General features: G+C 47.8%; 47 protein-coding genes (1 of these 47 running past the window's edge). 27 read left to right on the top strand and 20 right to left on the bottom strand.

The window, feature by feature from the left end:
* Both B2U97_RS08235 and B2U97_RS08230 read right to left on the bottom strand, forming a co-directional pair.
* Positions 1–2,050, bottom strand: partial view of a sensor domain-containing phosphodiesterase gene (locus B2U97_RS08235; protein ID WP_034818980.1) — the 5' portion only. 551 nt of this gene lie to the left of the window's left edge; 2,050 of the gene's 2,601 nt are visible here — the first part of the coding sequence; its start codon is at positions 2,048–2,050; its stop codon lies off the left edge, out of view.
* Between the two features lie 221 nt (positions 2,051–2,271).
* Positions 2,272–2,697: a c-type cytochrome gene (locus B2U97_RS08230; RefSeq protein ID WP_011233468.1), complete on the bottom strand. Its 426-nt coding sequence runs from the start codon at positions 2,695–2,697 to the stop codon at positions 2,272–2,274.
* A gap of 84 nt (positions 2,698–2,781) precedes the next feature.
* Here B2U97_RS08230 and dinB point away from each other — a divergent pair, with 84 nt between their 5' ends.
* A complete protein-coding gene (dinB, locus tag B2U97_RS08225; protein WP_272988365.1) occupies positions 2,782–3,852 on the top strand; it encodes a DNA polymerase IV in 1,071 nt (356 codons plus the stop codon).
* A gap of 2 nt (positions 3,853–3,854) precedes the next feature.
* Here the strand turns inward: dinB and B2U97_RS08220 are convergent, their stop codons facing one another.
* The 5 genes from B2U97_RS08220 to B2U97_RS08200 are packed head-to-tail and all read right to left on the bottom strand — an operon-like array spanning position 3,855 to position 10,958.
* A complete protein-coding gene (locus tag B2U97_RS08220; RefSeq protein WP_011233466.1) occupies positions 3,855–4,283 on the bottom strand; it encodes a DUF4399 domain-containing protein in 429 nt (142 codons plus the stop codon).
* A 26-nt stretch (positions 4,284–4,309) separates the two neighbouring features.
* Positions 4,310–6,202: a methyl-accepting chemotaxis protein gene (locus B2U97_RS08215; protein WP_114982125.1), complete on the bottom strand. Its 1,893-nt coding sequence runs from the start codon at positions 6,200–6,202 to the stop codon at positions 4,310–4,312.
* A 53-nt stretch (positions 6,203–6,255) separates the two neighbouring features.
* Positions 6,256–7,626, bottom strand: a complete 1,371-nt coding sequence (locus B2U97_RS08210; protein WP_011233464.1) for a TrkH family potassium uptake protein — start codon at positions 7,624–7,626, stop codon at positions 6,256–6,258.
* Positions 7,623–8,285: a potassium channel family protein gene (locus tag B2U97_RS08205; RefSeq protein ID WP_114982126.1), complete on the bottom strand. Its 663-nt coding sequence runs from the start codon at positions 8,283–8,285 to the stop codon at positions 7,623–7,625. The genes B2U97_RS08210 and B2U97_RS08205 overlap by 4 nt, the downstream gene beginning before the upstream one ends.
* A 9-nt stretch (positions 8,286–8,294) precedes the next feature.
* Positions 8,295–10,958, bottom strand: coding sequence for a M14 family zinc carboxypeptidase (locus B2U97_RS08200; protein ID WP_286824139.1), 2,664 nt, complete (start codon positions 10,956–10,958; stop codon positions 8,295–8,297).
* Positions 10,959–11,065: 107 nt separating this feature from the next.
* On the opposite strand from B2U97_RS08200, the gene B2U97_RS08195 reads away from it, so the two are divergent.
* Positions 11,066–12,256 (top strand): murein transglycosylase domain-containing protein, encoded by a 1,191-nt coding sequence (locus B2U97_RS08195; protein ID WP_286830411.1) that lies wholly within the window; start codon positions 11,066–11,068, stop codon positions 12,254–12,256.
* Here the strand turns inward: B2U97_RS08195 and B2U97_RS08190 are convergent.
* Positions 12,250–12,789: a hemerythrin domain-containing protein gene (locus B2U97_RS08190; RefSeq protein ID WP_110013002.1), complete on the bottom strand. Its 540-nt coding sequence runs from the start codon at positions 12,787–12,789 to the stop codon at positions 12,250–12,252. The two genes, B2U97_RS08195 and B2U97_RS08190, sit on opposite strands and share 7 nt — an antisense overlap.
* A gap of 158 nt (positions 12,790–12,947) precedes the next feature.
* Between B2U97_RS08190 and norR the strand changes: the two genes are divergently transcribed.
* Both norR and B2U97_RS08180 read left to right on the top strand, forming a co-directional pair.
* Positions 12,948–14,492: a nitric oxide reductase transcriptional regulator NorR gene (gene norR, locus B2U97_RS08185; RefSeq protein WP_286824143.1), complete on the top strand. Its 1,545-nt coding sequence runs from the start codon at positions 12,948–12,950 to the stop codon at positions 14,490–14,492.
* Positions 14,489–14,881, top strand: coding sequence for a YbaN family protein (locus B2U97_RS08180; RefSeq protein ID WP_286824145.1), 393 nt, complete (start codon positions 14,489–14,491; stop codon positions 14,879–14,881). The genes norR and B2U97_RS08180 overlap by 4 nt, the downstream gene beginning before the upstream one ends.
* Here B2U97_RS08180 and B2U97_RS08175 read toward each other — a convergent pair.
* The 3 genes from B2U97_RS08175 to ubiU all read right to left on the bottom strand — a co-directional run bounded on the left by B2U97_RS08175 (position 14,878) and on the right by ubiU (position 18,056).
* On the bottom strand, positions 14,878–16,080 hold the full coding sequence (locus B2U97_RS08175) for an NnrS family protein (protein ID WP_286824147.1): 1,203 nt from the start codon (positions 16,078–16,080) through the stop codon (positions 14,878–14,880). The two genes, B2U97_RS08180 and B2U97_RS08175, sit on opposite strands and share 4 nt — an antisense overlap.
* A 105-nt stretch (positions 16,081–16,185) precedes the next feature.
* A complete protein-coding gene (locus tag B2U97_RS08170; protein WP_114982150.1) occupies positions 16,186–17,058 on the bottom strand; it encodes a U32 family peptidase in 873 nt (290 codons plus the stop codon).
* A gap of 5 nt (positions 17,059–17,063) precedes the next feature.
* Complete coding sequence (ubiU, locus tag B2U97_RS08165) at positions 17,064–18,056, bottom strand: ubiquinone anaerobic biosynthesis protein UbiU (RefSeq protein WP_286824149.1); 993 nt, start codon at positions 18,054–18,056, stop codon at positions 17,064–17,066.
* A 93-nt stretch (positions 18,057–18,149) separates the two neighbouring features.
* Here ubiU and ubiT point away from each other — a divergent pair, with 93 nt between their 5' ends.
* Together ubiT and hemN are read left to right on the top strand one after the other, a co-directional pair.
* The gene (gene ubiT / locus B2U97_RS08160) at positions 18,150–18,647 is read left to right on the top strand and encodes a ubiquinone anaerobic biosynthesis accessory factor UbiT (protein WP_286824151.1); all 498 of its coding nucleotides are present in this window, start codon (positions 18,150–18,152) and stop codon (positions 18,645–18,647) included.
* Positions 18,648–18,681: 34 nt separating this feature from the next.
* Positions 18,682–20,043: an oxygen-independent coproporphyrinogen III oxidase gene (gene hemN / locus B2U97_RS08155; protein WP_286824153.1), complete on the top strand. Its 1,362-nt coding sequence runs from the start codon at positions 18,682–18,684 to the stop codon at positions 20,041–20,043.
* A 308-nt stretch (positions 20,044–20,351) separates the two neighbouring features.
* Here the strand turns inward: hemN and B2U97_RS08150 are convergent, their stop codons facing one another.
* Positions 20,352–21,620, bottom strand: a complete 1,269-nt coding sequence (locus B2U97_RS08150; RefSeq protein ID WP_286824155.1) for a hypothetical protein — start codon at positions 21,618–21,620, stop codon at positions 20,352–20,354.
* 95 nt (positions 21,621–21,715) lie between these two features.
* Here B2U97_RS08150 and B2U97_RS08145 point away from each other — a divergent pair, with 95 nt between their 5' ends.
* Positions 21,716–22,564, top strand: a complete 849-nt coding sequence (locus B2U97_RS08145; protein WP_286824157.1) for a hypothetical protein — start codon at positions 21,716–21,718, stop codon at positions 22,562–22,564.
* 190 nt (positions 22,565–22,754) lie between these two features.
* Here B2U97_RS08145 and nhaD read toward each other — a convergent pair whose 3' ends face one another.
* The 3 genes from nhaD to nrdG all read right to left on the bottom strand — a co-directional run bounded on the left by nhaD (position 22,755) and on the right by nrdG (position 26,694).
* Positions 22,755–24,188 (bottom strand): sodium:proton antiporter NhaD, encoded by a 1,434-nt coding sequence (gene nhaD, locus B2U97_RS08140; protein WP_110012995.1) that lies wholly within the window; start codon positions 24,186–24,188, stop codon positions 22,755–22,757.
* 191 nt (positions 24,189–24,379) lie between these two features.
* Positions 24,380–26,218, bottom strand: coding sequence for an anaerobic ribonucleoside-triphosphate reductase (nrdD, locus tag B2U97_RS08135; RefSeq protein WP_114982136.1), 1,839 nt, complete (start codon positions 26,216–26,218; stop codon positions 24,380–24,382).
* A 2-nt stretch (positions 26,219–26,220) separates the two neighbouring features.
* A complete protein-coding gene (nrdG, locus tag B2U97_RS08130; protein WP_286824160.1) occupies positions 26,221–26,694 on the bottom strand; it encodes an anaerobic ribonucleoside-triphosphate reductase activating protein in 474 nt (157 codons plus the stop codon).
* Between the two features lie 371 nt (positions 26,695–27,065).
* Between nrdG and B2U97_RS08125 the strand changes: the two genes are divergently transcribed.
* The 3 genes from B2U97_RS08125 to B2U97_RS08115 all read left to right on the top strand — a co-directional run bounded on the left by B2U97_RS08125 (position 27,066) and on the right by B2U97_RS08115 (position 31,528).
* Positions 27,066–29,306 carry a nitric-oxide reductase large subunit gene (locus tag B2U97_RS08125; protein WP_011233449.1) on the top strand — a complete coding sequence of 747 codons (2,241 nt, stop codon included), beginning with the start codon at positions 27,066–27,068 and terminating at the stop codon, positions 29,304–29,306.
* A gap of 75 nt (positions 29,307–29,381) precedes the next feature.
* Positions 29,382–29,657, top strand: coding sequence for a hypothetical protein (locus B2U97_RS08120; RefSeq protein ID WP_114982138.1), 276 nt, complete (start codon positions 29,382–29,384; stop codon positions 29,655–29,657).
* 74 nt (positions 29,658–29,731) lie between these two features.
* Positions 29,732–31,528, top strand: coding sequence for an ATP-binding protein (locus B2U97_RS08115; RefSeq protein WP_272988386.1), 1,797 nt, complete (start codon positions 29,732–29,734; stop codon positions 31,526–31,528).
* A gap of 21 nt (positions 31,529–31,549) precedes the next feature.
* Here B2U97_RS08115 and B2U97_RS08110 read toward each other — a convergent pair whose 3' ends face one another.
* Positions 31,550–32,854 carry an MFS transporter gene (locus B2U97_RS08110; protein ID WP_227016371.1) on the bottom strand — a complete coding sequence of 435 codons (1,305 nt, stop codon included), beginning with the start codon at positions 32,852–32,854 and terminating at the stop codon, positions 31,550–31,552.
* Positions 32,855–33,102: 248 nt separating this feature from the next.
* On the opposite strand from B2U97_RS08110, the gene narL reads away from it, so the two are divergent.
* The 7 genes from narL to B2U97_RS08075 all read left to right on the top strand — a co-directional run bounded on the left by narL (position 33,103) and on the right by B2U97_RS08075 (position 40,559).
* Positions 33,103–33,762 (top strand): two-component system response regulator NarL, encoded by a 660-nt coding sequence (narL, locus tag B2U97_RS08105; protein ID WP_272988387.1) that lies wholly within the window; start codon positions 33,103–33,105, stop codon positions 33,760–33,762.
* A 137-nt stretch (positions 33,763–33,899) separates the two neighbouring features.
* Positions 33,900–35,198 (top strand): tRNA 5-hydroxyuridine modification protein YegQ, encoded by a 1,299-nt coding sequence (gene yegQ, locus B2U97_RS08100; protein ID WP_110012988.1) that lies wholly within the window; start codon positions 33,900–33,902, stop codon positions 35,196–35,198.
* Positions 35,195–35,392, top strand: a complete 198-nt coding sequence (locus B2U97_RS08095; RefSeq protein WP_011233443.1) for a YfhL family 4Fe-4S dicluster ferredoxin — start codon at positions 35,195–35,197, stop codon at positions 35,390–35,392. The genes yegQ and B2U97_RS08095 overlap by 4 nt, the downstream gene beginning before the upstream one ends.
* Positions 35,393–35,477: 85 nt before the next feature.
* The gene (locus tag B2U97_RS08090) at positions 35,478–36,167 is read left to right on the top strand and encodes a helix-turn-helix domain-containing protein (RefSeq protein ID WP_235598903.1); all 690 of its coding nucleotides are present in this window, start codon (positions 35,478–35,480) and stop codon (positions 36,165–36,167) included.
* A gap of 20 nt (positions 36,168–36,187) precedes the next feature.
* Positions 36,188–37,360: an acyl-CoA dehydrogenase gene (locus B2U97_RS08085; protein ID WP_272988390.1), complete on the top strand. Its 1,173-nt coding sequence runs from the start codon at positions 36,188–36,190 to the stop codon at positions 37,358–37,360.
* A 14-nt stretch (positions 37,361–37,374) separates the two neighbouring features.
* Positions 37,375–39,561, top strand: a complete 2,187-nt coding sequence (locus B2U97_RS08080; protein ID WP_272988392.1) for a thiamine pyrophosphate-dependent enzyme — start codon at positions 37,375–37,377, stop codon at positions 39,559–39,561.
* On the top strand, positions 39,558–40,559 hold the full coding sequence (locus B2U97_RS08075; RefSeq protein WP_272988394.1) for a malonyl CoA-ACP transacylase: 1,002 nt from the start codon (positions 39,558–39,560) through the stop codon (positions 40,557–40,559). Before B2U97_RS08080 ends, B2U97_RS08075 begins: the two co-directional genes overlap by 4 nt.
* 5 nt (positions 40,560–40,564) lie before the next feature.
* On the opposite strand, the gene B2U97_RS08070 is transcribed toward B2U97_RS08075, so the two are convergent.
* Both B2U97_RS08070 and deoD read right to left on the bottom strand, forming a co-directional pair.
* The gene (locus tag B2U97_RS08070; protein WP_231378612.1) at positions 40,565–43,000 is read right to left on the bottom strand and encodes a bacteriohemerythrin; all 2,436 of its coding nucleotides are present in this window, start codon (positions 42,998–43,000) and stop codon (positions 40,565–40,567) included.
* 118 nt (positions 43,001–43,118) lie between these two features.
* Positions 43,119–43,829 carry a purine-nucleoside phosphorylase gene (deoD, locus tag B2U97_RS08065; protein WP_286824163.1) on the bottom strand — a complete coding sequence of 237 codons (711 nt, stop codon included), beginning with the start codon at positions 43,827–43,829 and terminating at the stop codon, positions 43,119–43,121.
* 97 nt (positions 43,830–43,926) lie between these two features.
* Here deoD and B2U97_RS08060 point away from each other — a divergent pair, with 97 nt between their 5' ends.
* From B2U97_RS08060 to B2U97_RS08025, 8 genes are all read left to right on the top strand, one after another.
* On the top strand, positions 43,927–46,443 hold the full coding sequence (locus B2U97_RS08060) for an efflux RND transporter permease subunit (protein ID WP_286824165.1): 2,517 nt from the start codon (positions 43,927–43,929) through the stop codon (positions 46,441–46,443).
* Positions 46,440–47,240 (top strand): outer membrane lipoprotein-sorting protein, encoded by an 801-nt coding sequence (locus B2U97_RS08055; RefSeq protein WP_286824167.1) that lies wholly within the window; start codon positions 46,440–46,442, stop codon positions 47,238–47,240. The genes B2U97_RS08060 and B2U97_RS08055 overlap by 4 nt, the downstream gene beginning before the upstream one ends.
* Before the next feature lie 2 nt (positions 47,241–47,242).
* Positions 47,243–48,448 (top strand): hypothetical protein, encoded by a 1,206-nt coding sequence (locus tag B2U97_RS08050; protein ID WP_286824168.1) that lies wholly within the window; start codon positions 47,243–47,245, stop codon positions 48,446–48,448.
* 23 nt (positions 48,449–48,471) lie between these two features.
* Entirely contained in the window at positions 48,472–48,690 is a 219-nt protein-coding gene (locus B2U97_RS08045; RefSeq protein WP_153849448.1) for a YgaP family membrane protein, read from the top strand.
* A 7-nt stretch (positions 48,691–48,697) separates the two neighbouring features.
* Positions 48,698–49,009 carry an ArsR/SmtB family transcription factor gene (locus B2U97_RS08040; protein ID WP_011233432.1) on the top strand — a complete coding sequence of 104 codons (312 nt, stop codon included), beginning with the start codon at positions 48,698–48,700 and terminating at the stop codon, positions 49,007–49,009.
* A 96-nt stretch (positions 49,010–49,105) separates the two neighbouring features.
* Positions 49,106–51,124, top strand: coding sequence for a TonB-dependent copper receptor (locus B2U97_RS08035; RefSeq protein ID WP_286824170.1), 2,019 nt, complete (start codon positions 49,106–49,108; stop codon positions 51,122–51,124).
* Positions 51,125–51,129: 5 nt separating this feature from the next.
* On the top strand, positions 51,130–52,227 hold the full coding sequence (locus B2U97_RS08030) for a sensor histidine kinase (protein ID WP_243734837.1): 1,098 nt from the start codon (positions 51,130–51,132) through the stop codon (positions 52,225–52,227).
* Complete coding sequence (locus B2U97_RS08025; RefSeq protein ID WP_110012978.1) at positions 52,220–52,741, top strand: response regulator transcription factor; 522 nt, start codon at positions 52,220–52,222, stop codon at positions 52,739–52,741. Before B2U97_RS08030 ends, B2U97_RS08025 begins: the two co-directional genes overlap by 8 nt.
* A gap of 35 nt (positions 52,742–52,776) precedes the next feature.
* Here the strand turns inward: B2U97_RS08025 and B2U97_RS08020 are convergent, their stop codons facing one another.
* Together B2U97_RS08020 and B2U97_RS08015 are read right to left on the bottom strand one after the other, a co-directional pair.
* On the bottom strand, positions 52,777–53,475 hold the full coding sequence (locus B2U97_RS08020; protein WP_011233428.1) for an OmpW/AlkL family protein: 699 nt from the start codon (positions 53,473–53,475) through the stop codon (positions 52,777–52,779).
* Positions 53,476–53,548: 73 nt separating this feature from the next.
* The gene (locus B2U97_RS08015) at positions 53,549–54,265 is read right to left on the bottom strand and encodes a YebC/PmpR family DNA-binding transcriptional regulator (protein ID WP_011233427.1); all 717 of its coding nucleotides are present in this window, start codon (positions 54,263–54,265) and stop codon (positions 53,549–53,551) included.
* A gap of 202 nt (positions 54,266–54,467) precedes the next feature.
* Between B2U97_RS08015 and B2U97_RS08010 the strand changes: the two genes are divergently transcribed.
* Together B2U97_RS08010 and B2U97_RS08005 are read left to right on the top strand one after the other, a co-directional pair.
* Entirely contained in the window at positions 54,468–55,478 is a 1,011-nt protein-coding gene (locus B2U97_RS08010) for an isopenicillin N synthase family dioxygenase (protein WP_286824174.1), read from the top strand.
* Between the two features lie 286 nt (positions 55,479–55,764).
* Entirely contained in the window at positions 55,765–57,603 is a 1,839-nt protein-coding gene (locus tag B2U97_RS08005) for a S8 family peptidase (RefSeq protein WP_286824176.1), read from the top strand.
* Positions 57,604–57,671 lie beyond the last annotated feature (68 nt).

Genomic DNA, 57,671 nt, shown 5'->3' with positions numbered 1-57,671 from the left:
GTAAAGCAAAGCGGTCAAGCTTCACAATAAGGCCAGTGCGCTCGGCCAGAGGTAACAACTCTTCACTTTTAAAGCTGTAGCGCGGGTCTTCCCACACCAATTTAGCTTCTACAGCTTTGACCTCGCCTGTTGTTAAATTCACTATTGGCTGAAAACTGACAGCGAAATCTTTCTCAACTTTCGCATGGCGCAGCGCCGTTTCTTTACGAACACTGTCCACTAAGTTTTCATGCATGCTGTCATCAAATAATACGTAGCGCCCGCGCCCCATACCTTTAGCCTGGTACATGGCGGCATCTGCGTCGCGTAACAGCCGTTCAGCCGAATCGGTCTCTTCCAGACACTCGGCAATACCGATACTGGCGCCGGAGTAATGCTCTTGTCCGTTCAGATGGAAAGGTTCACTCATTTGCTGGATCATGCGCTTGGCGACGTCTTTAGCATCATCAATACTGGTAATGGTATCCAGCAGAATAACGAATTCATCACCACCTAAGCGCGCCACCATGTCGTTGTCACGTACGCAGTCACCTATACGCTTGCTGACTTCCAGCAAGAACTCATCGCCGGCAGAGTGCCCGAGCGTGTCGTTTATATTTTTAAAGCGGTCCAGGTCAACAAATAGCACCGCAAAATGGTGCTCAGGGTGCCGTCGTTTATGTGCCACGGCCTGCTGCAAACGTTCATTGAACAATATGCGGTTAGGTAAGCCGGTCAGGTTATCGTGGTGCGCTGCGTGGAATAAGCTGGATTCGGTCTTTTTCCGTCGTTCTATTTCGGACACCAGCTCTTCGGTACGCTCCGCCACTTTCTTTTCAAGGAACTGGTTTACTCGCTGAATTTCTTCCGCTGAGCGTTTTCTGTCAATGGCCACGGCAACGTGCTGCGAAACAAAGTTCAGTAGTTCTAAGTCATCACTATGGTATAAGAAGTCACCGTCGTAGGTCTGGACCGCTATAACCCCAAACACCTGCCCGTTCATCATTAAGGGGCTACCGAGCCATTGCTTAGCCAGCTTCATACCACCATAGCCCAGCTCTATCTCGTTTTTCTTCAGAAGTTTTTGACGTACAGGGGCGTCGATAAAGGCCGGTTCACGCATTTTAATAACGTATTCGGTTAAACCTTTACCGGCTCGTCGGCGTTCGGCTTTAGCGCCTGTTTCATCCACATGGTAGGGAAAATGTATAAACTTTTTATCGTCTGATAAAAGCGCGACAAAGAAGTTGTCGGCATGAATCAATTTACCGATTTGCCTGTGCAACTGCCGATAAAAGGCGTTCATATCGTCAGAGGTATTGGTCAGCTCGGAAATAGCAAAGAGCACCGAGGTTTGCTGCTCAGCCCTTTCACGAATGGTAATCTCGCTCATTAAGCTTTCATTCGCATGGCGTAGTTCAGCTGTCTGGTGCTCTATTTCGCTTTGCATTAAGTCGCGCTGCTTTAAACGCTCGAGCGCATTCACCACGTGTTGCGATACAAAGGTAAGCAAATCTTCATCTGAGGCGTCATAACGAACGTCAGCGCTGTAGCTCTGCACCACCATAACACCTATGGTCACGTCACCACGTTTTAACGGAACACCTAACCAGTCCTGATGTTCTGCCCCTAAGCCTTCTATTTCGGCGTTATCAATTAAGCGTTGGTACACTTCCGGCGGGCAAAGCAAAGACTGGCCTTTTCGCAAAACATAACCCGTTAAGCCTTTCTTCAATTGCTCTATAGGAATGCGTTCAAATAAGGTGTCCTGATCAATTTCATCGACAAAATAAACAAAATCGACCAGCTCTTCCTGAGGTTCGTAAAGGCAAATATAAAAATTACGGGCGTACATCAGCTCGCCGATAATTTCGTGCAGAGACTGATAAAAGTTGTCCATTTCGCGCGCAGAAGCCGCCAGTTCCGATATTCGGAACAGCGCTTTTTGTACGACTTCAGCAGACCGATACTTTTGGGTCAACCCCTTTAGTCGGGCGATGACTTTGTGCAAGCGTTCATTTTCAGTTTTTATATTCTGAAGCTGTTCCTCGCTATGCGTACGGTCTGTCATTCAGGTTCACCCTTAGACACTGACACTCCTTGCCGCGAAATACATTTTGTTAACACTTGTTGCGTTTAGTAACAGTCGTACAGTATAGACCTGTGTCAAAAAATAGAAAAGATCTGGTTAAAAATTAATTAGCGAAGGAAGTTAAGAGAGCGAATTAACGTCGATTGACACAAAAAAGACCACCGAGTGGTGGCCTTTTGTTACTGAAGATGCAAATAAAACTAAATTTCTTCAGTCATGTAATTTATTGCAGCTTGAATTTCTTCTTCTGAGCAGTCGCTACAGGTTCCTTTAGGCGGCATGGCATTAAAACCTTCAACTGCGTGCTTCAATACCGTTTCCATGCCCTGGTCTAAACGTGGTTGCCAGTCGGCAGCGTTGTTTCTTTTTGGAGCTCCCATAACACCACTGGTATGGCAGGCTGTGCAGTACTTATCATAAACTTGCTGGCCTGAACGCGGTCCACTGCTTTCTTCAGCAGCACTGCTTTCACCAGCCACATAATGTTTTCCCAAAGGCTTAATACGCTCAGCGATCGCTTCACGTGACATATCATCCTGCACTGATGCCGCACTAATACTCAGCGCAAACAGCATTGAAATAGTGCCTAAAACGCTCTTAACGAAAAATGAATTCATAGCTTTCACTGGTTTCTCCTACAAATGGCTGGTGTTCTTGCACGCCCAGTTAGTGGATGCGATTATAACCACAAATGTGCAAAGGATAAACACTTGGCTGAAATTGCTCGCAAAATAGCTTTGCTGGATTTGGATGCGTTCTTTGCTTCGGCTGAAGAATTGCGCGATCCAAGCCTGAAAACACGCCCTTTTGCTGTCGGTGGCGGCGGTGAACGAGGGGTCGTTGCAACGGCAAATTATCTGGCCCGTCAGTTTGGCGTTAAAAGCGCGATGCCGGGTAGTCATGCCCGCCGTTTGTGCCCGCAATTAACCTTTATACGACCTGACGGCAACTACTACCGCGAACTGTCCAATAAGGTTCTGGATATTCTGCATGAACTCACACCCCGCATTGAACCTGCTTCTATTGACGAGTTTTATCTGGACTTAACTCATTTGGAAGGCTTTAAAGGCAGCGCGACTTTGGCCATGGACTTTGTTCGAGAACAAATTAAAACGCTGGGGATAACCGGCTCTGCCGGCATTTCAAACCAGAAAATGGTAGCCAAAATTGCCAGCGAAGAGCGCAAACCCGATGGTCAGTTTGTGGTTCGCCCAGCAGAAGTTCTCGACTACATTGCGGCATTAAACCTCAAGCAAATTCCGGGTGTCGGACCTAAAAGTCAGCAAGTGCTCACTAACTATGGACTCACCACAGGAAAAGACATCCAGAATATAGAGCTGCAGCAATTACAGGCCATTCTTGGTGATAAAGCCGGGTATGTACTATTTGAGCGCGGCCATGGGCGGGATCGCCGCGAAGTTGTTACAGAGCGCATTCGCAAAAGTGTCGGGGTTGAACAAACCCTAGCAACGGATATGCGACTGGAATCGACAGCTCAGGCTTATGTTCAGGACAATTTATTACCGAAACTGCGTCAACGAATGAAAATTACTCACTGGCGTGAGCAGCCCATTCGTAGCCAGACACTAAAGCTGAAGTTCTCGGACTTCACACAAACAACGGTCTCCCGTAGTGCCCAGTTTATTTCACCCAGCTTGTTTTATCAGTTATTAGATGAAGCCTGGCAGCGTGGAAAAGGGAAAGGGGTAAGGCTGTTGGGGATCAGTGCAACATTGCCTGACCCCAACGAGCAATTACAACTCGAACTCGAGCTGGATTAGTCTTATTTCACTGTAATAGTGATTTTTTCTGAAACCACGGCCGGGTTATGCGGTACGTGGTTCTTATCGCCTAAGATAATTTGTAGCGTATGTTCACCCGGCTCTAAAGTCACGGTAGTTTCCGTCTGGCCACCACCAAAATGAGTCACATCACCGCCCATAGGCTTGTCCATAGCTGGCAGTTCGTCTTTATCAACCAGCAAATGGTGATGTCCGGTATTCTTCACATCGACACCGGCCGGCGCTACGCCCATACCGCTTAAGCCAAACTTCACTTTAAAGGTTTTACCAACCACTTCCCCGTTTTGCGGAGAAATAATATAAGCCTGGGCTTGCTCTGATGATTCTGTACGTTCTACTGCCTGAGCTGTTGTTGCCAGAACAGGTCCACCAAGTAGTGCTATGGCGCCAATCATCCATGCTTTGTTCATAGGTTTGCTCCAATAGTTGATTTCGATCAATTCAGTTTAAACTGTGTTACCAATTGTTCCAAGCGTTCAAATGCCGTATTCAGCTCACGGCAAGCTCGCTTAGTATTATTTAGATTGTCTACGCTCTGATCGTTCATACTGCTTATATCCATAATGTCACGATCGAGCGTTTGGATCACTGAAGTCTGTTGTTCGGTTGCTGACGCGACTGAATGATTCACGTCGTCGATGGTAACAATAATGGCGTTAATTTCAGACATGTGCTCAGCAGACTCTTCCGCGCTTAACACACAGGCACTGCTTATTTCCTGACTTTCCTGAATAACCTGAACAACACTGCGTGTTCCGGCTCTGACCCGCTCTATCATGGTTTCAATTTCACCCGCCGACGACGAAGTACGCTGAGCCAGGCTGCGCACTTCATCCGCTACGACCGCAAAACCACGACCGGCTTCCCCTGCTCGTGCCGCTTCTATAGCCGCATTTAGAGCCAGCAAGTTGGTTTGCTCAGTTATGCCTTTAATAACTTCAATGATCTTGCCAATGTTCTGGGTGTCTTCATCCAGGGTATGAATTGCCTGGCTGGAGGCATCCATACGTTCCGACAAGTGCTGAATTTGCTGGCGGTTATGTTGCAAAGAGTCTCTCGCTGATGACGCTTTTTCGGTACCTGAACTTGCCTGTTCAGAGGCTTTTGCAGCATTTTCGGCAATTTCATGAGCACTCGCGCCCAGTTCATTCACCGCCGTTGCAACAGAACTGGCTTTTCCGGCCTGTTCGCTGCCAATGTCCATTGAATCGTCACTCGCTTTAACCATGCTGCGAATGTTGCCTTCCACTTGTTGTGCGGCCGCATTCACTTCCAGCAAGGCTTGCTGGATTTTCTCAATAAACTCGTTCATACGGCGTGAAACAAGGCCAAACTCATCGTCCGACTCAACCGGCAGCCGCTGCGTTAAATCGCCCTCGCCGCGGGCCATATCGGTTACGGCCTCATTTAAACGACGCAAAGGTTTCAGTAATAAGCGCAATAACCAGGTTAATGACACCACTACTGCCACAATGCCAATAATCAGGTAAACAATAGCGGTCCAGGCAAAGGAGGAAACGTTGCTGTAGGCCTGTTCGCGGTCAATAACCACTCCCAGATACCATTCAACTCCCTGAATACCTTTTATTTTATGGAATGACACGAGGCGGTCCGCTCCATCAATACGGTATTCGGAAAAATCAGAACTAAAAGCAACTGACTGACCAGCGTAATCGTTCACAGATTTTTCAATCCAGTCTTTGTTGGGGTGTGCCAGAATATTTCGATCACCGCTAACTAAGAAGGCATAACCCAGACCCATAAAATCGATGTCGTTAACAATGTTAGAAATCTCATCCAGCATCATATCGCCACCGGCAACTCCCACCAGCCGGCCATCGCGACGCATGGGTACCACCGCAGTAATGGTCAATTCATTGGTTGTGACATCTATATAAGGCGCGGTATAGGTTGGCTGCCCTTCATCAACCGCCAGCTGGTACCAGGGACGGCTGCGGGCATCGTAATCGTCCGGCAGGTCGATGCTGGGATCATCGAGCAGAAAAGTACCGTCGAGCAAACCGTAATACACATTTTTGAACTTACCGGCGGCTTTGGACTGTTGAACCCGCTCTAAAGCACGGTCTGTGGAATCATCAACACGGTAAGCATCGGCGGTTGCCTGAACAATGCTCATGCGATCATCAAACCACTGCGAAATATTGTTTGATACTGAGTCAGACAAAGCCTGCATTTGATGCTGTAAATTACTGCGGGTTTGATTCGACATCTGCAAAAAGTTGGTCAGCGTGAAGACACCCAGCACAAGCACCAGTATCAACGACGCAACAATAATGACCTTTTGCGTGAACTTTAATTTCTTCAGCATCTTGAGAGTTTCTCTTGTTATTGTTCTTATAGGCTCATTCGTTTGTCAGCAGATTATCCCACTTGAATATCGGTTTCCGGAAAGCGTATATGCCGTTTTCTTGGTGTCGCCAAAAAATAGGCCAACGTTAATGGCCCAACCCGCCCCGCGAACATTAAAAACACCAGAACTAACTGACTTGCCCCGGTCACTTCTGCAGTAATTCCCCGCGATAACCCGACCGTCGCCGAAGCCGACAAAACTTCAAAGGTTATATCTATAAACGGCAGCGGATTCAAAATCATTAGGATAAAGATTCCGAGGAACATCAAAGTAAGGGTAACCAAAGTGACCGCAAGAGCTTTCATAACCAGCTCCTGAGGTACCGTGCGGTTCAACAAAGTGACATACTCTCGACGGCGGAGAAAAGCATAAGTGGCGACCAGTAAGACAATAAAAGTCCCCAGCTTGATGCCTCCGGCCGTACTCATTGAGCCGCCGCCAATTAGCATCAGCAACATAGTATAAACTGCGCTGGCTTCTGTCATTGCCCCGGTATCAACCGTATTAAAACCTGCGGAGCGAGGCGTAGTAGCCTGAAACCAGGCTGCCATCGCCTGGTCACCAAAGCTTAAATTGGCAAAGGTGGCCGGGTTATTCATTTCCAGCAGCCAGATAATAGCAACGGATAAAACATTAATAATTAATGTCGCCCACAAAATAGCGCGGGTATAAACCGAGAACTTATACCAACGGCGCTTTTCGTATATGTTGGTAATAACCGAAAAGCCCAAGCCGCCAATGACAAATAAAATACTGATAATAAGATTAACCGGAATGCTGTCGGCGTAATCCACAATTCCGTTGGGCGACAGCACAAAGCCTGCGCTGTTAAAAGCGGATATGGCGTAAAATATACTTTCAGCAAAGGCATCGACGAAACCTTTTTCCTGCCACCAGGTTATTGTCAGACCAACCACCGCTATAGCCTCAACAATCAGTGCCAACGATACCACCGCTTTTGCCGTACGCCCAATGCTGGCAAGACTGGTTTGCTGCATAGCCTCTTTTGCCAGTACCTGATGCTGAATCCCGACATGGCCGCCTATCGAAATAGCAGCCAATACCGCAAATGTCATGAAGCCTAACCCGCCCGCCTGAATCAACAGAGCCAAAACGCTCATTCCAAACGGTGTATAAGTAGCCCCCGTATCGACAACGACCAGCCCAGTCACGGTAACGGCAGAGGTCGCCGTAAATAAGCTTTCCAGCCAGGTTATTGGTTGCTCAGTTGAGAAGGGTAACTTTAGTAACAAAGTACCTAATAAAATCAGACAGGCAAAGCCACCGGAAAGAATAACCGGAGGGCTGGCTTTAAAAGCTCTACGCCTTTTACGCCCGGGACGACGATACAACCAGGCTATTGAAGGAGCCCACTGTTTCATGAAGGTTCTTTTAGTTTAGGAGCAACAGATTTTAACGCTTTCAAACTGCCGGCCATCACCAAGGTTTCGTTACCCTCAAGCGTCATTGATAAAGAGGGAGTCACAGTCACCTCATCGCGACGCTTTATTAACAATACATGAAAAAACTCACTTTCGTCCGGCATAATGTCTTCGAGAGTTTTTCCTTTTAAATACTCACCAATACTAATTTCCACACAGAACCAGTTATGACCCAACGACATATACTCGTTCACCATAGGATAATTCAGCGACTGCGCTACCCTTATTCCCATTTCTTCTTCCGGGTGAATAATACGCTTTACACCCAGTTTCGATAAAATTTGATGGTGGGATTTAGAGGTCGCTTTGGCCCAAATTTCTTTCACACCAATAGTTTTAAGGTGTAGAACACACAATAAACTGGCTTGCAGATCTTCCCCAATAGCAACCAGAACCACCTCGCAGTTAGTTAAGTCGAGTTCTTCCAATGCTTTTTCATCAGTCACATCGGCAATGGCAGAATGCGTTAACACATCTGCCATTGCTTCAACGGCTTTTTCGTCTGAATCAACGCCTATGACACGATGTCCGAGATCGAGCAGTTCTTTTGAAGTTCGGGCACCAAAACGCCCCAACCCTATGACACCAAATTCTGCCATGTCAGACTCCTATTGTGCTTTTGCCGGTGCCAGGAACAAGGCGTTCATCAGCAAGGTATTTAAGCCGTCCATATAGGCACGGTACGTGGGTTCCTGAGTAAAGCTGATAATCATGCCTTTACCGCTTGGCTGCCACATTAGCAGTGGCTTATAAGGTAATTGCTGAGCTATATCGTCCCATAAAAAGCCACTGGCTAACAGGCTATCCGCGCCAGCAAACCACGCAATGTTGCGACCGTGATCAATATCAATGGGGGTAAATACGTCATTGCCGTTATAAATACTCACAACCTGCGGTTTAACGCCGGCGCTTAACCAGTGTTTTGTATCCACTTTGGCATTTAATAACGCACCGGGCACCCAGTCGGGATCAGCGCCGTGCGGTTTTATTTCCGTTAAGAATTGCTCGCGGCTTTCAATCACTTTACCGTCAACTTTAATTTCTTCGTCAGGCTCAGTAACGCCCTCTTCCGGCACTTTGCGTTCCAGTTGGGTATTAAGCAGACCAGTTTCAACCGCCCAGGCAGAAGCGCTGCCTAAGGTCAGCAACACACCGCCATCCGACACCCACTGTTGGATCTTTTCAACAGTTTTGTCGTTAAGCACGCCGGAGTACGCTCCTTCCGGTAATATCAGAACATCCAGTCCATCAAGGTCATTTTGCAGTAACTGCATGGTACGGATAGCCGTTACCGGATAACCCATCTGACGCTCAATGACAAAGCGGGTATGCCCTGCACTGTATGGGCTAGCAGGCTCATCCCAGGCAATAGCAATGTTAGGTGCTTCCAGTTTGCTTACGTTGTGCGAACCAAAGTTAGGCCCTTCAGTCATCCAGCTTGTATCAACACCTTCAACGGTTGCACCTGACGCTTCAGCGAGCTTTTGTAATTTAGTCTGCAAGCCACCGGGGTTGTCAGCTCGGGTTAAAATCAATGAGCCGCTGGGGAATTCACCGGCGCTTTCGTGGGTAAAGGCTAATTCGCTTTGGCGAACCTCCAGACCTTCACGCAACGCAGCAGTTAGGAAACGTCCTGCATTCATGTCACCCCAGCGAACCAAAAAAGCCACTTTGGCGTCCGGGTTAATCACTTTGCCAGGCTCAATGCGCCCCTCTTCTACAAAGGCTGTGGCGACGTCAGGCAAGTCATCACAGGTGTGGCTGTCGACATTGAACATCAACGGCAGTGACCAACCGGTTACGTCGTAAATTTGGTCCGGCAGGTTATTGTTACGGCGCTGCTCCTGCTCTGCCAGGAAGTCATCCGCCATATCCACTTGCTTATCCATTAAGGTGCGTATCATGCGGTGTGCAGGTTGTGCCATATCAATGGTATAAGCACCAGCTTCATAATCAGTACCGCACACATCAAACGCCTTTTTCGCCTGCTTCACTTCTGCGCCCTGTTCAACCAGTAAAGAAGCCAGTTTACGTGCGGCGGCCGGGGCGTCCTTAGCGGGCAGAATAATAGAACGGACATCACCGTCTTCGCCCGCTTCAACCGCTGACTTGCGGTATTCCCAGAACTTCTGCAATAAGGCTTCGCGACGCTCAGAAACTGTCTGAATCGTCGAGATAGACGCTATAAAATGCTGCTGAACACCGTCGGCGTAGGTCAGTACGTCACCGTCTGTACGGTCAAAAAAATGCCCGCGCGCTGAAGCCATCTCGTAGGTCATTGCAACTGAGCCCTGATACAGCGGCCAACTGGCACCGTAGCCCGGGTAAAACGCATCGAAAATTTCGCGGGTAAAATAATCAAAGCCCTTTTCGTCGAACCACTGGCCGTTATTTTTACCAATCCAGTTCAGCGTTTCGCGTTGTGACTCGGTAATCAGTGGATTATAAGGCCGAGCCTCTGGGGTGAAGTAATAAGTGGAATCGCCACCCATCTCATGCAGATCAACAAACACCAGCGGATAGTATTTTAATAAAGCATCTATTTGCCCGCTAATTTCAGGCTGAGTCAGTGCTATCCAGTCGCGGTTCATATCAAACAGGTAGTGGTTCGTGCGTCCGTTAGGCCAGGGTTCGTTGTGCTCCGCACTGCGGCGATCGCCTGAGTGCTCAAGCCCAACACTCATGTAATAACGATCCACAAAGCGGGCACGCCCGTCCGGGTTTTGCAGTGGATCAATGAATACCATGGTGTTATCTAACCAGCGTTGGGTCTGCTCACGCTGGTCATGCAGCAAATGATAGGCGGTTACCATAGCGGCTTCCGGTGACGAAATTTCATTGCCGTGAACGCCATAGGACAGCCAGATACTACCGGGCAATTCGTCAATTAACTGCTCAGCCTTATCGCTGTCGGTTTTGCGCGGGTCGGCTAAGGCCTGCATGCCCTTCATAAAACCGTCAAAGTCAGCCATATTGCCTTCACTGGAAATAACCGCGTAATAAAGCGTACGCCCTTCCCAGCTTTTTCCGTATTCAAGTAACTTAACCTGCTTAGGGTAAGCTTGTTGCAGTGCTTCAAAATAGCGGCTCATATCGGCCGGGCTGGTAATTTTGGTGCCCATGGGGTAACCCAAAACCTGCTCGACGGTGACTTCTGAATTACTGTAGTTCGCTTCGGGGAGTAACGAACTCTCGCCCGAGAGTTGTTGTGCTTGAGTCGGCATGACCAACCATGAGGCGGCTATCAGCGCCGCAAATTTGAGACTGCGCATCTTTATTCCTGTTGTTTTATGCACTTTTAAACTGTGCTTAGGGTTTCTTTTTATGTCTCTCTAATGTAAAAGCTTGAACAAGGGAAGTGAAGCTCAATTTAGGCGCTATGAATAAAAAGACTCAATTAACCACGCTGCTGGCGGCTATAGCCACAACGCTAATTTTGGCAGGATGCCAAATAACACCTAATAACGTAAAACGCGTGGTCAATTCCGGCGTGCTTAGCGGTAACGACCCAAGCGCAGTGGTGGAATCTATGGCGCGTGAGCGTTTGCACAGCTACCGCAGCAACCCGCAACAGCTTATTAGCGACATTGAGGACTTACGCAAGGCTTTGCGCGATCTGCGTGCCGTTGCTGAGGCCATATGGGGTGACGAGGAAAACACGGTTCCCAGCGCGAAAAAGTACGTTAAATACAGTGATAACTTTCATGCCAAAGCCGTTGTCGATTTTGAGCAGGGCCTGCTGACCGTTGCGACATTGCATGACAGCAATGATCCAGCCAAAACCCGGGAACAACTCAAAGCCGCTATTGTGCGTACGCTGTTAACGCCAAACGACCTCACTGCCGTTGATATTTTTACCGATAAAGAACCTGAACGGACGGGAAAACCATTTTTGCGCGGGCAAGTTGTTGACCAGGACAATGTGGTCGTCGAGTACGAATGGCGGGCCAATCGCTTTGCCGAGTATTTGGTGAAAAACCAGTTGCGCACCCGGCGCGCTAAAAACAGCAAGGTGTATGAGGTTCAAATTGCTTTGGTCGATGAACACCAAGAGCTACGCAAACACCAGTATGCCGACTACGTTATAGCCGCAGCGCGACGCTATAACCTGGAGCCTGAGCTTATTTATGCCATTATTGAAACCGAAAGCAGCTTTAACCCTTATGCGGTGAGCCACGCTAACGCTTACGGCTTAATGCAGGTAGTGGCATCGACCGCCGGACGTGACGTGTTTGAGCGCGTTCGTAAAATTCCCGGGCAGCCCACGTCTCAACAATTGTTTGACCCGGCTCAGAACATCGATATTGGCAGTGCCTATTTGCACATTTTGAACACCCAGTACCTAAAAGGCGTGCAACACCCGCGCAGTCGCGAATACGCTATTGTTTCAGCATACAATGGTGGCGCCGGTAACGTGCTGAAAACCTTTTCTTCCAACCGCAGCAACGCGGTTCAAATTATAAACCGAAGTCAGCCCGGCATTGTTTACCGGGACTTAACTTCTAAGCATCCGTTAGCGGAGAGCCGCCGATATTTAGAAAAGGTGATGTACTTTAAGCAGAGTTACTGACACGAACCGCAACAAAAGTCTTTACCGTGCTCAGGTGCCGATGCTTTCTTTTCAACAAAAAGCAGGTTGTTTTCCAGGTGAATATGCTCGTGCAAATCATCCTGCAGCTCTTTTAAGCCTTTATAAAGCGCTGTCCAGGTACCACAGGCGCCTTCCGGTAGCGTTAAGTTATTGGTCAGTTCGTCAATTCTATTAAGTTCACCTTCATGCTGAACGTGTTCGCTTTCCATTACTGAAATTGGCCCGCCGGGATAAACACCACGTGACAGCAAAGGAAAAAGAATTTGTTCTTCTTTTGTCATGTGGCTTTCCAGCTCCTGCATCAGGTTATCCAGGTGTTCAGTCAGACCAACCGGGGCTTCGGGGTGATCACCATGAACGGCTTCAACGCGCATGGCCAATTGCTTTAACTCAGGAAGCTGTTCGCGATGGCGCTGATGAAAACGCAGATAAATATGCTCTATCAAATGCTTGGGTGAAGCGTCCTGCCATTGTTGCTCGGCAGTCTGTAAACGGTCATCGAAAGTACTCATGGGTCACTCCTGTTTGCTAAATAAAGTTTCTTACTCCGGTCAGGATTGCAACAAACAGGCCAGCTCCTACCCCGTTAGGATTATTGACTCTTCGGGGTGTCACGGTACTATCAACCCAACCAATAAGGGTATTTTTAACCTGGGCAGTCAATTTAACCATGTTGCAAGAAAGTCTATTAGCAGACCTGCTTACCGAGCAGCCTGCAGCGGTTCGTTTACAAAATTTAGTCAACACCTTACGCAGTCACTTCAACTGTGGCGCAGTGGTTTTATTAAAGCTGGATAATGAAGTGCTGCAACCGGTTGCTATTCAGGGACTGGTACGCGAAGCGCTGGGTCGTCGGTTTGTTGTAGCACAGCACCCCAGGTTAGCGGCATTGCTGGCATCTCGTAACCCCGTACGGTTTGAGCACGATTCGTCATTACCGGACCCCTACGACGGACTGCTCGCTGAGCAGCCAGGTAATGCGCTGCCCGTTCACGACTGCATGGGTATTAGTTTGTATCTGGAGAATAAGTGTTGGGGTGTACTGACCTTAGACGCACTGCAACCCGGTACATTTACCGACAACTCAATGATTGAACTGCAAAAGTTTAGCTTGTTCGTTGAGACCGCCGTTCGCATTGGCCAGCTGGAGCAAAACGTCAGGGCTCTGCGACAAGGCCAGCAACGCACTATGCCAAAATCCGGCACCACAGAAAGAAACGAGTCGGAAATTATCGGGCACAGCAAAGCCATTGAAAGTGTGCTGAAAGAACTGCGAGTGGTTGCCAGTGCCGATTTGCCCGTGTTGCTGCTGGGTGAGACTGGTGTCGGTAAAGAGCTGTTTGCCCGTGAACTGCACATACTCTCACAGCGCAGCGACAAACCCCTTATTTATGTAAATTGCGCGGCTCTGCCCGAATCACTTGCAGAAAGCGAGCTTTTTGGTCATGTAAAAGGGGCCTTTTCCGGCGCAACCAGCGACCGTTCAGGGCGCTTTGAAGTCGCTCACGGCGGTACGCTGTTTCTGGATGAAGTTGGCGAGCTGCCACTATCCATACAGGCTAAATTATTGCGAGTACTGCAAAATGGTGAAATTCAGCGTTTGGGCTCTGACAAATACCGAAAAGTAGATGTTCGCCTTATAGCCGCCACCAACCGCAACCTGCGCCAGCAAGTCAGTAATGAAACTTTCCGTGCTGATTTATACCACCGCCTTTCGGTTTATCCTTTGCCCATTCCGCCATTACGTGAGCGCGGTGACGATGTGTCTATTCTGGCCGGGCATTTTCTCGAGCTAAACCGGGCTCGTCTGGGGTTGCGGGCTTTGCGCTTATCGCCGGAGGCTGAGCTTGCCATACAACAGTATCAGTGGCCGGGTAATGTGCGTGAACTGGAACATGTTATCAGCCGGGCCGCTATTAAGCTGCTTAGCCACGGTGTGGAAAAAACCGATATTGCCACCATTGAACCCGACATGCTGGATCTTGATGTGCAACTGCCTTTGTCAGCCACCACCGACTCTGGGAAAAATTCTGCTGGAACCAGCTTACCTCAGGCTAACGTGTCGATGAAAGAAGCGGTAAATTATACTCAGCGTAAGATGATAGAATCGGCTTTAGGCCGCCATAACAACAGTTGGAGTCAGGCCGCTAAAGACCTGCAGCTGGATGCCAGTAACCTGCACAAAATGGCCAGTCGATTAGGAATGAAGTCGTGACGCGGGAGCTGTTAATTCGATTATTGTGGCGCGCTCTGGCGCTATTTTTTGTATTGCTTGGACTTATCGGCATTGCCCTGCCGGTAATGCCCACAGTACCTTTTCTCATTGCGGCATTGTGGGCTGCTAGTAAAGGCTGGCCACGTCTTGAAGCCTGGTTGCTTAACCACCCCAAATACGGCCCGGACATAAAAGCCTGGCGCGACCACCGAGTGGTTAAACGCCGTTCTAAGCTAATAGCCTTAGTTATGATGGCAACCGGGTACCTGGTGCTATGGTTATTTGTTCCGCAAGTGCCTGTTTGGCTAAAAGCAATTGTCGGCGTTGTGCTGGTTGTGGTCGGGTGCTGGCTGGCTACGCGCCCCGACCACTCTCCGGAAGAAACTTAACCCGGGTTACCGTCGGCGCGGGGTGTTGTCAGCACCTTAAAATAAACCACAACATAAATGCCATAAGCCAGAGTCCAGGCTAAAGCACTACACATTAACCAGTGGCTGGCTAAATCGGGAGCAAGCCAGATTAAGAAGACCCGGGTTAAAGCGGCTATTAACACCAGTAAAAATGCACCGGTCATTATCAGTTTTGGTTGCAACGGACGCCCACTATGACCCAACGAAACGCGCGCTATCATGCTGAGGATCATATTTCCCATAGCTCCTGCGGTTAAGGAGTGCAGCGGCAGACTCTGCGTCAGGTCGAAACCCGCATAACGCAATGCAAATAACGCCAGACCAATGGGGATAAACCAATAAGCTAAATGCAGTGACCAAAGCAGCGGTACTCTCCAGGTTATCCAGATTTTCCAGCGCGCAACTCTTATCCCGGTTGCCACCGCTGAAACACCAAATAGAACGACCATTATCTGGTTAGGTAACAGCGTGTGCAGATTCAGAAAGTGCACAGCGAAGATAAGCCACAAGCTGCCTAAAGCTATGCGATCAAGCCAGACTATTGGCGTTACTTTAGGTGTTTGAGTCCCGTTGGCAGTAAACATTGGCAGCACTCGTCCGCCAATAATGGCCATTAACAAGGTCACCAGAAATACTGCGTTGTAAGCGCCAAGCACCTGAATATGATAGTGACCAAAGTGTAAGCCGTAATGCATAAGCAAGTTGCATACCGTCAGCAACAGCAAAATGGGCACAAAGAATAAATTCCGGGTCTGATTTACTTTTAACACCATACGCCCGAACAGCAACGCGGCGACAGGTAACAGACTGACATCCACGCCTGCAACCAACCACCACGGCAGTTCACCGCCCAACAGCAACATTAACCTGGCGGCTGCCCATAAAACGGTCAGAATAAGCAGAGTCTTGCCATGAGGTGCCCTTAGTCCGGTCCAGTTCTGCACCGCAGTTAATAAAAAACCCAGGACTATGGCAATAACAAAGCCAAATATCATTTCATGGCTGTGCCAGAACATGATGTTGCCGTATACAGGCAAACTGAGCTTTCCACCAAGTGCTAACCCCCACAGCAGCATCGCTACGGCACTGAACCCTGCCCCCAAAAGGAACAGAGGGCGAAACGCCTGCCGCAGAATAGGAGTTAACTGCTCTTCTTTTTGTCTGTCTGTGATTTGCATCACTGTCACCGCTTATTAATAAAAGATACATTTTTAATATACCTTTTATTTTGACGAAGATCGACGCTCTACCACTAAAAGTCAGTTAATACCTATTTAGAGATTCTAGCCTGTCGCTAGCCCCGCCAGTTGCAACCAATAGCCATTGTTCTCTTTGCTCGTCAGGGTCACGGGGTGTTCCCCATTGATATTACTGCGGAAGCGTTGTAGCCAGTCGAAAGTCCCCTCGGGTTGCGGACTAATACGCACAATATCGACCAGGCCATTCATACCCGGCAGCTGGTTTATCAGGTTATAACGTGTACCCGATTGCGTCTGAATACCATTAAGCACAAACACCTGCTGACCTTCCTGACTTTTCACTTCCCGGCCTTCCGGGTACTTTATGCAACATAGCTCGCACTGATCTTTCGGGCGGTTCTCCGAGCGGGCAGTAAAGCAGCGACCAGACCAGGCCAAGGGTATATGACCAAAGGAAAAAACTTCCACGTCAAAGCAGTCCCTCACGGTGTCGATAAGGTTGTGCTGTAACACGTCCTGCAGCCAGTCGCGGGAAAGTTCAAATGGAACCACCCAACGTGTCATACCCATATCAATTAAACGGCGCAGACTCTGGTGATTATAAATATTAATGGCCGGCCCTGCGGTAAAGTTCAACCCCTGCTCCTGCAGCACCCCAATAGCACTGACATCATTGGCTTCAACATCAAACTCGCCATTATCGCAATATTTACCCAGCTCCCGGAGCTCCGCAGGAGCTTCCAACAAGGTCATTGTCGACAGCGTTACTTTTTTCCCGGCTTCTCTTAGCATATGCGCTATCGCCAGATAGTCATCCAGCTTTAACTCACGACGCTTACTGCAGACGGTTTCACCAAGATACACGTGTTCAACATCCGACTCGGCAGCTTGCTGATAAAAATCAAAAACCTGTTGTTTCGGCCAAAAATACAGAATAGGTCCTAGAGAAAACTTCATATTGGTTACTTCCATTTCCGGTGGTACGCGCCCAGCGTCGTTTGACTGCCTTCAGAAAGTGAGGCCAGAACCGAATTCCAGTTATCTTCCACTTCAAAGGCGTCCGGGTCGGTCATAACGGCATCGATAGCCTGACGCCAGACTCTGGTAATTTGCGACACATAAGCCGGGCTGCGCTGCCGCCCTTCAATTTTTAACGAGGCAATGCCTTCTTTATACAGTTGCGGCAACAAGCTTAAGGTATTCAGGCTGGTCGGTTCTTCCAGTACGTTGTAAGTTTCGTCGTCAACCGAAAAACGCCCTTTGCATAAAGTGGGATAACCCGCTTTTTCGTTTTCATCAAAACGGTCGATAAGCACGCCGTTAAGCCGTGACTCCAGTTTATTGTCCTGTTCGTCCCACTCCACAAAAGCTGCAGGTGAACAGGCTCCAGCGGTATTAGGAGACTCGCCGGTTAAATAAGAGCTAAGATAACAACGCCCCTCCGCCATAATGCAGAGACTACCGAAAGCAAAGACTTCCAGCTCGACGTCAGTAGTGCGCGCCAGGGCTCTGACTTGCTGCATAGACAACACACGCGGCAAGACCACCCGCGACACGCCAAACTGCTGATAAAAACGGATGGCTCCGGCGTTCGTTGCAGAGGCCTGCACCGACAAGTGCCTTTCAACTTTGGGGTACCTTTCAGCGGCGTAAGCCAGAACCGCGAGGTCTGCAATAATCAATACATCAGCGCCGGCCAGAACAGCGTCATCGACCGCCTTTCGCCATTTTTCCCAACTGTTAGCGTGCGCAAAGGTATTAATGGCAACGTGCAGTTTACGACCATGCTTGTGCACATAGTCCGCTGCTTCTGCTAGCTTCATCTGATTTAAATTCAGACCAGCGAAATGACGTGCATTGGTTTCATCCTTTAACCCCACATAGACCGCATCGGCACCATTTTCTATAGCCGCTTTTAATGCAGGGATACTTCCGGCCGGACAAAGCAGTTCCATTTAAAACCTCTATTTAATATTTTGTAGCACCCTAATTATTAATTCATTATAGTGCTCACAACTTTTATTTTGTTATTGTAAACGGAGCAAAATATGAATACCACCAACTGGGTATCTTCTATACCTAATATAATTCGACCAATAAACAAATTAATTCCATCGAAATTTATTAACTTCGGGTCTGAAAAGTTATTAAACCTTTTATTTAAGGAAGAAGTTTCTTCAGGAGAGCTTAATTTTATTTCCGGGAAAATAATAGAGATAAAGGTCAAAGACATTGATTTATCTCTATTTTTGACGTTAAAAGGAAACCAACTAAAATCCCTTAAGAGCCCAGTTGAACCCGACGTACAGCTCTCAGCAGACGGTGACGCACTGCTTTTACTGATTTACGGAAAGGTTGACCCCGACACTTTATTCTTTAATCGGAAACTAATGGTAAAAGGCAATACCGAATTAGGGTTACATTTAAAAAACTTCTTAGACACCATTGAGGTAAATCAAAAGCTACCAAGGACCTTATATTTAATAGGAGACCGGTTTAGTGATTTTATTTATAAAGAAAAAGGTGAAACAATACAGACAAGTTAATTAAATAGTTTTTGACTGGGGTCAAGAGGTGGTTATGAGTACAGTTACCTGGGATAAAGAGTTAATAGAAAAATACAACATTAATGGACCTCGTTATACGTCTTATCCCACAGCGTTAATGCTTTCCGAACAATTTTCAGAAAGCCGCATAGAAACCGCGCTGAAAAATGCAAATGACGGACTGTGTCTGTATTTGCACTTACCTTTCTGCCACAAGCTTTGTTATTACTGTGGTTGCAATAAAGTGATTACCCGCCACCAGCATAAAGCAGATAAATATCTGGATTACCTCGCCCGCGAAATGGCGATGTACCAGCCTATGGTAAAGGACAAGAAGATCCGCCAGATTCATTTAGGCGGTGGCACCCCAACCTTTTTGACTGAACAGCAACTGACCCGCCTAATGGAACTGGTTCATCAGCATTTTACCTTCGCGGACAACCCTGAAGTCAGCATAGAGATTGACCCGCGCAGCTGCAGCGACGAAAAGCTTCGCCATTTACGCGAGTTAGGTTTTAATCGTGTCAGCTACGGGGTGCAGGACTTCGACAAGAAAGTTCAAATTGCGATCAATCGCGTGCAGGATATTGAGCTTATTGCACACCAGCTAAAACTCAGCAAAGAATTAGGCTTTGAGTCAATCAACTTAGACCTTATTTACGGCCTGCCTTACCAGCGTCCGGAAACCTTTAAGAAGTCTATTGAGCAAGTCATTGAAATGGATCCCGATCGCATCTCGGTATTTAGCTATGCGCATTTACCTCAACGTTTTGCCGGGCAGAAGAAAATACCGGAAGAGTCCATTCCGCAGCCGTCGGTTAAGCTGAGTTTGCTGGAACAAGCCATTACACAACTGAACGACGCCGGTTACCAATTTATCGGCATGGACCATTTTGCAAAAAAAGACGATGGCCTTGCCATAGCTCAGCGCGAAGGCCGCTTGCAGCGTAACTTCCAGGGCTACACCACCGACGGTCAGGACGCACTGCTCGGCTTAGGTGTTTCATCCATTAGCCAGGTGAACGGTGTGCTGTGGCAACACGAAAAAGAGCTTCCTGCCTACTACAAAATGATAGATAACGGACAAAAACCCATTATAAAAAGCATGGCGTTAAACGACGAAGATAAGCTGCGTGCCGCATTAATTTCTCAGGTTATTTGCCACTTTGAACTCGATATAGAAGCCTTTAAAGCACAATGGGATCTCGACGATTTTTGGGCTCATTTCGCCGAAGCCATACCACTACTAAAACCATTCATTGAAGACGGTCTAGTCGACGTCTCCGACAAAAAGCTCCGGGTCACCGACTTAGGTCGCCTCTGGGTTCGCAGCATCTGCGCCTGTTTCGACGAATACCTGGACCACGGCCAAAACCGCTACTCCAAAGTCGTTTAGCGGCTGGGGCGGTAACCCGGCCTCGGTTACGCTTGGAGAGCTGGTAAGAAAGACGCCGTAAACCCATCCCTGGGGGCTTGGGTGGCGCCATCCTTGGCGCCACACACTTTCTTACCAGCTATCCGGCGCGTGCCGCGACCGGGTTACCTCTATCAACGCCTTTCCCAGCCCGCCTTATCAGATTAATTAGGAGGTTGTATGAAAGATTGCCGCCGAGAGAGGCTTATCTATAAAGTTAAGCTGACAGGGAGGCAATTTGAACCAAACTACCCAAGCCCATTTGGCGGGCTTGAGTATCAGAAGTGATCTTATAATGTAGTAGTACTTTTAACTTTTTCTGCAGGGACAGTTTTTAAGTGTGCTAGCAAATCATCGATTTCCTCAGTGGAAAACCCTAACTTTACTGACATACCCAAACGATCATCCTGAGTTGGCAGTAAATTAAATTCATTTACTCCCATTAACCGTTCGAATAATACAAATTGTTTGTCGTTCGTTAAGTCAATCACCTCAACGGTTGTTCCTGTATTAATCACCCCTATTGGACCTTGAGCCGTACTTAGCCAGTCTATTGACCAAAAATAATGCTGTGTGTTCTTCGTTCCGAGCTTCGTATAAAGGGACTCATATTTAACCATTCCACTGCATTTATTCACATAGTCATTTTGGCGTCTGCAGTTGTACATGTGCTGCTCGTTTTTGCCTTCACGACTCACGTTCAACACTGTTGATTTGCCTGTTTCAAGATCAAAAAACAAATAGTCATCGTCTTCTGTCAGACCGAATGCGCCGGTTATTTCGCTGAAATCAAAAAGACCACCTTCATTGTCGGCTTCTTTTAGCTTCTCCAACAAAATAATATTAGTGGAACCGATATCTCCGCGTTGCATTGCAGCAGCAACATACCCCTTAGGGAGTCCGATAGGTCTAGCTTTGTCAGTAATAGGTACTTCAATAAGACCATTACTTCGCGGCATTATGAAACCGGTCGACGTCGGGATAACACGTTCTCCAGTAATAGTTTCCCCGGTCACTGTTTTCATCACCATGCGATCGCCACTTTTAGTAATTTTCGCAAACGTCAGTGGATCTTCATTTGACCCCACCCGCATAGTTTTTGCGACATACTCTTCATTACCTACTTCAATAATATATGAGAATTTACCCGATTCATTATCGAAACCAGCAAGTACCAGAGTACCTTCCATATCCAGGTATGATTGGCCATCGATAAACAGCTCCTTATTTTCGATGCTGAAGTTAGCTGATTTACCATTAGAAATAAGTTTTTCGTAGTTCTCGTTTAACTCGGAAGGACTAATAGTTTCTAACGTTACTGTTGGTTCAGCTTGCTTTGCCTGCTGCCGGTTTTTAACACCCGCAATACGCTGAATAAAAACATTCCTTGCTTTCATAACCGCCGCACGCTGCTCAGCAGTAGGTTCATACTTTGGAGCAGTAGATTTAGGGGTATTTAAACAGCCACTAAGAACGGCAGGAATTAAAAGGGGAAACAGATACTTCGATACGTTCACTATTACACTCTCAACATCATTGAAACAAAAAAACTGAATCATACACATACCGCGTTTTATTTCAATATGGTTTAATGGCACTAAAGTTGAATCTAGGAAACTTATAAAACAATAATAAAATGGCTAGGAGAGCTAAGATGAAAAAGCTTTTAGCGATGCTTGTACTCAGCGGTACCTTTCTAACAGGCTGCATCAACACAGTTGAACGTCCACCTCAATTACGCGTAACCAATGATGTTTACGAGTGGAATTATGATCGGAGCACAGCACTAAATATAATAGAAGGAGTTGTAGATGATCATAAAATGTTTGATGCCGAGCGTCCTAAAGGCAAAAGTTTTTCCCAAACCGCGGCTGGTCAAAACCTAAACGATGCACTTGGCCTTATGGTGTTTGGCATGCCAGGTCTATTTCTTAATGATAATAGCAGCCAATGGATTCGCCCCAGATATATTTGGCTAGAGGAAAAAACAACCCAGTTACCGCCCAAAACATATGACAACGTTATTAAGCTGTTTATCGATAAGTTAGATATATCATTAAGTCACGTTGATGGACTTAATATAAAATCATACACGATCAGTAACGTATACTATGACCACACCGACGCTACCTTGATATCCTTCGAAGGTGAGGTCTGCGAAAAATCGGGACGGGCTTTTGATTTATCAAAGGTGCCAAAAGAACGCACAAAAAAATTATGGATTGGTCCAAAGGCACAAAGCGGTTTAGCTTGCTCCGTATCTACTCACATCGGCAAGCTAAATATTATCAGAAAAGACGGTAAGGAATATTGGGCATATAATGTTCATCTAAACTTTGGTAATAAGCCAATTAGACATGCCCTTTTTGACAGTGCCCGTTACTTTGATGGCTATGCTGCGTTCCCGGCTGAGTTCACGGTATTAGATAATGGCGAGCCTAGCTTCCCAGTTATCTTTGAGGGTGAAAAAATCCATTACTTTATTACACCCGAGTTACCTTAAAAAACACCAATGTGAAAGGTAAATAAACTGTCACAGCAGGGAAAAAACGTCAGGACGTCGAGTGGTTGAGGTTCCCGGCTCAGAGAGTGTGTGGCGCCAAGGATGGCGCCACCCAAGCCCCCAGGGATGGGTTTACGGCGTCTCTCTGAGCGCAACAGTCCTTTCCCGAGAGAGCCTTTCCCCTTCCCCGCTAGCTGAGGAAGGTGGCTTGGTTTAGCCATAGGTGTAGCAGGATGCTGGCTGCGTAGCCTATGGCTATTACCGGTGTCCATTTCAGGTGCGACATAAAGGTGTAGTAACCTCTGGCTTGTCCCATTAAGGCGACGCCTGATGCGGAACCGATAGAGAGCAGGCTGCCGCCGGTACAACAGGCCAGGGTTATTAGCAGCCAGTGTCCGGTGGACATTTCAGGGTCCATGGACAGTACTGCGAACATCACAGGGATGTTATCCACAAGAGCGGAGACCACGCCTAGAATACTGTTTGCTATGGTTGGGTCTAAACCACCGTAAAGAGACTCGGACAGTAAACCTAAATAACCCATAAAGCCTAAACCGCCAACGCACAGCACAATGCCGTAGAAAAACAGCAAGGTGTCCCATTCGGCACGGGAAACCCGGCTGAATACGTCGAATGGCACGACACCACCAAGTTGTTGCAGGCGTTTTTGGTCGCCTTCGCGTTCTGCCATTGCTCGCTTGCGCGCCAGCGATCCCGGCAGGGTCATACGCAGGAAGTAACCGAAGAACTGTAAGTAGCCCAGCCCCATCATCATGCCGAGCACCGGCGGTAAATGCAGCCAAATGTGGCATGCAACGGCGGTTGCGACTGTTAACAAGAATAAGAACGTAATGCGCAGGGCTCCGCGCTTAAGCTCGACTTCGGTATGCAATGTTGTCGGACTTTTGTTCTCAATAAAGAAGCTCATGATAACTGCGGGTATTAAGTAGTTCACTAACGCGGGTACAAACAGCTGTAAGAACTCGGTAAATTCTACCTTGCCGGACTGCCACACCATAAGCGTGGTTATGTCCCCAAACGGGCTGAAGGCACCGGCGGCATTAACCGCTATAACAATACTGGAACAGCAAAGCGCGACGAACTTTTTATTGCCCTCGGCAACTTTCATGACCACAGCCGACATTAACAAAGCGGTAGTCAGGTTGTCCGCAATAGGCGAAATGAAAAACGCTAAAAAGCCGGTTATCCAGAAGAGCTTTCTATAGGTAAAGCCCTTTTTCATCAACCAGGCGCTGAGCGCATCGAACAAACGCCGCTCTTCCAGAGCATTAATGTAGGTCATTGCCACCAGCAAAAACAACATCAGCTCTGCGAATTTTAATAAGTTTTCCCGGAACGCCTCTTCCGCCAGAACGGCATTGTCGCCACTATAAACAAACCCTATGAGGATCCAGATAACCCCTGCCGCAACCAGCACAGGCTTGGATTTTCTCATGTGCAGTTTCTCTTCACCCATCACCAAAATATACGCAAGAATAAAAATGACGATGGCAGCGTAACCAACGGTCGATGAGGTGAGATCGATACGGTCAGCAGATGGTTCTGCAGCCAGCACTGATACCGAAAACAGCAGCGAAATGACGGTAAACAGTAGTTTTTTCATAGCGTTTTTTCAGTGCAGTTCAGAACCAAAATATAAACTGCACCAACTCTCCTTGTTGGTTGGTGGTTAAGAATGAAAGTGTTTGATTATTCCGGCAGGAATTTTCGCGCGGAGATTACCACAAAACTCGAATTCTGAGAGCTACAGAAAGAGGGAAAACTCATCCCTCTCTGTAATCATTTTGTGCCAGTTTAGCTTGCTCGGCGCAATACCCTATTCGATTGTGCCGCACCCACAGCTAGCTCGGCTGGCTGCTTGCGGTGATAATGACGCAAATGGTGCTCTTTTCGACGGCCTGCACTAAAAGCAGACACGCGTTTCAAGTAGCCAATAACCCGGGTGCCGTAGTCGATGTCCTCAGAGCCACAGCTGGAACATTCACCTAAGGTGCGTTTATCAATCTGCTCGCAGGCATTGCAGATAGTAATTTTGACGTTAATGCAGAAATAGTTACAGCCGGTTCTTGCCGCAATATTCAGTAACGACAAATACCCTGAGCTATTGAGCTTTTCATCCAGGTTTAAGTGCAGAGCCGAACCTCCGTCCAGGTATTCAATCAATTCTTTTCCGTGAAGAACCAGTTTATCCAGCGCATTGGCCTCTTCGTCTTCTACCGCATAAAAATAAGAGTTGTAGCAGTCACGGGTCACTTTATAGCCGTCAGCTCTGTCCCACTTAGCGTTTTTCACACCCAGGTTTTCTGCTGGCACAAACTCAGTGTTGAACATATAACCGTATTCTTTTTTCGCCGCTTTATTGGCGTCGTAAATCACTTTTAAATGGCTTTGTACAAAGTCTTTATAAGCCTGGTTGTTACCTGCAATGATTCCCTGCGATTCCGCCGCTTCAACCATGCCGTTAATGCCTATAGTCAGGAATTGCTTGTCCAGGGTAATAAAGCCCGCGTCGTACACGGTTAATAAGCCCGCTTCCTTGTATTCTTCCATCAGCTTTCGGTAAGCCACCTGATATTTGTGAATTTTGCTGACTTCTTCCTCTAAATCCCTGGCATCCTGCACCAAACGGTTCATGTTCATGGTAATGACATTAATAGAGCCTGTCGCGACACCACCGGCACCCAAAGTGTAGGAGAACGTATTGTCGCTAATTTCACTACGTAGCCGGCAACAGGACGCTAACGAGTCGGCATTGTCGGACAAGTAGACAAAGAAGGAATTACCGCTTGCCATTTCCCCGGCAATTTTTTCGGCAAACAGCTGATCTTTGCATTGTCCCTCGTCGGTTAACATGGCCACCGTCACCACCGGGAAGGTCAAAATCGTCTTTTCCCTTTCCTTATTAAACCAGTCCAGGAAGAAGTCCTGTAGCGCGCTCACCGAGCTCCACTCTGGTTTGCTAAAATCCGCAGGGAAAACAAACTCACCAAACATGCTGTCAAAGTAATGCTGATCGTAAATTGAGATGTTCCAGAACACACTCTGGTAGCCGCGTGCCGCCGCAGGCTGATTCAGCGCATACACCACGTGCTGCAGATGGTTTTCAATTTGGTGACGATGGGTATTTAAGTAGTCGTCGCCGTAGTCTTTGCGGGCAAAGTAATCAAAGTAAGTTAAGAACTCGACCGTGGCAACGGCTCCGGCAAACTGCGAGCTCACCGCAAAAACAAAGTTAACAAAGGTGCCGCAAAACGATTCCAGGTGCTTGGGTGCCTGAGATTCACCGCCCAGCTTGGTTAAGCCATCACGTAAGAACGGGTACATAGTGACCGAAACACAGTAAGGTTTAAGGCTGGTTTCGTCATGCACGTAAATTTCATGGTCTTCAATTTGACGAACGTATTCTTTTGCCAGCTCGTTACCAAAAAGCTCACTGATTTTATTGCTGACTTGCTTACGGTTAACCTGCACAAAAAAGTCTTTCATTAACTCGGCTTCAAGCGTTGCTATATTCTTTTGTGTGACATTGGCGTTGGCATCCATTTTCGAGCCATCGGCCGCGTTTTGAGCATGCAGATACTCGTGAATGAAATCGACTTTGCCAGTGACTTGTTCCTCGTTTAAGCGCAACATAATTATTCTCCTGTTTGAAACTTGCAGTTCAATAACTGCCGGGTCCGTAAATCATAAAAGCGTTGGTTGGTGGTTGGGCTTTCCAGCCCGCCCCGGGCAGCAATCCACGGCCCGGTTTTTAAGTAAGTCAGTTGTTCGCGAAGGGATATAGAGACGCTTTCATAGCCTGTATACAGGCAGGTCTCCAGCCTTTCGTTTCGTACTTGCTTTAATAGTTTCAGTAGTGCTGCGAGCTGCCATTCACCGCCAAGAAATAAAACACAGGTTATTAACCCACGGTATTTTTGCAGCTGCTGTGCCAGATGTTCCTGCGTTAAAGGCGACCCGCTTCCCACCGGCCAGCTATCCACACTGTGGCAGCCTTTACAGCCAACCGGACAGCCGGTAATGGTGTAGGCTAAGGCAACTTCTCCCGGCACTTCTTGCCAGACAACTTGCTCCGCACTGTAATGTAGGCTTGTAGGGGAAACTGGCATAAACCACCATATATTGTTATTAATTTAAAAATAATCACTACATATTGTGCTTCAGCATAGTTAAGTCTGTTTCGGGCGCATTGATCCCGCTCAAGATTTAAGCGAGAAGAAAGAAATGACAGGAGCCTTAAAGAGATACCCATTAAAGGGTAGAAATAACCTTTCGGGTATTTTTAACCATAAAAGTAAAAACAACCTAATAAACTTAAGTCATAAATACCCTTTTAAAATTAAATTCCTTATTTATCAATAAATTAAAATATGGCCTCAATATTGCAATTAGATGAATGCATAGCGAATTAATAAAAATTCTCTGCTCATAAATCTATGGAGTAACAATATGAAGCTGTTCAGCATCAAGGAGGTCAATTATGGCCGGTTATCGTAAGCTTTGGTGGACGTTAATTGCGGTTCTCGCAATTACCTTTGGACTTTTAGGGTATTTTGGAACGGAAGTTTACCGGGAAGCTCCGCCTATTCCGGATAAGTTCATGAGTACCAATGGCAAAGTCATTGCAACCGAAGAGTCTGTTTTAGACGGGCAAACCGCCTGGCAGTCTGTTGGTGGCATGCAACTGGGTTCAATTTGGGGGCACGGTGCTTATCAGGCGCCCGACTGGACAGCTGACTGGCTACACCGCGAACTTCTGGCCTGGCTGGACATTCGCGCCAACGAAGTCTTTGGTAAACCCTACGAACAGCTAGCGGGCTCGCAGCAAAACCAACTAGAGTACGAGCTAAAAGAAGAGTATCGGACCAATACTTACGATAAAGCTTCAGATACCGTTATTCTGAGCGAACGACGCATTCAGGCCATTGAGCAAACCGGCGAGTATTACTCAAAACTGTTTAGCGATGATCCGGAGCTACGCCCTACCCGCGTTAACTACGCCATGAAAGAAAATACGCTTCCTTCAGAAGCACGTCGTGCGGTAATGAACGACTTTTTCTTCTGGACAGCATGGGCCGCGTCGACAGAACGTTTTGACTCAGATATTACTTATACCAACAACTGGCCACATGAAACCTTGATAGATAACGTGCCTAGCGCGGAAAATATTATCTGGTCAATTGTCAGTGTTATTCTCTTAATTGCCGGTGTTGGCTTCTTAATCTGGGCATGGGCGTTTTTACGTCAACACGACGAAGAAGACCCTGTTGCTCCAGAGCATGACCCCATAGCCAAAATTAAGCTCACGCCGTCACAAAAAGCCTTAGGTAAATACCTGTTTATTGTGGTTGCGTTGTTCTCGCTACAAGTTTTACTGGGTGGCTTAACCGCACACTACACAGTCGAAGGACAGGAATTCTACGGCATTAATATTTCAGAGTGGTTCCCCTACTCACTAACCCGTACCTGGCACATTCAGGCCGCTATGTTCTGGATTGCCACCGGGTTCCTGGCTGCTGGTTTATTCCTTGCCCCAATTATTAATGGCGGTAAAGATCCTAAATATCAGAAACTGGGTGTCGATATCCTGTTCTGGGCACTGGTGTTAGTTGTTGCTGGTACCTTTATCGGTAACTGGTTAGCCATTGCGCAAATTATGCCGGAGCACCTTAACTTCTGGTTAGGTCACCAGGGCTACGAATACGTCGACTTAGGTCGCTTATGGCAAATTGGTAAGTTCCTCGGTATCGTTTTCTGGCTGGTACTGATGATGCGTTGTGTTGTCGGTGCATTCAAAGTCAAAGGCGATAAGAACTTACTGGCATTATTTACCGCTTCAGTTGTTGCCATTGGCCTATTCTATGGCGCTGGCTTCTTCTACGGCGAACGTACTCACATTTCTATCATGGAATATTGGCGCTGGTGGATTGTTCACCTGTGGGTAGAAGGTTTCTTCGAAGTGTTCGCAACGGCGTCACTGGCCTTCATTTTCCACAGCATGGGCTTAGTTTCCCGCCGCATGGCAACCGTGGCTGCGTTAGCATCTGCGTCACTGTTCATGCTGGGTGGTGTGCCAGGTACTTTCCACCACTTGTACTTTGCCGGCACAACCACGCCAGTTATGGCCGTGGGCGCTACTTTCTCAGCGTTAGAAGTGGTACCGCTTATCGTACTGGGCTACGAAGCCTGGGAAAACTACAGCCTGCAAAAACGCGCAACCTGGATGCAACGCATTAAGTGGCCATTACTATGCTTCGTTGCAGTTGCCTTCTGGAACATGCTTGGCGCAGGTGTACTCGGCTTTATGATCAACCCACCTATTTCGCTGTACTATGTGCAAGGCTTGAACACTACGCCAACTCACGCACACGCAGCTTTGTTTGGTGTATACGGCTTCCTGGCGCTTGGTTTCGTGCTGTTGATTCTGCGCTACATTCGCCCGAACCTGCAGTTCGATGAAAAACTGATGAAAATGGCGTTCTGGACCATGAACATTGGCTTAGCACTAATGCTCTTCACCAGCTTGTTGCCTGTCGGCTTCATTCAGTTTTACGCCGCTGCCAGCGAAGGCTTGTGGTATGCGCGCAGTGAAGCCTTTATGCAGCAGCCTCTATTACAGAACCTACGCTGGTTCCGTACCCTTGGCGACATGGTCTTCATCGTGGGTGCGTTAGGCATCAGCTGGCAAGTTGTAAAAGGCCTAAAACACAAATCTGATTAACCCTTAATAAACCAGGCTTCTGCAATCGTTGCAGAAGCCTGGCTTTTCTTTTGTGAGGCGTTTACTGGAGGACGTATGAGCCGCAAACCCGATACCAAAACCGCAATGTATCAATTACTCAATGTAATTCGTAAGCACATCCCTTTTGGCTTAAAAGAAGCGGATATGTGCCAGGGTATTTGTCGTGGCTGCTCTAAAAAAATGATGGAAATGCTGGATGCTGAAGTCAGCCAATGGCAGGCCGACCTGGACAACGAACTGGCAGAACCAACCTTAGCGGACTTAGTTTTTATGGAGAAGTTAGCGCGCCGAACCGAGAAAGTTCTTCACCGCAATAAACTGATGAATTAATCCGCACTTATTTGTTCCCCTCTTTCGAAATGCTATATCATGTACCGGAACTTTCACTCAGGACGTCGCCCGGAATGATACGCAACGCTTCTATAATTAATGTCTTCAGAGTATCGCTTGCGCTTATCGTAATTGTTGCCAGCGCCTCTTCTCTCTCTGCGTTCTGGCTTTTGGAAAAATCAGAGCAGGACGCGGAGTTGATTAACGTTGCGGGCTCACACCGAATGAAAGCCTATAAGTTTGCACTGCAGCTATCTAGCGGCAAGAAAGTTCAGGCCAGCGAAACGGCGCAGGAAATAGATACACTCTGGGAACAACCTCTACTTCATCGTCACTTCGTAAAAGCTGGCGGTAGCATTCAACAGCTGGCCAAAGACGCCAGAACCGAATGGCAGCGGGTACACTCAGAAATAGCAGAGCAGGATTTTGCTCGCTTTTCTCAGCAACAAAGTAACGCCATAGACAACTATGTGAATCAGCTGGACACTCTGGTTGGCCAGCTACAAGAGCATTCAGAAAGACGAATGGAGACGGTTCGTAGCTCGCTGGCTTTAGCCTCATTTTTTATCGTTGCCATATTTTTCTTTTTACTTACCGTGCTAAAACGGAAAATCAACCAACCGCTTCGACACCTGCTGGCGGTTTCCAAACGTTTGGGTCAGGGCGACTTTACCGCTAAGTCAAAAATCGATAACGAAGATGAAATAGGCCAGCTGTCCCGCACAATGAACAAAATGTCGGAAACCGTCAGCTACTTTTATGGTGGTCTTGAACGCCGGGTAGAGCAACAAACTCAGGAACTGTCGCGCAAAAACAAGGTGTTGTCCTTTCTGTACGATACCGCCCGCTCCATTATCGTGCACAGTTATGACTACAATAATTACCAGCAAGTTATCGAAAAGCTGTACGAAATTGGAGAAGTGGATGACATTGAGTTATGTCTGTTAACGGAAGAAGGCAATCGCCCGTTTTTGCAACTGCAACCGCGTCCCAATTCACACGAACCCTGTGAGGCCGGTGACTGCGCTACCTGCCTTAAAGCAGGCCCTGGTGCTTCGGTAATAGAAGACAAACTGGTTTATCGCTTTGTGCTAAAACGGGAAGATCAAAACTACGGTGTATTAATTGTTCGCTGCGAACAGGGACAGCCTCTGGCTACCTGGCAACAGCAATTGATGAGCTCTACAGCTGACCAGCTTGCCTTATCGCAAAGCCTGAAATCTGAGGAAGAGCAAGTGCGCCGGCTGGCACTAATGCACGAGCGTACCGTTATAGCCCGCGAGCTGCACGACTCACTGGCACAGGCTTTGTCCTACTTAAAAATTCAGGTTACGCGGCTACACAAAGGCATTGAAAAGAACGATCGCGCCACGATAGATGATGTCAGTAGCGAACTGAGAGAAGGCCTAAACTCAGCCTACCGACAGTTGCGGGAGTTGCTAACGACCTTCCGCTTAAAAGTGGATGGTTCAGGCCTTTACAGCGCATTGCAGACGACGGTTAAACAGTTAACCGAACAAAGTAATATGGTTGTCCATCTGGATTACCGTCTTAACAACATTCCGCTGGTACCTCATGAAGAAATCCATTTACTGCAAATTATTCGTGAAGCCAGTCAGAATGCGGTCAACCATAGTCAGGGGAGCGAAGTACACATTAGCCTATCGCAGCCCAGTGGACAGGACGTGGAACTTAAAATTACTGACGATGGCATCGGTTTACCTGAGAATGCGGAGAAGGTTAATCATTACGGGTTAGCCATTATGCAGGAACGCAGTCGTAATCTTGGTGGTGAAATAAAAATCTCAAGACTGGAAAGCGGCGGCACGGAAGTTTGCTTCACCTTTACACCGGACTATTTGCTGCAATAGTGAAAGACACCGTCCACACTCTTAAGGGTTATAGAACTGGCCGCGTCGGCGCAAATAGACAAAACCGTTTAACAAGAGCCCGATAACATAGAAAACAATGAAGTCGATATAAACGGTGTCCATGTTTTGCGACTGCAAAGCCCAGGCAAAGCGCAAGGGCAAATAAACCGCACCCAGCATAGCGATAGTGCCCGCCCAAATTAACACTCTGTGAGTATAAGTTCTGGGAAAGACTTTGGTCATACTGACAACGACTGAACCGTTCCCCAAGGCGCTGGTAAAAATCAGTCCCAGCATGCTGATGAAGAAAGGCTCAAAGTAGAGTTCAGTGGCACCATGTTGAGCAAAATACATGTAGCGGCCAGCCAAAGCCCCGAATATCATCATCAACAACAGACTCACTTGCGTTATCAGAGCGCCACCAAAAATAGTCGCCAGCCAACGTCCGAAAGGCCTGGCTAACAGAGCAATAAAAGGCCCCATCCAAACCAGAATTAAGGTGCTGTAACCAAACACAAATTCCAGCATCAGTGGCAATGCCATAGTAAAGCCAATAAAGCTACCAAACGTCATGTTGTACAGAATACTGCAATACCAAACGTGCCCATTGTGAGCCAGCAGCTTTCTTAAAGTGACTTTGGGTAATGACTGTTTGTGGTTTGACAATAAAGCAGCCGCGGCGCTCAAAATGGCTGTCAGGCCAAAAAGAATCGCCCAGACAAAACTGAAATTGTTTAGCAAAATAGTCTGGCCAGCCTCGATGCGAGCGAAAAAATGACCACTGCTGCGCTCGAGTATGAGAGCGGAATCTACCGCAGCTAACTGCCAGGTAGCCAGCAGAGGCACAACCAGCTGAGCTAAAAACAGAGAGAATATCATCATGCCGATAACCAGGCTCATGGACAACGGCAAGGGGATCATGACCTTTGACTGGCGGGTTAAGTCGAATGCAGGCGCAAACATCATGCAGCCCATGCCTGACCCCGCAGCTAAAGCAACCAATATAGGATAGCTCAGCTGCACAGCTGAAAATTGCACAAAACTGATAATACTCATTAGCAGCATAAGCGTGGCAATAACTGTAGGCATCCATCGTCCGAGGATATTGACTAGCAAAGTTCCTAACAACTTGGACACAGCACCGCTTGCCCCAGCAATAGCGACTAATGACAGCAACTGAACCGGGCTTAAGTTAAGGTTTGATTTTGCCAGTAATACAACGATAACGCTCCAGCTTGCCCAAAATGTGACACCAAGCAATAACACACTCAGCGTTAACCCACGGGAAAGCGCGCGAGAACCGAGGTAATCACGAACATCGCTCATTGTATTCGCTTGCGAAACTTTACCCATAACATTGCAATTCGTTGTCATATTCACAGAGTAAGGACTTTGCAACTATGAGGGTTTGGATACAACTCACATCAAGAGTTAGTTTTAGGTTTATTATGGAGTAAGCAGCTACCTCTTTCGGAGTAGAATTTTATTCAGAAGTGTAAGTAATGCTTGTCTGCGGTGAATTTGTGCACAAGCTATGTCAAACTAACCAGGTTAAATTTATAAGGGAGAACACTATGACAACCGAAGCGGCCAGCATTATGCTCGTGGATGATCATCCACTACTGCGTAAAGGATTAAAGCAGTTGATTGCGATGGAAGATGACATGACCGTTGTCGCAGAGGCCAGTAATGGCCCGGACGCCTTGCTGCTAGCAGTAGAGCACGACCCTGACTTAATCGTTCTGGATTTGAACATGCAGGGTATGGATGGCATAGAAGCTCTGAAGAGACTCCGCGACTCAGGAGTCACCTCGCGGATCATCATGTTAACAGTGAGTGATGCTGATGATGATGTGGTTGCGGCAATTACCAATGGTGCTGACGGTTACCTGCTAAAAGACATGGAACCCGAACTGCTGTTGGAACAGATTCATCGCGCCGTTACCGGCAAAATGGTTTTAAGCGAAGCCATTACCGAAATACTGGCGACCGCACTGCGCCAACCAACGCAGTCAACCACTTCTCAATTGAGTAACTTAACCAATCGCGAGCACGAGATTTTAAGCTTAATTGCCAAAGGCATGAGTAATAAAGTCATTGCCCGCGAACTGGATATTTCAGATGGCACAGTTAAAGTGCACGTAAAACACTTATTAAAGAAACTGGGGCTACGCTCCCGGGTTGAGGCCGCCGTATGGATGGTCAACCTACAGGGTAATAAAGCGCCTCAATAAGGACCGATAATAATCGCCCGTAATCGCGAGGGTAATCTGCCAACACCTACCCTCGCTACCTCTCCTTGATTTGCGTCAAGCTGCCAATTCCCTGATTCTGCTATTCTTCACCGTTAATTTGGTGATACAGGTGTTTTATGTCAGCCGCAGATTTCCGTCCTGAGTTACTTTGTCCCGCCGGTAGCCCTGAAGCTATGCGTATGGCTTTTGCTTACGGTGCAGATGCCGTTTATGCTGGCGAACCTCGCTATAGCCTGCGGGTACGCAATAACAGCTTTACCCTGGAAAACTTAGGCGAATGCATTAACGAAGCTCATAAGCAGGGAAAGCGTTTTTATGTTGTAGTCAATATTGCGCCGCACAACGCCAAGCTGGCCCGTTTTGTTGAACACATTTGCACCATTGTCGACATGAAGCCAGATGCCTTAATTGTGTCTGACCCCGGCGTGGTTATGTTGCTTCAACAGTACTTTCCCGACCAACCTCTACACTTATCGGTCCAGGCCAACACGGTCAACTGGGCTGCACTTCAGTTCTGGCAACAACAAGGCATTGAGCGAGTTATTTTGTCGCGCGAACTGGGACTCAAAGAAATTGCTGAAATGCGCAAGCAAGTTCCTGACATGGAAGTTGAAGTATTTGTACACGGCGCACTCTGCATGGCCTACTCCGGGCGCTGCCTGCTATCTGGTTATATGAACAAGCGCGACCCAAACCAAGGCGCCTGCACCAATGCCTGTCGCTGGGGGTATGAGGTGCATGAAGCAAAGGAAAACGCTGTGGGTCAATATGAACCGGTACTGCTTGGTGACCCGAAGCGTCCACAGGATTTAATGTTGCTGGATGAGGACATACACGGCTCCTACATCATGAACTCGAAGGATTTACGCGCGGTTGAATATGTAAAGGACTTAGTTGAGATGGGTGTGCATTCTTTAAAAATTGAAGGCCGCACTAAGTCAGACTATTACATTGCCAGAACAGCTCAGGTTTATCGGCGCGCAATTGACGACGCCGTGGCCGGTAAGCCTTTTAATAACGAGCTGCTTAGCGAACTGGAAAGTATGGCAAACCGTGGGTTTACCGCAGGTTTCTTACAACGCCATACGCCACAAGACTTGCAGAATTATGAACGCTCGCACAGCGAAGGCGAGCATATTCTGGTCGGGCAACTGGCAGCAGCAACCGCCGACAAAACCTTATATGAGGTTGAGGTGAAAAATGGCTTTTCTATTGGTGATGAACTGCTGCTGATGACACCCAAAGGTAATTATCCGTTTCAATTGGCACGCATGGAGTCGCTTAAAGACGAGGCCATGATCCGCGCGCCCGGTTCCGGTTATCAAGTGAAACTGCAGACACCGGTTAGCATCGAGAAGAACGATATTCCCTTTTGTTTTCTGATAAAAGAAGCAACCGTGAGGAAAGTAGCATGATTGTCATTAACGATGGCTGTATTAACTGCGATGTTTGCGAACCCGAATGCCCAACCGAAGCGATTTCAATGGGCGACAGCATTTACGAGATAAATCAGGATAAGTGCGTAGAGTGTGAAGGCTATTACGATACACCGAACTGCTACGCGGTATGTCCGGTAGAGGCTGTCGATATTCTACAAGATAAGGGGTAACTCTCATCTCTCTTTAGAGGTAGATAAATTTGCTGGAGGGTTTTGTATAGTGAACCAGATCAATAATTCAGCAGATGAGATGACTATGCGTACCCCAATTCAATGTAGCCAATGCAGCATGCAATCAATTTGCGTTCCCGCCGGTTTAGTGCCAACCGATGTCGAAATTCTTGATAAATGCAGCCGCGAACCGCACCTTTTTAACAAGCGTAATGTTGTTTTTAGTGAAGGGCAAAAACTCAATTCAGTTTTCGCAATAAAAAGCGGCTCGGTGAAGTGCTACACCATTGACAGCAATGGTAAGCAGCAAATTACCAGCTTTCATATGGTTGGCGACATTGTCGGTCTTGAGAGCTTAGCCAGCGGTTCAGCAGCTACATATTGTGAGACCATGGAAACCTCTATGCTGTGTGAAATTAGACTGAGCAAATTATTTGCGCAGGAACTTCCTAAAGTTGAAAGTAACCTTCTGCAGCTTATGAGTCGACGCTTAGCAAATTGCAGCAAACATTACTTAAACGTTGTTAATACCAGTGCTGAACAGAAAGTTGTGGCCTTTTTACTTTCAATAAGCACGCACATGCATCAACATGGATTGTCCCGCAGTGAGTACCGATTGCCAATGACACGCACGGATATTGCTAATTATCTGGGCCTGGCTGTTGAAACTGTCAGCCGTATTTTCACTGCCCTGAAAGAACAGCAGCTGATTAACACCGAGCAATCCATTCTCACTATTAATGACTTTACGGCTCTGGAAAGCCGAGTCGCTTAGTACTTTTTTCAGGAGGTTACATGTCATCCGCTGGTTTCAATTGGTCCGATCCGCTCAACTGGCAAAATGCTTTGTCAGATGAAGAAAAAATGATTCAGGAAAGCGCTCATCAGTACGCTCAGGAAAAGTTGATGCCTCGCGTACTGGAGGCCAACCGCAACGAGAACTTTGATCGCCAGATTATGAACGAACTGGGTGAGATGGGGCTACTCGGCGCGACCTTACCGGAAGAATATGGCGGCAGCGGTGTGAACCATGTTAGCTATGGCCTTATTGCGCGAGAAATTGAACGTGTCGACAGCGGCTACCGCAGTGCTATGAGTGTGCAATCCTCTTTGGTTATGCATCCTATTTACACCTTTGGTACCGAGGCTCAGCGCAAGAAATACTTACCTAAATTAGCCAGCGGTGAATGGGTTGGGTGTTTCGGCTTAACAGAACCCGATTCCGGCTCTGACCCGGCCAGTATGCGCACCACCGCCAAGCGCACTGACAAAGGTTATGTGCTGTCTGGCTCTAAAATGTGGATAACAAACTCGCCTATCGCCGATGTGTTTGTCGTCTGGGCAAAACTCGACGGCGAAATTCGCGGTTTTGTACTGGAAAAAGGCATGAAAGGCCTGAGCGCCCCCAAAATTGACGGTAAGTTCTCGCTACGTGCGTCTATTACCGGCGAAATTGTTATGGATGGCGTTGAGGTATCTGAAGACCACATTTTCCCGGAAGTTAAAGGCTTAAAAGGCCCGTTTAGTTGCCTGAATAAAGCGCGCTATGGCATTGCCTGGGGCTCGCTCGGCGCAGCAGAGTTCTGTTGGCATGCCGCACGCCAATATACGCTGGAGCGCAGCCAATTTGGTCGCCCGCTGGCGGCTAACCAGTTAATACAGAAAAAACTGGCGGACATGCAGACCGAAATTAGCTTGGGATTATTAGGCTGCCTGCAAGCTGGACGCGAGCTTGATAAGGGTACACTCAACCCAATAGCCATCTCATTAATTAAGCGTAACAGCTGTGGCAAGGCGCTGGATATTGCCCGCCAGGCGCGCGATATGCACGGCGGTAACGGCATTGCCGATGAGTACCACGTTATTCGCCATGTGATGAATTTAGAAGCGGTTAATACCTACGAAGGTACACACGATATTCACGCGTTAATTCTGGGTCGTTCACAGACCGACATTCCTGCGTTTTAGTAGCGAGGCTTACCATGCGTTGCGATATTGAGGGCTGGCAACAGGACTTTATTGAGCGACTGGCGCGGGCAGACTTGCCTGCGCCGCAATCGCGGCACTCAAATTTAAACGACTCAGATCTATTCGCACTTTTTCACAGCCAGGTTCTGAGCCGCTTCATTGATATCGAATCGCGTCGCCTGCAACGCCAGGGCAAAAGCTTTTATACCATTGGTAGCGCGGGACACGAAGCTAACGCCGCAATTGCAGCGGCTTTACGGGTAACCGATCCGGCTTTTCTGCACTATCGCAGCGGCGCATTCTTTCTACAGCGTGCCAAGCAGTTAGAAGGCTCGAACTCGCTATATGACCTCATGCTGTCGTTTTGCGCCTCCAGTGAAGATCCTATTTCAGGCGGTCGCCACAAGGTTTTAGGCAGCCTGGCACTGAATATACCACCGCAAACTTCAACCATTGCTTCGCACTTGCCCAAAGCCATGGGTACCGCCTACGCCATTGGACTCAGTAAACGCTTAAAGCAAGCTGGCCAGTGGCCGGATGATGCCATTGTGCTTTGTAACTTTGGCGACGCCTCAGCAAACCACTCCACAGCCGTAGGGGCACTTAACGCCACCGGCTGGAGCGCTTATCAGGGCATACCGATGCCTATTCTCTATGTGTGTGAAGACAACGGCATTGGTATTTCTACCTCGACTCCCAGAGGATGGACGGCTCATCAGCTTCAGAATTACCCAGCAATACGCTACTACTATGCAGACGGCGCTAATGTCAGTGAAACTTACGCAGTAGCCCGTCAGGCAGCTGAGTATATCAGGCGTACGCGAAAGCCCGCTATTTTACATTTGAAGACTCAGCGCTTCTTTGGTCATGCCGGTGCCGATGCAGAAGTTGCCTATCGCAGCAATGAATCGATAGAACAAAGTTTTGAAACTGACGTGCTTTTGCAAAGTGCAGCGCAAGTCATTGAGCGGGGTCTTTGCACCGGCATTCAACTCTCGGAAAAAGCACAATGCTGGTTACAGCGCATTCGTCGGGTGGGCACTGAAGCCTCTGCCCGACCCAGGCTCGAATGCGCAGAGTCGGTCATGGCTTCCATTGTGCCAAAAACTCTGGCCGACGATACTCAGCCGCTAACCAGCACCCAGCAACAGGCGGTATTTGCGTTTGATAAGCGCAACTTTAAGAAGCCTCAACCCTTAGGCAAAATGATTAACTGGGCATTGCACGAAATATTGGCGCGATACCAGAACACCGTGGTATTTGGTGAAGATGTTGGCAAAAAAGGTGGGGTATACCACGTGACTCACCACTTGTTCGATCACTTTGGCGCAAATCGTGTGGTGAATACCTTACTGGACGAGCAAAGCATTCTTGGCTTAGCCATGGGCATGGCGCAGCAAGGCTTTCTGCCCATACCAGAAATACAGTTCCTGGCTTATGTACATAATGCCGAAGACCAAATTCGGGGCGAAGCCGCAACTCTGCCCTTTTTCTCTAATGGTCAGTACCACAACGGTATGGTCATTCGTATTGCCGGTCTGGCCTACCAGAAAGGCTTTGGCGGACATTTTCACAATGACAATTCCTTCGCCGTATTTCGTGATATTCCGGGCGTTATTGTGATGTGTCCATCAAACGGACACGACGCCGTGCTCATGATGAGACAAGCGGTTCAGCTTGCTCACTGCCAAAAACGCTTAGTGATTTTTCTGGAGCCTATTGCGCTTTATATGACCCGCGACTTGCTCGCAGAGGGCGATAAAGGCTGGCTGCATGAGTTTCCTAAAGCGACCGCGCCGTTACCGGCTCTCGGCGAACCCTCCAGTTATGGTGAAGGCAATGAGCTGGTTATTATCACCTATGGCAACGGTTATTACTTAAGTCGGCAGGCGTGCAGCGAACTCGCGCTTGAAAAGCGAATCCGCATTCTTGATTTGCGCTATTTAGTCCCACTGGATATTGAGAAAATTGTGGCGGCCGTTGGCTCTGCGAAACACATTCTGGTTGTCGACGAATGCCGTAACCGCGGTTCGTTAAGTGAAGAGCTGGTAACCGCTCTGTACGAACATCGGCGTGACTGGCAGCGTGTTGACCGCATTACCGCCAAAGACAGTTTTATTCCTCTGGGTTCAGCCGCTTATAAAGTTCTGCCTGGAAAAGAAGACATTCTTCAGTATTTACAGGAGCATTTAGGCCAATGAAACAAACTGCCGTTATCGTCTGCCCCGGTCGTGGTGGTTACAACAAACCTGAATTAGGCTCTATTACTGAACGCCATTTGTCACAGCAAAGCCAGCTCATCAATCAATTAGATAAAACCCGCGAAAACGAAGGTTTTATTAGCGTTTCGGAACTCGACCAGAAAAGTAAGTTCGATCACCGTTTGCATTTAAAGCCGGAGAACTCTGCAGCCTTAATTTTTGCTGCCGGTTACGCCGACTTTAAAGCCGTTGACACCGAGCAGTATGACATAGTGGCAGTGACCGGAAACTCTATGGGCTGGTATACCGCTCTGGCCTGTGCCGGTGTGTGGCAGCCGGAAAACGCAATGTCTATTGTCACCGACATGGCAAAGCGAACTGCCGCAGCCGACGGTGCGCAGCTTATTTACCCAATTATGAACGAGCAGTGGCAACCGGACAAAGCTCGTGAAAAGGCCGTCAGTCAACTGGTAGAACAACACGCCGGAGAGCTGTTTTTATCCATTCGTTACGGCGGCTATGTTCTGCTGGCGGGTACACAGAATGCGGTAACCACTGCCAGTAAAGCACTAGAGCCTGTTGATAACCGCTTTCCTATGATCTTACCCGGCCATGCGGCATTCCATTCACCGTTAATGAAAGAGGCGTCAGATCAGGCTCTTTCCGTGTGGGACAGCAGCCATTTCAGACAACCCGAACTGCCACTCATAGACGGCCGAGGTGTTATTTGGGAGCCGCCCGGCTGCCATTTGGATGCCCTGCAACGCTATACTTTTGGGCACCAGGTGACCGAGTATTACGACTACACCAAAGCCATTACAGTTGCCTTAAGAGAGTTCGCACCGGATAAATTATTACTGCTGGGGCCTGGCAACAGCCTGGGTGGCGCCACTGGACAGAGCCTGGTGGCAGCCAACTGGCGAAACCTTTCCAGTAAAGATGACTTTACCCAGCGACAAGAAAGTGAAGAAGCCCCGGTTATTAGCCTGGGGCTATAAATTCCCTAGTGAATACCTTTGCTGTTGAGATGTCCTTTATAAGCCATATCGCTTTTCATAATGTGGTTCATGAGCCAGGCTTTTACGAACTCCAATAGCTCATCAATCACGTCTTCGTGGCTATCAACCCGGTGTTTGAAGCGCATCACATCCTGCACTAAGTCGCGGTGCTTAAGCTTGTGGTTTTCTAAGTCAGGATAGCCGTTACGCTCCATTAGCAACTCTTCGTAGTTAAAGTGCGTAGCCGTGTAGTTAATTAACGAGTCCACCAGACGCTGTAACGCATGCTGATCACCATCGCGAAGCTTCAGGCGATACAGCTCATTAGCAATGTAAATTAGGCGCTGGTGCTGACGGTTAATTTCTTCAATGCCCACATCCAGCTTCGGCGACCATTCAATGAGTACGTCTTGTTCTGAAAGACGTCGCTCTATCACGTCTTTTTCAATGTAATAGCGGTCGCCCAGAGACTTAATTTCGCCGCCTAAAGTCGTTAATTGAGCTGAGCTTTCTAACGCTTCTTGCGAGCGTTCATCAACAATTCGTGCACTTTCAGAAAGTGAATTAATGTTTTCCTGAATATTTATGGTTACCGCAGACTGCTCTTCCGTTGTGGAGGCTATCTGAATATTCAGGTCGTTAATGACACCAACATTTTCGACAATGTCGGATAATGAACTTGCAGCCCGGTTCGCTTGTTCAACATTTTCGCCCGCCAGGGTTTTATTGCGCTCCATGGTTTGCACTGCATTGTTTGTGTTGGTCTCCAGCCGACCAATGACACTTTGTATTTCGCCAGTGGAAGCCTGTACCCGTTGTGCTAACTGTCTGACTTCATCAGCTACAACCGCAAAGCCCCGACCGGACTCACCGGCTCTGGCGGCTTCAATAGCAGCATTCAGCGCCAGCAAATTAGTCTGGTCGGCAATGTCATTAATGGTCAGTAATATTTTCGAGATAGACTGGCTATCTTCAGATAATGTTTTTATAACACGCTGAGATTCGGACACTTCTTGCTCAAGTCTCTGAATGGCAGTCACCATGGTATGAACAACCTGCTGCCCATTTTTGGCGGATATCAAGGTGTTATCAGCTTCTGTTGCGGCTTTCTGAGTTGACTCTGACACTTCACTTATCGCCGACGTCATTTGCTCGACTGCCGCAGCTGCGCTTTGCATTTGCGAAGCCTGAGCTCTTGCCCGTTCGGCCAGCTCTTTAATTGCCTGATAATTACCGTTACCCAGCCTGTCCATGCCGTCGCTCGACTTGCGTATAGCATCCACTGAGTAACTGGTCTCAATAGCGACCGAGTTCAGGTAATGAGTTATTTTCGACAGCTCATCATGCCCCTCTGTCGAGCTCAAACTATTTAGGTCGCCATTTGCCAGCTGTTTGGCCATTTTAATATTGGCAGACACCGCCCGGTAAATTCCTAAATATAAGCTGGTAAATAACAGTAACTGCAATAACAACACCCCGACAATCAAAGCCGCGTTGGTCCAAATCACCGTATCTAATTTTGTCAGGCGCTGTTCAAGTCTCGAGTGATAAGCCGGAATAACGCTGTCGTAAAAAGCAAATAACGCCCCTGTCGCGGCAGTTCCTTCACGGAAGAAGTCACTGGCCGACATATTGCGTTCCATTAGTTTGCTAGAAGCAGTTTCGCTAAATAATCTTAACTGCTGTTCGGCTGCCTTAGCCTGCATCAACAAGCCCTGGTCGTTAACTTCTTCGGATAAACTCTCGACAACGTCCACAAAGTCGGAAACCTGGTTTTCCAGCACGTAGCTTAAAATGGTGACATCCTGCTGTAGTTCGGGGCTTTCCTTTCCGCTTAACCATTGAGCTCCCAACCCCCTTAAGCGACCTCCCTGCTCAACTAACTGCGGCAGTTCTTCAACAGAAAGACGTGCTAAGAACAAGCTAGGCAAATCATTTTCCAACAGTTGTTGGGAGTTTTTGCCAAGCAGCTTTAACGCACTTTGGACCTTTTCCAAAAGCTCAGTATGCTGATGAAAAGTGTCCGTTGAACCGCTTAAGCCCTGCCATTTACGGCGCAGCTCCAGCAATAATGATTCTGGCAGCAAATGACTTTGGCCTGGTTTACTTTGGAGGTCATCCAGAGCACTAAAATGACGATTAATGGCTTGCACTGAACGGTTTATTTCACTGGAAAACTCTCGTTTTTGAGCTTCACTCCCAGTCATTCCCCGGTGCATGGCGATATGCTCTAAAAGCCCTCTTAATTCTGGCCAGTATTGAGCGGCTTCATGCTTTTGTTCAACCTGATGGCTTTTTTCCAGTGAGTCATTAACCATCAACGAACTCAATACAATAACCGGAATAAAGAGTAAAAAACCAATTAAGCTAAATTTTCGTCTAAAACTCAGTAAATTAAATAACTTTTGGACAGGGCGAGTTAACCAATCGAGCCACTTCATAACCACTCCACTACAGGCAGAATCTACAACCACAAACGGCTTATTCTGCTCATTCATCGGCATTAGTCACACATAATACAGTGTTGTTGGTTGCCAAGTGGCTTTTGCTTGATCGTGATCAATAAACCAGTAAACTTTCTAAAGTCATCTTGGTCATTTCGTTAAAAGCGGTCTGTCTTTCATTAGCCGACAAGCCATTGCCCGTTCTTATTTCATCAGAAACCGTCATAACGGCTAAAGCCTGTTTCTTATGAATCGCGGCTACCGCATAAAGAGCCGCTGCCTCCATATCTAGCGCCAGAACATTCATGGCTTCCAGCCGAGACTCCAGTTTTTTGTCCGGATGGTAGAAACTGTCAGTAGAAAATACATTGCCAACAGCTACACGCTGGTTCTTCTTCTGACAATAACCGACGAACTCACTTAACAATTTGTAATCTGCAATTGCTGCAAAGTCATAACCGCCAAACAGCTTTTGGTTCATTGAAGAGTCAGTACAGGCTCCCTGGGCAACGACCAGATCACGCAAATTAAGGTTTGCTGATACGGCACCGCAAGTGCCTACCCGCACTAAGCGCTCAACACCGAAATACTGAAACAGTTCCTGTGCATACAGCGCGCAGGAGGGCATCCCCATCCCGGATCCCATCACCGACACGGGTGTACCGCGAAATTGCCCGGTAAATGCCAGCATATTTCGGGTATCACTTATGAGTTCTGCACTGTCCAGATGTGTTTCAGCAATATGTCTTGCCCTTAACGGGTCACCAGGAAACAAGCAAAGTTCAGCAAAATCACCGGCTTTTGCCGAAATGTGTGGTGTGGTCATAGAAGTCGCCTTGTTATTTTTTCATCAAGATAGATGACAACTCAGAAATAATCGACTATATTTCGAATTATTCTAAATTAGATTATCAAGAAATAATATGATCGATGTTATTATGAAATTAGCAACAGGCTATCGCAGAAGCGTCGTTTGGACGTTGACGCTGATCACTATTGCTGCCGCTGCGTTCATCCCGTCTATTACCATTGATACCGATCCGGAGAACATGCTGCCGGATGACAACCCGCAGCGAGTTTTCCATAATGAGGTAAAAGAAACCTTCGCTATGCATGACATGATTGTCGTTGGCGTAGTGAATAAGAACACCGTCTACAACCAAAAGACTTTAACCGACCTGCATACCATGTCGAATTACGCGGAGTCACTGGACGGAGTTATCAGTGACGACCTGATGTCACTGGCGAATGTCGATAATATTACTCAGGAAGAGCCCGGCACCATTCGTTTTGAATGGATGATGAAACAACCGCCAGAAAGTAACGCGGAAGCGCAATACATCCAGAAACAAGTAAAAGACCTGCCATTGCTTTATAACACCATTGTGTCCGGCGACGACAAGTCTGCCGCTATTTATGTACCCATTGAGAGCAAAGACCAGAGCTATGCTCTGGCGGAGCAACTGCGTGAAAAAATTACCACTTTGGAAACCAGTGATGACTGGCACATTACCGGTTTACCCGTTGCTGAAGACCAGTTTGGCTATGAAATGTTTGTACAAATGGGCATTTCAGCGCCGCTAGCAGCAGCGGTAATTTTCGCTCTGCTTTGGTTTTTCTTCCGCAATGTGCGTTTCATAAGTGCAGCAATGATAGTCGCCATGTCGACAGTGCTTATTACCATGGGAACACTCATTGCTCTGGGGTTTACCGTACACATTATGTCGTCGATGATCGCTATTTTCCTGATGCCTATTGCGGTAGTCGACTCAGTGCACATTATGTCCGAGTTTTCGGACCGATACCGTGAAAAAGGTAATGCAAAAGACACCATAAAAGACGTGCTGAGGCACCTGTTTACACCCATGCTATTTACCTCAATAACCTCGTCTATTGGCTTTTACTCGCTGATGCTAACGCCAATTCCACCGGTGCAGGTGTTCGGCGCTTTCGTTGGCTCCGGAATTCTTTTGGCCTTCTTAATTACGGTGCTTTTCGTGCCTGCCTATATTTGCGCACTGAAACCATCAACGCTGGAAAGCTTTACTCAAGTGACTCATGACGAGCATAAACAAGGTTGGTTGCAAAAAATGGGGGCTACCGCGGCTAGCCACGCCAAATTGTGGATAGCCTTTTTCCTGGCCGTTCTGGCTTTTGCCTGGTTCGGTATTCAGCAAATAAACATTAACGACAACCCGGTGCGTTGGTTTAAACCTGACCACGAGGTTCGTATTGCTGACGAAGTATTAAACGACCACTTTGCCGGGACGTACAACGCGTATGTAGTGTTTGAAAACACCTTAGATGCCACCGAAAAAGCGCGGTCAGCAGTTCGTAATGCCTTGGGTAACGATGCTCTGTCTGAAGAATCGCGCGATGCTTTAAGCGCTCTGCTTGAGCAAGAGCAAGTGAACTTTAACCAGTGGATTATCGCTATTGATGATCTGCTCTTCAGCGTTGGTTCCGACCAATTAGAGCCGTTAGAGCGCTTAATGACAGAGCTCGAACAGCTGAATAGCGCCAGCAAAGCATTCCAAAGCCCGGAGTTACTGGCTTACATGAGCGAGATGCAAGCGTACTTGCAAACGACAGGCTTGGTGGGCAAATCCAACAGCCTGTCCGACGTGGTCAAGACGGTTAACCGTGAATTACGCTCGGGCGAAGAAAAAGACTACGAATTGCCGGACAATGCCAACGGCGTTGCGCAAACCCTGTTGCAGTATCAGTCATCGCACCGTCCTCAGGACCTCTGGCACTTTGTTACGCCGGACTACAAACGCAGCTTAATGTGGTTGCAGCTGACCAGCGGTGACAACCAGCACGTAACCCAGGTCGTCAAAGCTGTTGATAGCTATATTCAGGATAATCCTCTGCCTGCAAACATTGAAATGGACTGGGCCGGCAAAGCTTACCTGAACGTGGTTTGGCAGGAAGCCATGGTCGAAGGCATGCTCGACAGCTTAATCAGCGCCTTTGTGGTGGTGTTTATTATGATGGTGCTGCTGTTCCGCTCAGTGGTCTTCGGTGTACTGGCCATGTTACCGCTGAGTCTGACCATTGCCTTTATTTACGGACTTATCGGCTGGGTCGGTAAAGACTACGACATGCCCATTGCCGTGCTGTCATCGCTGACGCTTGGACTGTCGGTGGACTTTGCTATTCACTTCATTGAACGCACCCGCGCTACATTCAGGCAAACCGGAAACTGGAAAGACACTCTGGTAGTTATGTTTGATGAGCCCGCGCGAGCCATTTCCCGCAATGCCATTGTCATTGCCATTGGCTTTACGCCACTGCTGTTCGCACCTTTAGTGCCCTACATTACGGTTGGCGTGTTTTTAGCCAGTATTATGGCTATATCAGCCATAGTGACACTTATTATGCTTCCGGCGGTAATGACTGCCTTTAACCGCCTGATATTCCGTGGAGGTCAATCATGAAAACCCTATTGTTAACCGCTTTATCCGCCGCCGTTTTATTTGTTAGCAGCCAGGCCATTGGTGCTGAAAAAAGCGCGCGTGAAATTGTCGAGCAAGCCGAGTTAAATGCCTATTACTCTGGTGATGACGGCCGCAGCGCAGCGCGAATGATCATCATTGATAATCAGAGCCGCGAACAAATGCGTCAATTCACCATTTTGCGCAAAGACCAGGAGGACGGTGGAGTTCAGGACATGATGATATTCTTCTCACGCCCTGCCGATGTGCGTGACACTGTGTTTCGTGTCGTTAAACGAGTCAACGACGACGATGACCGCTGGCTTTATTTGCCTGATCTGGATTTAGTTAAACGCATATCAGCAGGCGACAAGCGTACGTCTTTTGTCGGTTCACACTTTTTCTATGAAGACGTTTCCGGTCGCGATACCGCTTTAGACAGCTATGAAATTCTGTCGGAGGACGATGAAAAGTACGTGCTAAAAGGCACACCTAAAGACCCTGACAAGGTTGAGTTTAGCTACTACAAAGTGGTCATTGATAAAGAGTACATGCTGCCAGTAGAAAGCACCTTCTATAACGACAGCGGCGAAGCTTATCGCAAAATGGAAGTACTAGAAATTGAAACGGTTCAAGGCTACCCAACAGTGACTCATTCACGAATATCGGATCTTGGAAATGGCGGTAAAACCGAAATGCAATTCCGCTTTATGCAATACGACATTGGCTTACCGGACAGTATTTTCAGTGAGCGCAGCTTACGTAACCCTCCGGCAGAATGGTTACAACTGAGAGACTAATTATGCCATACCGGAAAATTTTAGCGTTTACTGTTCTTTTCACTTTGGCTCAGGCCGCATCGGCACAGGACTCCTGGGGGGATGACGAATGGGAAAGTGACTGGGGAACGGAACAAGACCAGGGTATTGATGTCTATGGTTATGTTGAGGCGGCAATAGGCGGACGATTTGAATCCTCCCCCTATCACAAGCGTCTGTCTATTGCTGAGCCTCGACTACAGTTGGGTTTTGACGAACGCTGGCAAGATATTGCCTGGACAGCAAAAGCCGACGGCTGGTACGACGGCTTTGATGAAACCTGGCACGGTCAAATTCGCGAACTTAATGCTCAGTTTACGGTTTTCGATAACACCGATATAAAAGTTGGCCGTCAGGTACTCACCTGGGGCACCGGCGACTACTTATTCCTTAACGATCTGTTCCCTAAAGACTGGCAGTCCTTCTTTGTCGGACGTGACCAGGAATACTTGAAGGCGCCATCTGACGCACTGCGTATCACCAGCTACTTCGACTGGTTCAATCTCGACTTTGTCTGGTCTCCTGAGTTTGACCCCGACAATTACATTCGCGGTGAACGCATTTCTTATTTTAATCCGCTAACCCAGCAGTTAACCGGCGACGATCCGTCCATTCAGTTTGTTGAGCCCACGCGCGATGAGTACGCTTTGCGCTTGTTCCGTAATCACGAAGGTGTGGAATACGCCGTCTATGGTTACGACGGCTTTACCAAAAGCCCGGAGGCAGTGACTGACAACTTCCAACCCACCTTCGGCCGCTTAACTGTGGTTGGCGCCTCCGTTAGGATGCCTCTGGGACCAGGACTGGTGAATACCGAAGTCGCCAATTACAACCGTCATGATGCAGAAGATCATTGGCGCGCACTGGTTGGTTACGAGCAAGAATTATGGACGCGCTTTACCGGCGGCTTTCAGGCTTACGTAGAGAAAGGCGACAACCAAACACGCACCGTATTCACCACCCGTCTAACCTGGCGCGACGAGCGTGATGATCTGAATCTGTCGTTGTTTGCTTTTGTATCACCGAATCAAAGCGACGGCTATTTACGGCCGACTTTTGACTACCGCATTGACGATAACTGGTCATTAAGCGGCGGCTTCAACCTATTTTTCCGCGAACGTCCAGAGACCTTTTTTGGCCAGTTCACCGAAAACAACAACGCGTATCTGCGTATGCGGTATGCGTTTTAATAGAAAAACTAAGGAGTTCGATAATGAGTGTAGAAAGAGCTATAACCGCATTTGCAGGCTTTATGGTATTGTTATCGGTAGCTTTGACTTATTGGGTTCACCCCAACTGGGTATGGCTGACCGTATTTATTGGCGCCAATCTATTTCAACAATCTTTCACGGGTTTTTGTCCGGCAGGCATTTTTATGAAAAAAGCGTTAGGATTAAAAACAGAGCGTGAGTTAGAAAAATCAGGAAAATAACGACACCATGAGTGCAACTGAATCACAAGAGATGCATCAGGAAGAGGCGCAGAATGCAGCAAGCTTTCTGCGCTCTTTAGGTAACCCCCACCGTTTACAAATTTTATGCCGACTGGCTTTAGGTGAACAAAGTGTGGGTCAACTTCATCAGTTTTTTGACTTAAGCCCGTCAGCTTTTTCACAACATCTTGCGGTATTGCGTCAGCAGCAATTGGTCAGCATTCGTAAAGAGTCGCAAACCGTGTACTACTCCATAAAAGACCCGGATACCGAAGCTTTTATGACGTTATTGAAAGATAAATTCTGCCCTTCGCTTTAAGTGGTACTACTAAAGGGATGCTACCTTTTGTCGCATCCTAACCACCTAAAAAATAGAGAATAATAGCGACATTACCTTATTAAAGGACAATGTCGTATGAAAGCTATTTATCCTCTGGCAACTTGCTTACTCTTGCCAATTATCAGTTACGCTAACGAAACCACCGATATTCAGGAAAGAATTGTCATTATTGGCGAATCGATGCAGTCGCCCAGTGAATGGGTAGTCGATTCGAAACAACCCAGACAACCGCTGCCTGCTCACGATGCCGGTGATTTTTTAAAAAGCCTTGCTGGATTTAGTGCAACCCGCAAAGGCGGAGCCTCTGCTGACCCTTTATTCCGCGGCATGGGAGCAGGCAGACTGACCATAGTTAATGACGGGCAAATGCTGCAGGGTGGGTGTAGCAGCCGCATGGATCCGCCAACGGCGTACATAACCCCACAAAGTTATGACAGCGTGACGATTGTTAAGGGCCCACAAACCGTATTGTTCGCCGGTTCAGCAGCATCTATCCATTTTGAGCGAGAAGCAACATTCTTTGAAGTACCCGAGTTTACCGGTTACTTAAATGCCACCACAGCGCAGTACGGCCGCCTGAATACCACCGCTGATTTAACCTGGGGAGCGCAACCAGGCTATGTACGCGTGAACGCATCTGCCGCAACCGCCGATGACTACGAAGATGGCTCGGGTAATAGCATTAACAGCCAGTATGAACGCTGGAGTGGCGATGTTGACCTTGCCTGGACACCCTCACGGCAGCATCGTCTGATACTCAAGCTTGGCGTTAGCGATGGCGAGGCAGCCTACGCCGATCGCAGTATGGATGGGGTGCTCTTTGACCGTAAAAGCGTCGCGCTGAATTACCAATGGCAACCTGAGAACCGTTCGCTCGAAGAACTTTCTGTTAATACCTATTTCAATACCATTGACCACGTTATGGACAACTATTCTCTGCGCGAGTTTACCCCGTCGATGATGATGCCCAACCCAACCGCCAGTAACCCGGATAGATATTCCCGTGGTTTTAAAATTGCCTCCGAATGGCAGTTAACCCCTTCCGGGCAACTCAAAACTGGGCTTGAACATAATGAGTCGGCTCACCGTAACCGTTCCAGCAAAGATCAGTTGAACCAACCATTTGAAAGCCTTAACCGGGTTGATGACGCTTTTATTGAGCAAGATGGCATTTATGCAGAATACCGCCACTCTATAGATCAAGAATGGCAGTTAGTCAGCGGTTATCGGCTTGATCACTGGAAAATGACAGACAAGCGCACCGACATTCAACCTATGTCAGCTCCGGCTCAATCCAACCCCACGGCGAATGAAACACGCAGTGAGAACCTTCATAGCGGGTTTCTTCGTATAGAAAAACAGCTTAAAAATGGTTATTGGTATGCGGGTTGGGGTCAGGCGGAGCGGTTCCCGGACTACTGGGAGGCCATTGGTAACAGCCGCCAGTCACCAACGTCAGAATCGGCTTTTTACACCGACGCAGAGACCAACCAACAATGGGATATTGGTCTCGATATAAACACCGATAAATGGCGACTGGACGCGTCCATTTTCTACAGTCGGGTCGATGACTTTATTCTTTTGCAAAAAGGCATGATGATGCAGCCGGATACCGTCCGTAATATTAATGCCCGAACCTGGGGCGGGGAAACAACCTTAAGTTACCAACTGACCCAAGCCTGGTCGGTGTCATCAGCACTGGCCATAACCCGCGGAAGTAATAAAACCGATGATAACTATCTGCCGCAGCAACCTGCTGATGAACTGCGTATTGCCACTGATTACCGCCACAACGCACTGACTTACTCTTTGCTCTGGCGCCTGGTGGATAAACAAGAGCGCACAGCAGTGAATCAGGGCAATGTCATTGGCTATGATATCGGTAATAGCCCGGGTTATGGTGTTTTATCGGCAAATATCGACTGGAAAATTGATCCAAAGTGGCAGCTAAGTTTAGGAGTCGATAATATACTGGATAAAACCTATGCAGAGCACTTGAGTCGCTCCGCCGCCAGCATTTCCGGATACCAGCAAATTGACAAAGTTAATGAGCCGGGTCGTACTGTCTGGCTGCAGACCAACTACCACTTTTAAGCCCGATGCTGACATTACTGACCTATAAATTTATTACTCATAGAGCCTGGCCATTGTGCTTAGCCTTATGTCTGGACATAGTACTGGGCAACCTCTGGGTTGCCTTTAATGGTGGTATCAGTAATCCGTTCACTTCGTTATTACTGATATTTATCGTCATCGCGTTTTTATTGTTACCACCAACTTTTGCTTTGATTGTGGTGTTGATAAGCATTCTGGGGCAGGTTGCGCAAATAGGCTTACCTTCACTTTTGCCCGGACAGCAAAGTCACACCGCCCATGCCTTAAGCGACGAGATGCTGAAACACGCCATGGGTATGGTCAGCGGTTTTGTGATTGCAGCGGCTATTATTGCTTTATCAATGTACTACCTAAAGCGGCAATGGTTTCAGTCAGAAAAAGCATTACAGAATGCACGTGAACGCCAGCTGCGCGACGAACAGCTTTTGACCATAGGTGCAGCCGCAGCTCAGTTAACTCATGACGTTGCCACTCCTGTGCAGTCGTTACGGTTACTCAACGAAGAACTTCAGGAATGCGATATTGAGCTGTCACTAAAACAAGAGTTTAGTGAGCACCTGGGCAAAGTTGAAGCAAGCCTTGAACAATGGCGGGACGCAGCTGAGGACGTGCGCACCAGGCGCCAGCACAATTACACTATCGGGGAAATTATTACTCAGTTACGTCAGCTTCTGCGAATTGCCCGACCCGATGCTCAGGTCAACTGGCAATGCCCCGAACGCTTTAAAACCGCCATTATTAGCGCCGACCGCACCCTGTTCCCAGCTATCGCTAACCTGGTCATTAATGCTATTAGCGCTGGCGAGCGCAGTCATCAGTTGGTCGTATCCGTGCAACTCAACCTGACGTTAGTTGATGCGAATCCTCAGCTCACCATCCACATTCTCGATAATGGTGATGGGTTAAGCCAGGCGCAACAACGAAAAATAGGCAAATCAATGACCTTAAGTGAAAATGGTATGGGTATTGGCGCGGTTATCAGCCATGCCACACTTGAACGGCTTGGTGGTCAGGTCAGCTGGCAATCCACTTCCGAGGGCACGCTCACGTTGGTTCTTTTACCGGTAACAGCCTATGAATAAATTCCGGCTGCTTATTATTGATGACGATGAGGGTTTCTGCGGCATTTTGCAACGGCGTCTGGAGCATCATGGTGTTTTGGTGCAAATGGCACACTCGGGTCATCAGGCACTAGCGCTAGAAGGTCATTTTGACGGTATTCTGCTGGATATGATGCTGGGCGACGACAATGGATTGGCACTTATTCAACCACTCAAAGAACGCTACTCTCCCTGTCACTTAGTGGTACTAACCGGCTACGCGAGTATTGCAACAACCGTAGAGGCGATGAAGCGCGGCGCAACGGACTACCTAACGAAACCCGTGGGTACCAGTGAATTACTACGTCGCTTTACTAATGAGAAACTGGAGTTAGAAGACGCTTCGGTAAACCGTTTAACGCCAACTCAAATTGAGTGGGAGCATATTCAAAGAGTGCTTACCGATAATCAGGGGAATGTTTCTAAGACAGCACGAGAACTGGGAATGCATCGGCGTACGTTACAGCGCAAATTGTCGAAACGCTCGCCACATTAAAAATGCGCCGCCCGGGGACGAGCGGCGCAAAGGCTTTAGAAGTTATAGCGAACACCGGCCATAGCAACGTAAGGGTCGATATCAACATCAACACTTTCAATGGTATTACCGTTCACACGAACATCACCCGTGGTATCGATATCCATGCGGCTGACCATGAAGTGAAGACCCCAGTTTTCACTCAAATCGACATTTACACCAGCTTGCAGAGCATAGCCCCAGCTGTTTTTCAGCGCTAAAGAGACATCGTCATTGTCGGTAACAACACCCAGGTCGCCTAACGTTGAGCGCAACTGCGGGTCGACTTGCTCATCAAAGAAAGCTGTGTAGTTAACACCAATACCGACGAAAGGTTTAAACATTTCACTGTCGATATCAAAATGATATTGCGCCAGCAAGGTTGGTGGCAAATGCTTGGTTTTACCTATTTTCAGCCCAGCCAACGAACCTGTTGCCGTAATATCATGGCTGAACGGTGTTGCTGCAACCAGTTCAAGCGTCCAGTTTTCAGTTAACTTATAATCAAAAGTTAAACCTAACTGAGTATTCGTGTTTACACCAACGCCAGTACTGTTCTCTGGTAAACCAGCTACTGACTCAACAACGTTCAAGTGACTACTGCTGTCATCAGGCATGACAGAGATGGCACCAACGTTGATAGAAAAATCATTTGCTAATGCAGAAGTGCTTAGCAAGCCTAACAATACACCGCACGATAATGCTTTAAGCTTCATGGGGAACTCCTTGTTAATGAAGACCCCTGAAGTTTATAAGGTTTACTGAATAACCGAGTTGATCTGCATCAACCTAGTGTTCGGCATTATGGTAAATGTTTTGAACGTCATCCAAATCGTTCAGCATATCCATCAAACGTTCAAACATTGGTAAATCATCTTCAGCTATACTGGTCGTTACCTGAGGTAAAAACTGAATTTCGTCGGCTTCAAAATCAATATCAGGAAACGCATGAGTTAAGGCCTGACGGGCTGCCGCGTACTCGGTATTTGGCGCAAATACGGTAACCAGACCATCTTCGAATTCGACGTCGGTAACATCAACATCAGCTTCCATCATGGCTTCCAGCACTTCGTCTTCATTGTCATGCCGGAAGGCAAAAATCGCACAGTGATCAAACGAATGCGCAACACTGCCCTGAGCGCCAATTTTTGATTTACTTTTGGTAAAGCAGTTCCGGACATCGCCAAAGGTACGGTTCGGGTTATCGGTTAAACACTCGACGATAACCATACAGTTGCTGGGTCCGTAACCTTCGTAACGCGCCGGAGAAAAGTCCTCTCCTGCTCCGCCCTGCGCCTTGTCTATTGCTTTTTCAATAACGTGAGCAGGAACCTGATCTTTTTTCGCCCGATCTATTAAGCCTCGAAGCGCGAGGTTGCCATCAGGATCTCCACCACCTTGCTTGGCGCAAACGTAAATTTCACGGCCATAACGGCTATAGACTTTGCTCTTTGCATTCGCCGTTTTAGCAATTGAATCTTTTCGGTTTTGATAGGCGCGACCCATTCTGAATTTCTCACTGGTTAATTAAAGACCCAAAGATTTTACACAGGCAGCTGTTACGGGTCGAGTACTAGCAGAAATAAGTACCGGCTTAATTGCAGATTATTGATATAGCCAAGCTGTCTACCATAGAAGATTTTGATTCTTCAGTTAATGCTACATGGCAACGTAAACTTAGCGGCAGAAACAAACTGTTGAGTCAATTATGCAAAGCCCGATACCTGTATTATCCATGCGAAAACTTTATCTCAGTGCCTCTGATCGCCAGCAATTCATTGCTGACCTTGGTAGAGCTGCGCGTGATGTTGGCTTCTTCTACCTGGAAGACCACGGTATTTCACTGGCAGAGCAGGTTAAGGTACTGGATACCGCTAAAAGCTTTTTTGCACTCAGTGATGCAGAAAAGAAACAGGTGCAGATGATTCATTCACCGCATTTTCGTGGCTACTCAGCAAACTATTCCGAGTTAACAGCAGGCCGGCGGGATCGTCGTGAACAATTTGATATCATGGACGAACTGCCTGCTCAGGCTGCGTCCGCTATACGTCATGAGTGGCAAAAACTCATAGGACCCAACCAGTGGCCACGGCAATTGCCTGCCATGAAAACCCAGTTGTTGTCCTGGCAGGACAAGCTAACCGAAGTGTCTCTGCAGCTTTTAGAGGCGTTATGCGAAAGTCTCGATCAACCTGCTGACGCATTGGCTGAAACCATCAGCAACGGCCCTTACCGCCATACTAAGCTTATTAAATACCCCGGTAGCCCAGAAGGCTCTGGTCAGGGTGTTGGAGCGCATAAAGACCCGGGCTACCTCACCCTGGTTCTGCAGGACGAAAACAGCGGGCTGGAAGTGGAGTACGAGCAACAATGGTACAAGGTGGCTCCGCGTCCCGGTGCCTTTGTGGTGAACATTGGCGAATTACTGGAGCTGGCTTCTAATGGTTATTTAAAAGCGACGAACCATCGTGTTACCAGCCCTAAAGCGGGGGTTACCCGTTATTCATCGGCATTTTTCATGGCTGCTCAGCTTAATGCTTCGGTTCCTGTGTTAAAACTCCCTTCTCATTTAGCAAAACACGCTAAGGGGCCAACCAGCGATCCGGGCAACCCTTTGCTGCATAACGTTGGCGAAAACGTGATGAAAGGCAGAAAGCGCTCCCACCCGGACGTATCAGCGCGTTTTTACGCGCCAGAAGAAAAATGCAGCTCCTGTTAATTAATTTTTACTATAAAAATATAACAAAACGATATAAGTAAAGTTGTGTAAATCACTCGTCATTTTTAAAAATGACGTCAACTTGCGTGAGCGCTGACTTTCAAGACGTTAACATGGGGTAACAACCCCTCAAATATTATAGCATTAATTATATTTCCACACTCTTGGCAAGGTTTACTTCTCGAGCATTCTCTACAGAATCTACTTATGTAACATAACGTTACGTATCTAGTGATGCTGTTTATCACTAATTTTAAATTCACAGAAAAACAACAAAGAGAATCTTATGATGACAAAAAATAAACAGCATAAGACGTTAATTGCTATCGCACTGTCAGGCTTGTTAGCTGGCACCAGCGTAGCAGCTGAAACCTTATCGCAGAACGGATCTGATAACGGCAACAATGGCGCAAAGCCATCACTGAAAGAGCGGTCAAATGGACCAGCAACCAGCTTTATCGTAAAGCTCAAGGATGGCTCTCAAGTTGTGCAACAAATGCAACAACAGTCGTCAGAACACCCTTCATCAAATGCTGCGGCTGTCGCCCAACAGATGCGTGGTTTTACATCGGTGCTTTCTAAGCGCACCGGCAAAAGTGTCGCCTTTGAGCGTTCAATGGCTCTGCAACAACATTTCGTAGTAAAAGCACAAGGCCGACTGAGCCCCGAAGAAACGAAAGAATACCTTCAGTCACTTAAAGCAGATAGCGACGTTGAATTCGTAGAGGAAAATAAAATCCTCCGTCACTTTGCCACACCAAACGACCCTAACTATGACGACCAGTGGCATTATTATGAAAGCGTTGGTGGACTGAATGTCCCAACAGCGTGGGACTCAGTCGACGGCAGCGGCGTCGTTGTAGCCGTACTCGATACCGGTTATCGCCCACACTCTGATCTGGCCGGTAATATTTTACCCGGTTATGACATGATTTCAGATAGCTTTATCGCTAATGACGGCGACGGCCGTGACAGCGACGCACAAGATCCGGGCGACTGGGTCAGTGCCGGAGCATGTGGTAATGGCTACCCGGCTCAGGATCAAGACTCGAGCTGGCATGGCACTCACGTTGCCGGAACCATTGCCGCTGAAACAAATAATTCCAGCGGTGTTGCTGGCGTTGCTTATGGCGCCCAAATTGTACCCGTGCGTGTTCTGGGTCGCTGCGGCGGAACCACAGCCGATATTGCGGACGGTATTGTTTGGGCATCAGGAGGTTCAGTTCCGGGAACAAGCCCTAACGCTAACCCGGCCGATGTCTTAAACATGAGCCTGGGTGGCAGCGGTACTTGCTCGACTGCAACACAGAACGCGATCAACACCGCTCGCAATAATGGAGCGACAGTAGTCGTGGCTTCCGGTAACAGCAACGACAATTCAACCAACTACAACCCGGGCAACTGTAACGGTGTTGTTAACGTAGCCTCTACTGATCGTAACGGTGATCGTGCTTACTACTCAAACTACGGTTCGAATGTCGATGTTGCGGCACCAGGTGGTGCAATGCAAAGCGCTAACGACCCTAATGGTGTGCTATCTACTTACAACACAGGCACTTCAACACCAGGCTCTGATAGCTACGGCTACAGCCAGGGTACGTCAATGGCAGCACCTCACGTAGCAGGCGCGGCCGCTTTAATTAAAGCAGCTGATCCTGCAGCAACACCAGATGACATTGAACAGATTCTGCGTAACTCAGCCCGCTCTTTCCCGGGTAGTTGCAACGGTTGTGGTACTGGTATCGTCGATGCCGCGGCTGCCGTAACACTGGCTTCCGGTGGCGGAAACGGCGGTGACAACGGCGGCGACGACGGCTCATCTGGCGGCGGTGGCACTGTTGATAACTTATCAGCGTCAACTAATGAGTGGAATCGCTTCTATCTCGATGTTCCAGCTGGCATGTCAACATTAACAGTCACTATTACTGGTGGCAGTGGCGATGCGGATCTTTATCTGCGTCAGGGCAGTGAACCGACTCAGTCAAGCTGGGACTGCCGTCCTTATAATGCAGGAAATGAAGAAGTCTGCACTATCGACAACCCTCAGGAAGGCCGCTGGCACATTGGTGTCTTTGCCTACAGCGCATATTCAGGCGTCGATCTTGAAGCGCGCTATGAACCTTAAATAGCCAATACGCATAATTACGCATAAAAAAGGGCACCAATTGGTGTAATGCTTGTCAGTTAAGCTAA

This window comes from Idiomarina sp. UBA3176, assembly GCF_002364295.1.
Classification (GTDB): domain Bacteria; phylum Pseudomonadota; class Gammaproteobacteria; order Enterobacterales; family Alteromonadaceae; genus Idiomarina; species Idiomarina loihiensis.
This window is presented reverse-complemented; position numbering and strand designations above follow the sequence as displayed.

Excerpts from the sequence above, each read along its gene's own strand:
- B2U97_RS08175 (WP_286824147.1), bottom strand. The coding sequence starts at position 16,080 with ATGCAAATCACAGACAGACAAAAAGAAGAGCAGTTAACTCCTATTCTG.
- B2U97_RS08005 (WP_286824176.1), top strand. The coding sequence starts at position 55,765 with ATGATGACAAAAAATAAACAGCATAAGACGTTAATTGCTATCGCACTG.
- deoD (WP_286824163.1), bottom strand. The coding sequence starts at position 43,829 with ATGACCACACCACACATTTCGGCAAAAGCCGGTGATTTTGCTGAACTT.
- B2U97_RS08115 (WP_272988386.1), top strand. The coding sequence starts at position 29,732 with ATGATACGCAACGCTTCTATAATTAATGTCTTCAGAGTATCGCTTGCG.
- B2U97_RS08025 (WP_110012978.1), top strand. The coding sequence starts at position 52,220 with ATGAATAAATTCCGGCTGCTTATTATTGATGACGATGAGGGTTTCTGC.
- hemN (WP_286824153.1), top strand. The coding sequence starts at position 18,682 with ATGAGTACAGTTACCTGGGATAAAGAGTTAATAGAAAAATACAACATT.
- ubiT (WP_286824151.1), top strand. The coding sequence starts at position 18,150 with ATGAATACCACCAACTGGGTATCTTCTATACCTAATATAATTCGACCA.
- B2U97_RS08075 (WP_272988394.1), top strand. The coding sequence starts at position 39,558 with ATGAAACAAACTGCCGTTATCGTCTGCCCCGGTCGTGGTGGTTACAAC.
- B2U97_RS08045 (WP_153849448.1), top strand. The coding sequence starts at position 48,472 with ATGAGTGTAGAAAGAGCTATAACCGCATTTGCAGGCTTTATGGTATTG.
- B2U97_RS08050 (WP_286824168.1), top strand. The coding sequence starts at position 47,243 with ATGCCATACCGGAAAATTTTAGCGTTTACTGTTCTTTTCACTTTGGCT.
- B2U97_RS08080 (WP_272988392.1), top strand. The coding sequence starts at position 37,375 with ATGCGTTGCGATATTGAGGGCTGGCAACAGGACTTTATTGAGCGACTG.
- B2U97_RS08210 (WP_011233464.1), bottom strand. The coding sequence starts at position 7,626 with ATGAAACAGTGGGCTCCTTCAATAGCCTGGTTGTATCGTCGTCCCGGG.
- B2U97_RS08120 (WP_114982138.1), top strand. The coding sequence starts at position 29,382 with ATGAGCCGCAAACCCGATACCAAAACCGCAATGTATCAATTACTCAAT.
- B2U97_RS08195 (WP_286830411.1), top strand. The coding sequence starts at position 11,066 with ATGAATAAAAAGACTCAATTAACCACGCTGCTGGCGGCTATAGCCACA.
- B2U97_RS08030 (WP_243734837.1), top strand. The coding sequence starts at position 51,130 with ATGCTGACATTACTGACCTATAAATTTATTACTCATAGAGCCTGGCCA.
- B2U97_RS08095 (WP_011233443.1), top strand. The coding sequence starts at position 35,195 with ATGATTGTCATTAACGATGGCTGTATTAACTGCGATGTTTGCGAACCC.
- B2U97_RS08220 (WP_011233466.1), bottom strand. The coding sequence starts at position 4,283 with ATGAACAAAGCATGGATGATTGGCGCCATAGCACTACTTGGTGGACCT.
- B2U97_RS08085 (WP_272988390.1), top strand. The coding sequence starts at position 36,188 with ATGTCATCCGCTGGTTTCAATTGGTCCGATCCGCTCAACTGGCAAAAT.
- B2U97_RS08150 (WP_286824155.1), bottom strand. The coding sequence starts at position 21,620 with ATGATTCAGTTTTTTTGTTTCAATGATGTTGAGAGTGTAATAGTGAAC.
- B2U97_RS08145 (WP_286824157.1), top strand. The coding sequence starts at position 21,716 with ATGAAAAAGCTTTTAGCGATGCTTGTACTCAGCGGTACCTTTCTAACA.
- B2U97_RS08125 (WP_011233449.1), top strand. The coding sequence starts at position 27,066 with ATGGCCGGTTATCGTAAGCTTTGGTGGACGTTAATTGCGGTTCTCGCA.
- yegQ (WP_110012988.1), top strand. The coding sequence starts at position 33,900 with ATGTCAGCCGCAGATTTCCGTCCTGAGTTACTTTGTCCCGCCGGTAGC.
- B2U97_RS08020 (WP_011233428.1), bottom strand. The coding sequence starts at position 53,475 with ATGAAGCTTAAAGCATTATCGTGCGGTGTATTGTTAGGCTTGCTAAGC.
- B2U97_RS08015 (WP_011233427.1), bottom strand. The coding sequence starts at position 54,265 with ATGGGTCGCGCCTATCAAAACCGAAAAGATTCAATTGCTAAAACGGCG.
- ubiU (WP_286824149.1), bottom strand. The coding sequence starts at position 18,056 with ATGGAACTGCTTTGTCCGGCCGGAAGTATCCCTGCATTAAAAGCGGCT.
- nrdG (WP_286824160.1), bottom strand. The coding sequence starts at position 26,694 with ATGCCAGTTTCCCCTACAAGCCTACATTACAGTGCGGAGCAAGTTGTC.
- norR (WP_286824143.1), top strand. The coding sequence starts at position 12,948 with ATGTTGCAAGAAAGTCTATTAGCAGACCTGCTTACCGAGCAGCCTGCA.
- B2U97_RS08010 (WP_286824174.1), top strand. The coding sequence starts at position 54,468 with ATGCAAAGCCCGATACCTGTATTATCCATGCGAAAACTTTATCTCAGT.
- B2U97_RS08215 (WP_114982125.1), bottom strand. The coding sequence starts at position 6,202 with ATGCTGAAGAAATTAAAGTTCACGCAAAAGGTCATTATTGTTGCGTCG.
- B2U97_RS08060 (WP_286824165.1), top strand. The coding sequence starts at position 43,927 with ATGATCGATGTTATTATGAAATTAGCAACAGGCTATCGCAGAAGCGTC.
- nhaD (WP_110012995.1), bottom strand. The coding sequence starts at position 24,188 with ATGAAAAAACTACTGTTTACCGTCATTTCGCTGCTGTTTTCGGTATCA.
- nrdD (WP_114982136.1), bottom strand. The coding sequence starts at position 26,218 with ATGTTGCGCTTAAACGAGGAACAAGTCACTGGCAAAGTCGATTTCATT.
- B2U97_RS08035 (WP_286824170.1), top strand. The coding sequence starts at position 49,106 with ATGAAAGCTATTTATCCTCTGGCAACTTGCTTACTCTTGCCAATTATC.
- B2U97_RS08190 (WP_110013002.1), bottom strand. The coding sequence starts at position 12,789 with ATGAGTACTTTCGATGACCGTTTACAGACTGCCGAGCAACAATGGCAG.
- B2U97_RS08040 (WP_011233432.1), top strand. The coding sequence starts at position 48,698 with ATGAGTGCAACTGAATCACAAGAGATGCATCAGGAAGAGGCGCAGAAT.
- B2U97_RS08205 (WP_114982126.1), bottom strand. The coding sequence starts at position 8,285 with ATGGCAGAATTTGGTGTCATAGGGTTGGGGCGTTTTGGTGCCCGAACT.
- B2U97_RS08170 (WP_114982150.1), bottom strand. The coding sequence starts at position 17,058 with ATGAAGTTTTCTCTAGGACCTATTCTGTATTTTTGGCCGAAACAACAG.
- B2U97_RS08070 (WP_231378612.1), bottom strand. The coding sequence starts at position 43,000 with ATGAAGTGGCTCGATTGGTTAACTCGCCCTGTCCAAAAGTTATTTAAT.
- B2U97_RS08090 (WP_235598903.1), top strand. The coding sequence starts at position 35,478 with ATGCGTACCCCAATTCAATGTAGCCAATGCAGCATGCAATCAATTTGC.
- B2U97_RS08055 (WP_286824167.1), top strand. The coding sequence starts at position 46,440 with ATGAAAACCCTATTGTTAACCGCTTTATCCGCCGCCGTTTTATTTGTT.
- B2U97_RS08110 (WP_227016371.1), bottom strand. The coding sequence starts at position 32,854 with ATGAGCGATGTTCGTGATTACCTCGGTTCTCGCGCGCTTTCCCGTGGG.
- B2U97_RS08200 (WP_286824139.1), bottom strand. The coding sequence starts at position 10,958 with ATGCGCAGTCTCAAATTTGCGGCGCTGATAGCCGCCTCATGGTTGGTC.
- narL (WP_272988387.1), top strand. The coding sequence starts at position 33,103 with ATGACAACCGAAGCGGCCAGCATTATGCTCGTGGATGATCATCCACTA.